This window comes from Pedobacter sp. (assembly GCF_041645105.1).
Classification (GTDB): Bacteria; Bacteroidota; Bacteroidia; order Sphingobacteriales; family Sphingobacteriaceae; genus Pedobacter.
Genome location: NZ_JBAZQQ010000007.1, coordinates 1 through 57,671, shown reverse-complemented (window position 1 = coordinate 57,671; position 57,671 = coordinate 1). Strand labels below are relative to the sequence as shown.

General features: G+C 36.6%; 47 protein-coding genes (1 of these 47 running past the window's edge). 22 read left to right on the top strand and 25 right to left on the bottom strand.

Annotation, left to right across the window (positions count from 1 at the left end; genetic code table 11):
* On the top strand, positions 1-1,973 hold the 3' portion of the coding sequence (locus tag WC623_RS20000) for a two-component regulator propeller domain-containing protein (RefSeq protein WP_372854413.1). The gene continues 2,086 nt to the left of window position 1, outside the view; 1,973 of the gene's 4,059 nt are visible here — the last part of the coding sequence; the start codon falls outside the window, past its left edge; it ends in the stop codon at positions 1,971-1,973.
* 355 nt (positions 1,974-2,328) lie between these two features.
* Positions 2,329-2,871, top strand: coding sequence for a hypothetical protein (locus WC623_RS19995; RefSeq protein WP_372854411.1), 543 nt, complete (start codon positions 2,329-2,331; stop codon positions 2,869-2,871).
* 4 nt (positions 2,872-2,875) lie between these two features.
* Here WC623_RS19995 and WC623_RS19990 read toward each other — a convergent pair whose 3' ends face one another.
* From WC623_RS19990 to WC623_RS19945, 10 genes are all read right to left on the bottom strand, one after another.
* Positions 2,876-3,706, bottom strand: a complete 831-nt coding sequence (locus WC623_RS19990) for a phosphodiester glycosidase family protein (protein ID WP_372854409.1) — start codon at positions 3,704-3,706, stop codon at positions 2,876-2,878.
* A gap of 90 nt (positions 3,707-3,796) precedes the next feature.
* Positions 3,797-4,882, bottom strand: a complete 1,086-nt coding sequence (locus WC623_RS19985; RefSeq protein ID WP_372854407.1) for an SGNH/GDSL hydrolase family protein — start codon at positions 4,880-4,882, stop codon at positions 3,797-3,799.
* A gap of 59 nt (positions 4,883-4,941) precedes the next feature.
* Positions 4,942-5,931, bottom strand: coding sequence for an anion permease (locus WC623_RS19980; protein WP_372854405.1), 990 nt, complete (start codon positions 5,929-5,931; stop codon positions 4,942-4,944).
* 70 nt (positions 5,932-6,001) lie between these two features.
* Complete coding sequence (locus WC623_RS19975) at positions 6,002-6,763, bottom strand: SGNH/GDSL hydrolase family protein (RefSeq protein ID WP_372854403.1); 762 nt, start codon at positions 6,761-6,763, stop codon at positions 6,002-6,004.
* 17 nt (positions 6,764-6,780) lie between these two features.
* The gene (locus WC623_RS19970) at positions 6,781-8,100 is read right to left on the bottom strand and encodes an acetylxylan esterase (RefSeq protein ID WP_372854401.1); all 1,320 of its coding nucleotides are present in this window, start codon (positions 8,098-8,100) and stop codon (positions 6,781-6,783) included.
* A gap of 28 nt (positions 8,101-8,128) precedes the next feature.
* Positions 8,129-10,126 carry a hypothetical protein gene (locus tag WC623_RS19965; protein WP_372854399.1) on the bottom strand — a complete coding sequence of 666 codons (1,998 nt, stop codon included), beginning with the start codon at positions 10,124-10,126 and terminating at the stop codon, positions 8,129-8,131.
* Positions 10,113-12,095, bottom strand: a complete 1,983-nt coding sequence (locus tag WC623_RS19960; protein ID WP_372854397.1) for a hypothetical protein — start codon at positions 12,093-12,095, stop codon at positions 10,113-10,115. The genes WC623_RS19965 and WC623_RS19960 overlap by 14 nt, the downstream gene beginning before the upstream one ends.
* Positions 12,096-12,113: 18 nt before the next feature.
* Entirely contained in the window at positions 12,114-13,946 is a 1,833-nt protein-coding gene (locus tag WC623_RS19955; RefSeq protein ID WP_372854395.1) for a RagB/SusD family nutrient uptake outer membrane protein, read from the bottom strand.
* Between the two features lie 10 nt (positions 13,947-13,956).
* Complete coding sequence (locus WC623_RS19950) at positions 13,957-17,340, bottom strand: SusC/RagA family TonB-linked outer membrane protein (protein WP_372854393.1); 3,384 nt, start codon at positions 17,338-17,340, stop codon at positions 13,957-13,959.
* 185 nt (positions 17,341-17,525) lie between these two features.
* Positions 17,526-18,641, bottom strand: a complete 1,116-nt coding sequence (locus tag WC623_RS19945; RefSeq protein ID WP_372854391.1) for a FecR family protein — start codon at positions 18,639-18,641, stop codon at positions 17,526-17,528.
* A 133-nt stretch (positions 18,642-18,774) separates the two neighbouring features.
* Between WC623_RS19945 and WC623_RS19940 the strand changes: the two genes are divergently transcribed.
* On the top strand, positions 18,775-19,344 hold the full coding sequence (locus WC623_RS19940; protein WP_372854389.1) for a sigma-70 family RNA polymerase sigma factor: 570 nt from the start codon (positions 18,775-18,777) through the stop codon (positions 19,342-19,344).
* Positions 19,345-19,527: 183 nt separating this feature from the next.
* Complete coding sequence (locus WC623_RS19935) at positions 19,528-19,977, top strand: SRPBCC family protein (protein WP_349785204.1); 450 nt, start codon at positions 19,528-19,530, stop codon at positions 19,975-19,977.
* A gap of 75 nt (positions 19,978-20,052) precedes the next feature.
* Here the strand turns inward: WC623_RS19935 and WC623_RS19930 are convergent, their stop codons facing one another.
* On the bottom strand, positions 20,053-21,018 hold the full coding sequence (locus tag WC623_RS19930; protein ID WP_372854387.1) for a transporter: 966 nt from the start codon (positions 21,016-21,018) through the stop codon (positions 20,053-20,055).
* 6 nt (positions 21,019-21,024) lie between these two features.
* Complete coding sequence (locus WC623_RS19925) at positions 21,025-22,764, bottom strand: amidohydrolase (protein WP_372854385.1); 1,740 nt, start codon at positions 22,762-22,764, stop codon at positions 21,025-21,027.
* A 193-nt stretch (positions 22,765-22,957) separates the two neighbouring features.
* Here WC623_RS19925 and WC623_RS19920 point away from each other — a divergent pair, with 193 nt between their 5' ends.
* The gene (locus tag WC623_RS19920) at positions 22,958-23,527 is read left to right on the top strand and encodes a PAS domain-containing protein (RefSeq protein ID WP_372854383.1); all 570 of its coding nucleotides are present in this window, start codon (positions 22,958-22,960) and stop codon (positions 23,525-23,527) included.
* Here the strand turns inward: WC623_RS19920 and WC623_RS19915 are convergent, their stop codons facing one another.
* A complete protein-coding gene (locus WC623_RS19915; protein WP_372854381.1) occupies positions 23,528-24,682 on the bottom strand; it encodes a hypothetical protein in 1,155 nt (384 codons plus the stop codon). It abuts the gene before it with no gap.
* 139 nt (positions 24,683-24,821) lie between these two features.
* Here WC623_RS19915 and WC623_RS19910 point away from each other — a divergent pair, with 139 nt between their 5' ends.
* On the top strand, positions 24,822-27,221 hold the full coding sequence (locus tag WC623_RS19910; protein ID WP_372854379.1) for a carboxypeptidase-like regulatory domain-containing protein: 2,400 nt from the start codon (positions 24,822-24,824) through the stop codon (positions 27,219-27,221).
* Between the two features lie 68 nt (positions 27,222-27,289).
* Here the strand turns inward: WC623_RS19910 and WC623_RS19905 are convergent, their stop codons facing one another.
* Positions 27,290-28,924 (bottom strand): ABC-F family ATP-binding cassette domain-containing protein, encoded by a 1,635-nt coding sequence (locus WC623_RS19905; RefSeq protein WP_372854377.1) that lies wholly within the window; start codon positions 28,922-28,924, stop codon positions 27,290-27,292.
* 54 nt (positions 28,925-28,978) lie between these two features.
* On the bottom strand, positions 28,979-29,872 hold the full coding sequence (locus WC623_RS19900) for a helix-turn-helix domain-containing protein (protein ID WP_372854375.1): 894 nt from the start codon (positions 29,870-29,872) through the stop codon (positions 28,979-28,981).
* 190 nt (positions 29,873-30,062) lie between these two features.
* Between WC623_RS19900 and WC623_RS19895 the strand changes: the two genes are divergently transcribed.
* The 8 genes from WC623_RS19895 to WC623_RS19860 are packed head-to-tail and all read left to right on the top strand — an operon-like array spanning position 30,063 to position 35,810.
* Positions 30,063-31,046 carry an aldo/keto reductase gene (locus tag WC623_RS19895; RefSeq protein WP_372854747.1) on the top strand — a complete coding sequence of 328 codons (984 nt, stop codon included), beginning with the start codon at positions 30,063-30,065 and terminating at the stop codon, positions 31,044-31,046.
* A gap of 12 nt (positions 31,047-31,058) precedes the next feature.
* The gene (locus WC623_RS19890) at positions 31,059-32,144 is read left to right on the top strand and encodes an alpha/beta fold hydrolase (protein ID WP_372854373.1); all 1,086 of its coding nucleotides are present in this window, start codon (positions 31,059-31,061) and stop codon (positions 32,142-32,144) included.
* Positions 32,145-32,173: 29 nt separating this feature from the next.
* Positions 32,174-32,452, top strand: coding sequence for a hypothetical protein (locus tag WC623_RS19885; RefSeq protein ID WP_372854371.1), 279 nt, complete (start codon positions 32,174-32,176; stop codon positions 32,450-32,452).
* Entirely contained in the window at positions 32,424-32,660 is a 237-nt protein-coding gene (locus WC623_RS19880) for a hypothetical protein (protein ID WP_372854369.1), read from the top strand. Before WC623_RS19885 ends, WC623_RS19880 begins: the two co-directional genes overlap by 29 nt.
* Positions 32,661-32,670: 10 nt before the next feature.
* On the top strand, positions 32,671-33,507 hold the full coding sequence (locus WC623_RS19875; protein WP_372854367.1) for a DUF4440 domain-containing protein: 837 nt from the start codon (positions 32,671-32,673) through the stop codon (positions 33,505-33,507).
* A 13-nt stretch (positions 33,508-33,520) separates the two neighbouring features.
* On the top strand, positions 33,521-34,243 hold the full coding sequence (locus tag WC623_RS19870; RefSeq protein ID WP_372854365.1) for a carboxymuconolactone decarboxylase family protein: 723 nt from the start codon (positions 33,521-33,523) through the stop codon (positions 34,241-34,243).
* Between the two features lie 12 nt (positions 34,244-34,255).
* On the top strand, positions 34,256-35,317 hold the full coding sequence (locus tag WC623_RS19865; RefSeq protein ID WP_372854363.1) for an alpha/beta hydrolase: 1,062 nt from the start codon (positions 34,256-34,258) through the stop codon (positions 35,315-35,317).
* A gap of 7 nt (positions 35,318-35,324) precedes the next feature.
* Positions 35,325-35,810, top strand: a complete 486-nt coding sequence (locus tag WC623_RS19860; RefSeq protein WP_372854361.1) for a cupin domain-containing protein — start codon at positions 35,325-35,327, stop codon at positions 35,808-35,810.
* Positions 35,811-36,141: 331 nt separating this feature from the next.
* Here WC623_RS19860 and WC623_RS19855 read toward each other — a convergent pair whose 3' ends face one another.
* Positions 36,142-36,654: a hypothetical protein gene (locus tag WC623_RS19855; protein WP_372854359.1), complete on the bottom strand. Its 513-nt coding sequence runs from the start codon at positions 36,652-36,654 to the stop codon at positions 36,142-36,144.
* A gap of 152 nt (positions 36,655-36,806) precedes the next feature.
* Here WC623_RS19855 and WC623_RS19850 point away from each other — a divergent pair, with 152 nt between their 5' ends.
* Complete coding sequence (locus WC623_RS19850) at positions 36,807-37,202, top strand: hypothetical protein (protein ID WP_372854357.1); 396 nt, start codon at positions 36,807-36,809, stop codon at positions 37,200-37,202.
* Here the strand turns inward: WC623_RS19850 and WC623_RS19845 are convergent.
* The 3 genes from WC623_RS19845 to WC623_RS19835 all read right to left on the bottom strand — a co-directional run bounded on the left by WC623_RS19845 (position 37,199) and on the right by WC623_RS19835 (position 41,140).
* Complete coding sequence (locus WC623_RS19845; protein ID WP_372854355.1) at positions 37,199-38,236, bottom strand: DNA topoisomerase IB; 1,038 nt, start codon at positions 38,234-38,236, stop codon at positions 37,199-37,201. The genes WC623_RS19850 and WC623_RS19845 overlap by 4 nt on opposite strands.
* Before the next feature lie 167 nt (positions 38,237-38,403).
* Complete coding sequence (locus tag WC623_RS19840) at positions 38,404-40,623, bottom strand: HEAT repeat domain-containing protein (protein ID WP_372854353.1); 2,220 nt, start codon at positions 40,621-40,623, stop codon at positions 38,404-38,406.
* 31 nt (positions 40,624-40,654) lie between these two features.
* Positions 40,655-41,140 (bottom strand): discoidin domain-containing protein, encoded by a 486-nt coding sequence (locus tag WC623_RS19835; RefSeq protein WP_372854351.1) that lies wholly within the window; start codon positions 41,138-41,140, stop codon positions 40,655-40,657.
* 220 nt (positions 41,141-41,360) lie between these two features.
* Between WC623_RS19835 and WC623_RS19830 the strand changes: the two genes are divergently transcribed.
* A complete protein-coding gene (locus WC623_RS19830; protein ID WP_372854349.1) occupies positions 41,361-42,689 on the top strand; it encodes a sulfatase-like hydrolase/transferase in 1,329 nt (442 codons plus the stop codon).
* On the opposite strand, the gene WC623_RS19825 is transcribed toward WC623_RS19830, so the two are convergent.
* From WC623_RS19825 to WC623_RS19800, 6 genes are all read right to left on the bottom strand, one after another.
* A complete protein-coding gene (locus WC623_RS19825; protein ID WP_372854347.1) occupies positions 42,690-43,886 on the bottom strand; it encodes a PepSY-associated TM helix domain-containing protein in 1,197 nt (398 codons plus the stop codon).
* Between the two features lie 67 nt (positions 43,887-43,953).
* Positions 43,954-45,162 carry a DUF4374 domain-containing protein gene (locus WC623_RS19820; protein WP_372854345.1) on the bottom strand — a complete coding sequence of 403 codons (1,209 nt, stop codon included), beginning with the start codon at positions 45,160-45,162 and terminating at the stop codon, positions 43,954-43,956.
* A gap of 30 nt (positions 45,163-45,192) precedes the next feature.
* On the bottom strand, positions 45,193-47,565 hold the full coding sequence (locus tag WC623_RS19815) for a TonB-dependent receptor (RefSeq protein ID WP_372854343.1): 2,373 nt from the start codon (positions 47,563-47,565) through the stop codon (positions 45,193-45,195).
* 68 nt (positions 47,566-47,633) lie between these two features.
* On the bottom strand, positions 47,634-48,272 hold the full coding sequence (locus tag WC623_RS19810) for a hypothetical protein (RefSeq protein ID WP_372854341.1): 639 nt from the start codon (positions 48,270-48,272) through the stop codon (positions 47,634-47,636).
* Positions 48,273-48,380: 108 nt separating this feature from the next.
* On the bottom strand, positions 48,381-49,592 hold the full coding sequence (locus WC623_RS19805) for a hypothetical protein (protein ID WP_372854339.1): 1,212 nt from the start codon (positions 49,590-49,592) through the stop codon (positions 48,381-48,383).
* On the bottom strand, positions 49,589-50,137 hold the full coding sequence (locus WC623_RS19800) for a sigma-70 family RNA polymerase sigma factor (RefSeq protein WP_372854337.1): 549 nt from the start codon (positions 50,135-50,137) through the stop codon (positions 49,589-49,591). The genes WC623_RS19805 and WC623_RS19800 overlap by 4 nt, the downstream gene beginning before the upstream one ends.
* A gap of 190 nt (positions 50,138-50,327) precedes the next feature.
* On the opposite strand from WC623_RS19800, the gene WC623_RS19795 reads away from it, so the two are divergent.
* From WC623_RS19795 to WC623_RS19770, 6 genes are all read left to right on the top strand, one after another.
* Positions 50,328-50,834 carry a sigma-70 family RNA polymerase sigma factor gene (locus WC623_RS19795; protein ID WP_372854335.1) on the top strand — a complete coding sequence of 169 codons (507 nt, stop codon included), beginning with the start codon at positions 50,328-50,330 and terminating at the stop codon, positions 50,832-50,834.
* Between the two features lie 100 nt (positions 50,835-50,934).
* Positions 50,935-51,561, top strand: a complete 627-nt coding sequence (locus WC623_RS19790; protein WP_372854333.1) for a hypothetical protein — start codon at positions 50,935-50,937, stop codon at positions 51,559-51,561.
* Positions 51,562-51,568: 7 nt separating this feature from the next.
* The gene (locus tag WC623_RS19785; RefSeq protein WP_372854331.1) at positions 51,569-53,998 is read left to right on the top strand and encodes a TonB-dependent receptor domain-containing protein; all 2,430 of its coding nucleotides are present in this window, start codon (positions 51,569-51,571) and stop codon (positions 53,996-53,998) included.
* A gap of 20 nt (positions 53,999-54,018) precedes the next feature.
* Positions 54,019-55,236: a hypothetical protein gene (locus tag WC623_RS19780; protein WP_372854329.1), complete on the top strand. Its 1,218-nt coding sequence runs from the start codon at positions 54,019-54,021 to the stop codon at positions 55,234-55,236.
* A gap of 25 nt (positions 55,237-55,261) precedes the next feature.
* A complete protein-coding gene (locus WC623_RS19775) occupies positions 55,262-55,972 on the top strand; it encodes a hypothetical protein (RefSeq protein WP_372854327.1) in 711 nt (236 codons plus the stop codon).
* A gap of 6 nt (positions 55,973-55,978) precedes the next feature.
* Positions 55,979-57,295 (top strand): PepSY-associated TM helix domain-containing protein, encoded by a 1,317-nt coding sequence (locus WC623_RS19770; protein ID WP_372854325.1) that lies wholly within the window; start codon positions 55,979-55,981, stop codon positions 57,293-57,295.
* Positions 57,296-57,671 lie beyond the last annotated feature (376 nt).

Sequence of the window (57,671 nt, the reverse complement as noted above, 5' to 3'; positions counted from 1 at the left end):
CTGTTCAGATTAATCAGAAGGATGGCTTGCTAAAGAAGAACATCTACTTTACAAACGAAATAGTTTTCGATAATAGTGAAAACACTTTTAGCTTAAGTTTTGCGCTCCTCAATTTCATAAAACCTAATAAAAATCATTATCTGTATAAACTTGAAGGTTTTGAAAAAAACTGGAACCATGTAAGTATACCAAAAGCGACATATACCAATTTGCCAGAGGGCAATTATACTTTTTTGGCTAAGGGCATTAATAACGATGGTGTACAAAGTGACAATACACTAAAAATCAAGATTGTGATAAACCCTCCGTTTTATCGAACCTGGTGGGCCTATCTATTTTATACTTGTGTAATTAGTGCTATCGTTGTATTGATTATACGATACCTCCTGATTAGAGCCGTTCTGAAAAAGGAGAAAGAGATCAATGCTCATAAGTTGGCCTTTTTTACCAATATTTCACATGAAATACGTACTCCACTTACTTTAATTGTTGGACCATTAGAAAAGCTGATTGAAGACACCCAGGATGAACAGCAAACGAATAAAGCTTTACAATCCATGAAGAACAATGCAGATCGGCTGATGAAGCTGGTTACAGAGTTGTTAGACTTTAGAAAGGTACAGAGTGGAAAAATGAAATTACAGGTAAATAATGTTAATATAGTGAAATTTTGTAAAGAAATTTTCCTGGCCTTTCAGCAAATGGCTACCCTCAAAAACATTCATTACACTTTCAATTCGGATAAGGAAGAAATCTTTCTCTACTTTGACCTGATACAATTAGAAAAAGTGATGTTTAACCTTATATCTAATGCGCTGAAATTTAGTAAAGAGGGAGCAAACGTATTGATAAACGTACAAGAGGAAAGTAATTGTGTTAAAATTAATGTATCCAATGAAGGAGAAGGTATAGCTCCTGATAGTCAGGCTAATTTATTTAATGATTTTTATCAAGCTAAGCCAAGTGTAAATATCGGCACTGGTTTAGGACTTTCTTTTTCTAAGCGTATCGTTGAACTTCATAGCGGCACAATTGGTTTCGAGAGTAATCCTATGTTAAATGGAAAGCCATACCTTACCACCTTTACTGTCGGATTAAAAAAAGGAAAGGAACATTTTAAATCTGAAGACTTTGTTATAGAAGCCCCTATTTACTACAAAGAGACTTCGACCGATTTGGATTTGGAATCAACTAAAGCTGATCTGGCAGAGGCAACTGAGGGTAATAAACGATATACCGTATTATTAGTGGAAGATAATGATGAAATCAGGTCATTTATCAAAAGGTCTCTGTTGAAAACATATCAAATTATTGAATCCAAAGATGGACAGAATGGTTGGGAAACTGCAATTAATCAAATCCCAGATTTGATTATTAGTGATATTATGATGCCCGTTATGGATGGCTTAGAATTATGCAGGAAATTAAAAAGTGATGAAAGAACCAGCCATATCCCAGTTATTCTATTAACGGCAAGGTCTTCTTATATTCATCAAATAAACGGGTTGGAAACCGGAGCGGATGCTTATGTCATTAAGCCATTTAATGTAAAAATGCTTCAACTTAATGTACATAATTTACTTGTTGCACGAGAAAACATACGAAATAGGTTTGCACAAGTTGTTAGATTAGAACCTAAGAAACTTTTCATCAATACTTCAGAACAAAACTTTTTGGCTAAAATTATGCAGATCATAGAGGATGAGATGGAAAATGTAGATTTTGATGTTCCTACTTTATCCTCTAAAATTGGTATGAGTCAGCCTGTTCTATATAAGAAGATACGTGCGCTTACAAATCTTTCGGTAAATGAGTTTATCAAATCAATGCGTTTAAAAAGAGCTGCCCAGTTATTAGAATCAGGGAATGAAAGTATAGCTGAAATTGCCTTCAAAGTAGGCTTTAGTGACAGAAAATATTTTAGTATGGAGTTTAAAAAACAATTCGGAAAAACTCCAAGTGAATTTCGATAGATTTCGTTTCCTCTGCTCCTCTTCCGCTTGTTTAACCTCATCTTTTTCAGATAGGGGCTCATCTGTTTTTAGTTTCTCTTTTCTTTGTGGAGGTAACTTCCCTCCTTTATTTGAACTTAGACCGGATACTTTTTGCTTTTTCATCATTAGTATAATTTAACTAAATACAACCTTAAGTATTTAAAGAACATCATTAATCTGAAATTGATTCGAATTCATAAAAAAATGACAAACATGCTTAACAAAACAATGAATTCTCTGATCTTCTTAAATTCAATTTTATATAAAGAAATAAGTTACTTTATTATCTTTGAATATGAAATTAACTGTACTTCTACTCTCAACATGCTTTTGCATGGCTATTACAAAAACCGCTCTTGCTCAAAATGATTATATAGTAACCCTGAAAAATGATACTCTAAGAGGTGAAGTAAAGAATACTTTATTTGGCTACAAGCATAGATTTAAAGAAACAGGACAATCAAAATCGAACCTGATCACTGTAAAAAACACTAAGCTTTATTCAAAGATTTCCAATAAAAAAGTAAATACTTATGAAGCAAGGATTTTGCCTGATAAAAAAAAACCAATTTTTATGGAGTTACTCGAAAAAGGCGATATTAACTTGTATGAATTAATAGTGTATAATGGAGGAATGAATGGAAGTACAACTACTAACTGGTATGCCAGTAAAGGTAGTGGTCCTTTGTTTAGTTTAAAAACAAGTGCACTAGCTTTCAACAGGGCTGATAAAGAGAAAAGTTTTGAACAGCTACTCAGCGATAATCCAGCATTATGGGCGAACTTTAAAGCAGAAAAAAGTTTCAGCTTTAAAGTTCTAAGAAAATACATCAACCTTTATAATCATGAAAAAATAAAGACTGTTACATCTGAGTAAGACACTATTTAATTAAAATAACAGTCTCAACTTTACGCTGTCCATAATGATCATACTTTTTGTTGTCAGTCGGGTAATTAACAATACCGTTAAATGGCTGCCCATTAACCCACATCATTGTCGATCCACCACCATCAATATTCATCGCAGATTTTGGATTGAAATAACGAGTTAAAAAGGAAGTAAGTTCTTTAGCAGACATTCCCAAGGCATTCTTATTTCTTCCATCAACTGTAATCAATAACAAAGTGCCTTCTTTTGTAACAGCAATAGCCGTTCTTGGATGTCGCACTCCCTGGTGTTTCAAATAATGTTCGTAATGTAACTTCTTAATATTGATACCAGTGGTATCTGCAAAAGTTAAACCAACAGGTTTAAAATTGTCTACAAGCATTGGCGCTCCTGTCATAATATTTTCAGACTTTATGCCAGCAAAGTTTTCAGGAGAAAACCGGATATCAAACTCCCTCCCTTGATCATCCAAAGTAAACATTCCCTGATGTTTCCACCAATAAATACTGCTCTTAGGAACTTTGACCTGCTGAATATCTCTCCCTTTTAAGCGTAAGTGCATATAGTCTGCAGAGTCCTTTTTCTCAATAAAATAGGTTGCATTTATACCTGCTATCGCTCCTTTAACCCTACTTGCAAATACAGACAAGGAATCCTTTTCTTTTTTATATTCAAAAACCATCTCACCTAATCCAGCTTTCGGATTAAAGCTAATCACATTAACATTCTGATTGGCGAATTGCTTATCAGTCTTACTATTGTATTTATACCAAACTACATCTTTTCTTAAAGTATCTATAGTCCATCCTGTTGTTTCTAACAATACTTTTTGAGATATTGATTTCTGTATGCTACACCCTAAAAACAGTGCGCAAATTGATGTAATTATTAATGATTTCAGTTTCAAAGTATATTATTTTAAAAATTTAATATTCATTATTTCTGCAAGTTGCTTACCTATTGTTTCAGATATCCTCATATATCCTAAATCAGTCAGATGTGTCCCATCAACAGTAGCATCATGGTCATCTCCCATCAAATCTTCCGATTTGATATAGTAAATATTCTTATTCCCTTCAGCAAGTAGTTTATTATATGTCTTTTTGAACTCTCCATTTTGCTGCTCTATTCTATCTTTCATTACCGAATTCCAATTGCTAATCTCCCTTCTTACACTTTCTACCATCACTATCGGTACTTCTGGTTTCAACTTTCTTAAACGGAAAACTAATGGATAGGATCTTTCTTTCACTTCATGAGGAAGTGCATTTGGTACACAATCTAAAACATAAACTTCTGCAGGTATTTTAGCAAGAATATCCGCAATCTCAATTTCCATCTTCCCACTACCACTAAAACCTAAGTTGAGAAAATCAATTTTCATCTTTCTGGATAATATGGAAGGATAAGCCATCCCTGGTCTGGAAGCAGCAATTCCTTGCGTTATACTCGAACCATAAATCGCAACCTTTCTTGTGGGTAAATTTGCAGCGTCCCCAGGTAAAATCTCTGCATCCTTAAAAACACCAATTTCTATATCCCTTACCTCTGAATATATCGGAAGAAAAACACGGTAATTTCTTAGCTCGCCGTCCAAATTTTCTACAAGTAACACCCTATTATTTGTACCAGTTGGCCTTGCAGATGAAACATATTGCCAAACTTTCCCATTCCAACAATATAAATCTAATCCATTTACACCTACTGAAGACATATTCCACATCGTATTCAGCTTATCCAATTTCCAATTCAACTTAATACTTTTTGAATTTGTTTTAAAAGCAATATTCATCCCTGCAGAATACTTTGAAAATCTTCGTACCAGGTCTGGCAAACGCGTAACATCCACTGAATCTATACGATGATAATTTGTTTTGTCTGAAGATGTTCTCCCTAAAACTGTAAGTTCATGTCCCTTTTTAAAGGTAAAATTATCCTGAGCGAGGACCGGAAAGGGATTAAATAGAAAAGCTAATACGATGTATTTGTAAAGTTTCATTATGTTTATTTTCTCTTGAAATTAAAGAAGTAATATTCGACAAAATAGAAATTATTTAACTATGAAGCGATCCATGTCAAAATATAATGTATCAGAGCAGCTAACAAACCTGTTGCGGGAATGGTCAATATCCAGGCATACATTATAGGAATAGTCACACCCCATCGCACAGCCGAGATTCTCCTGATTGCTCCGACCCCTATGATGGCACCGGTAATCGTATGAGTTGTACTTACAGGAATCCCCAGCATACTTGTAGAAAAAAGAGTAATTGCCCCCGAAGTTTCAGCACTAAAACCTTCAAATGGCTTTAGATGTGTTATTTTAGAACCCATAGTTTTAACAATTCGCCAGCCACCAGGTAGTGTACCTACTGCCATTGCCATATGACAAGATATAACCACCCAAAATGGTATTGCTGCATTTTGATCTAATTCTCCTGAAGCAATTAAGGCTACAGCGATGATACCCATTATTTTTTGTGCATCATTTGCACCATGTCCAATACTAAAAGCAGCAGCAGAAAGCAACTGAAGCTTTTTAAAGTGCTTGCTTACAGTCCCCCGATTAGAATTTCTACAAATCCACATCATTACAATAGATATTAGTGTGGCTACCAACATCCCAATTATAGGGGCTAAAAAAATAAACATGATAATCTTTAAAACAGCAGAATAAATTACCGCGTTGAAACCTGCTCCTGCTATTGCAGCACCGACAAAACCACCAATTAAAGTATGAGATGAACTGGAAGGAAGTCCAAAAAACCAAGTTGCCAGATTCCATAAAATAGCAGCAAGTAATCCAGCAATAAGTACTTGCATCGTCACAATCTCTGGATGAACTATCCCCTTGGCAATTGTATTAGCTACATGAAGTTTGAAAATCAAATAGGAAATAAAATTAAAAAAGGCTGCCCATAAGACAGCCAACCGAGGTGATAAGACCCTGGTTCCAACAATTGTAGCGATAGAATTAGCTGCATCGTGAAAACCATTGATAATATCAAAGAGTAAGGCTAATCCAATAACTATGATAAGTATGGTCATAACACATCCCCCTCTCTGGTAACATCATATGCATCAGATACTTAAAGTTATGAAAATAACACCTTTATTTTTAAGATTTAATTGCCGATAGCCAAGCCTCTGCCATTAATTGTGAACCCGCAATTGTTGGATGGACGCCATCTCTTGTCCAATAAACACCAGGCGCAGATTGCTGTGCTTTGTCAAAAACCTTTTGATAAGGAATAAATACAGCATCAAACGAACTGGCAAGCTCAGCCACCACCTTTTGATAATCTTTAAATTCAGGATCCCAAAATTCATGCTTTCCTTTTATACCTGTAACACCAAAAGGTTCGCCTATTATAAGCTTTGTATCAGGAAGGTTTTGCCTGGTCTTATCTAACAAAATCTGGTAATTTTCTCTGAACGATTTTAAAGTACCTTGCACGCCATTGTTCTTTACCCAGAAATCATTAACACCAACCAGAATACTTAAAACACTAGGTTTTAAATCAATAGTATCACGTTCCCAACGCTCTATTAGATGAAAAGTCTTATGTCCACTAATACCTCTGTTATAAATCTTCAGCCCTTTCCCCGGGTGATGATAAAGTAATTGAGAAGTAGACAAAAAAGCATATCCTGTTCCCATTGCTGGTCCATCATTAAACCTCAACTCTTCTCTTTTCCTGTAAGAATCTGTAATTGAATCTCCCTGAAACAGGATAATATCACCTTCCTTTAAGGATATTTTTTTATCAACATTTCCTATTGCAGCTTTTACAATTTCCGGGATACTTAACGAAAATGTACCTGCAAGAGCTGCATATTTAATAAAGCCCCGGCGGTTTGTATTTAGATTATTTTCCATACGTATAAAAACCTATATTATTTCTTTAACAACTTAGATTCCAACCAGGAGAACCATATTTTGGATTGATCAGGACTAACAACATGTGCAATCTCCGGGAAAATGAACAGTTCTTTTGGCGCCTTAATATTATTGTAAGCAGCATAAATAGAAGTTGGTGGCGTTACCTCATCATTATACCCCCAGGAATAAATACCCGGCACCTGAACAAGCTTGGCAAAATTCGCTACATCATAATATCCTGAAGTAGTAATTTTATCCTTAGTAGCAGCTAAATTTTTAGTCGAATTGGCAAACATATTTGGCCAGCCAGCAGCTCTTCCATTTAAATATCCAGTTAAATCACACATAGCCGGACAAAAAGCAAGTAAATATTTTACTCTCTTATCTAATGCTGTAGTTACAATTGAAAGTGCACCACCCTGACTAGATCCTGCAACAGCCAGATTCTGTCCATCAAATTGAGGCAGACTGTAAATAAAATCCAGAGACTTTACACATCCCATAAAAACTCTTCTAAAATAATAACTATTCCTGCTGTCCAAATTAAAATATGGATATCCTCCTAAAGCTCCTTTATATAGATTGTCATAAACATCACCTTTCATATTTACAGGAATGCCATGGATTCCTATTTCTAGAGTAATCAATCCTTTTGAAGCAAATGCAGGATTACCATTATGTGCTCTGACGCCTGCACCAGGAAAACGGACCACTGCTGGATATTTACCTTCCTTTTTAGGTACGCATAAAATACCATAAATTCTGGAACCCAGTTGATGGTTCTGGAAACTAATATGATACACATTAACAACATCATTACTCCTATCAGCTAAAAGCTCCATCTTAGCATCAAGTGGTATTTTAGCAGCCATAGCCTTTTCATTATTCCAAAAGTGTATAAAATCTGTTGGTGTTATACTCGTCGTTTCTATTTTATCCGGGTCAAAACCCACTGTAGAAATCCCCCTATATAACTTACCTTCATATTCACAGGTTACCACACAGCGTAAAAACCCAGGTTGTTCCATTGTACCACCACTAATTTTCAGGCTGCCATCTTTAAGATCATCTGTTCCTTTAAGTACTGGCAACATTTTTTCCGGTCCCACCTCATAGTTTAGCTTGACGTTTCTTAACACTGTACCATTTTGACTAACTGTTACAGTAAATACCACAGGCTCTTTTACTTTATAAAGCTGATCTTTATGATCAGCACTCACATTAATTACTACACCTGCTGGTACCGCCTGTCCATTACAAACAAATGATATACAAGCGAACAGACATACTGCAATTACAGTTTTTTTAAGGATCGATTTTAAATATTTCTTCATATTATGTTAAATTATTAATTGTCAATTTTTAGGGAGTATAACTCCACAAATCTTTACCATCTCTAAAATAAAGGATACCCTGTTTATCCATAGAGACAAAAAATGCTGGTTTTTCTGAGACTATTACAACTTTTTTGCTTTGAGGATCAATTTGGAACAATCTCCCATTACCGGTTCCAAAGACTTTTCCTGAAGGATGTATAACCAGATTAACATCTCGCCAAACAGCACTATTTTTCTGTTGAACTGTTAACTCAAATAATTTATAACTGGCAATAACTTTACGAAGCGGGGCATTCAGTACAAACAAAACACCATCTGCTACGCCCCATAAATTACCATCCGGACCTTTAATCAGACAAGTAATTGCTTTTGCACCTGATACCGGAACAAGCTCAAATGTTTTAACTTTTCTCTGCGGATCCCAGCCAAATAATTTCGCTTCATTTACTTCAGGTTTAATTCCTAAACCACCCCAGACTGAAGTTCCTGCAATAATCTCTTTCTCGTGATAGATCATACTAACTAAAGATAGCTTTGGAACAAGCCCTTCATAGGCAATCAGTTTATCAGTTTTAGGATCATATTCAATTAAAGCCCCTCCAAGTCTTCCATAATCGGGTACAGTACCAAAAAACATTTGATCAGACTCTGGTATACCGGTACCACAAAATGGACGATCCTGACCTTCAATATGTCCTAATAATTTAGGATTCCCTTCTTTAAGGTCCCATGGCTTACGAGTATCATATTTGTAAAATTTACCTTTTGGATAAATGCCAAAATACATATCGCTTCCATTCAAAGTAATACTTTCTGACTGATGCAAACCAAAATAACGTTGTGTTTTACCTGTCTTAGGGTCATACGTAGCATTACTGCCGACCAAATACCCTCCCGTCCAGATTCTACCGTCAGGACCTGTTTTCGTGATATTTATTCCAATAGGTTGTGGAGGAAGCATCAAATCTTTTGTAACGGTTTTTCCAGATATTGGGTCGTATCGAATCAGATCACCATCTGAATTCAATAGATACAATTTTTTATCCTTCCCCCATTTCATATTCATTGCTCTACTGGTTTTCACTAATAATTGTGGGCTAACGGTAGGCTTTAAAACATCATGGGCAATCAAACTACTGCTATCGGTATAGTATACCTTTTGATCGTAAGGAGACTTAACAACACCTTTAACCATAATTATCTTAGGAATTTCGGCATCAAAAGTCTTTTTGTCCAGATTATATACCAATGTTTTGTGCTGATCGGGTAAATTGGCAAAGAGCCTATCGCCACCATTTAATCCTTTCACAATTCCCATATCATATACAAAACCAGGCAATCCTCTGTATTTCCCGGGTAATATCTCCCTTTTTTGCCCTGTTGCCACATCTATTTCAACCAGGTAACTATGTGAGCCTATACCTGCAAAAAGCTTACTTGTTTTTTCATGATAGGCAATACCGTGTACATAATTTTCGGATGGGACAATGGGTCCATTGCAAACATCCTTAAACCCATCGCTTGGATGATAACGAAATATCCTGCAACCAGGATAAGTTGCTCCGAATATCTCTCCATTTTTTCCAGGTGTAACAGCAAACAAATAGGTTTCAGAGGAAAGTGGTTTCCCAAGATCTTCTATTTTCTGGCTTCCGGGACGGTGTTTAGCCAGTCGCCCACCTGCAGATCCTGCAATATAAAGCCAACCATCAGAAGATACTGTAATGTCCCAGGCACCATCCATCCGCTCTAGAGGTAAATTAACCATTAAAGAAGATTTAGTTAAGTTATACCCCAGCAAATACCCCGGTTTACCTCTTAGTACCGTATACACCCATTCATTACCATCGTCATCTTCTGTAAACACACTTCCTTCCAGCCATTTCTCAGCAACCTGAACACCTAAATTTTTAAACTTACCTGTATACTTCAATGTATCTTCAGATAATGAAGTTGCTTTTCCAAATACTGGTTTTATCAATAGAAAAAGCAATAAAAGGATATAATATTTATAAAATTTCATATTGCCATAAGTTAATGCCATTCCTAAAATAGAACCTCCCTTGCTGATCCATACATAATGAATGTGCAGCAATTCCTAACGGAATCATCGTTACTTCTTTACTAGACGGATCTATTTTAAAAAACTTTCCTCCAGCAGTTCCATACACGTTTCCAGATGGATGTAAAACAAGGAATGCATCACGCCATACAGGCTTCTTTTTTACTTCTTCAGGAACTTCAAATACTTTTTTAGAAGTTCTGACTGTCTTACTTACCGGATCAAAAATAAAACATACTCCATCGGCCATACCCCATACCATACCATCAGGTCCATTTATTAACCCAGTAATAGCCTTTGCTTCTGGTACAGGAACTAGTTCAAATGTCTTTATCTTTCTAACAGGATCCCAACCGAACAAACTGGCTTCTTTAGCTATTGGCACCGCACCTAAACCACCCCATACAGAGGTTCCTCCCAATACTGAACCATTTGCATAAACCAGACTTACTATCGATGAATTAGGCATAACATTAAAATAGGGAGTCATTTTACCCTCCTTAATATCATACGCAGCTAAAGCCCCGCCTAATAATCCATATCCCGGAACTGTACCAAAATAGAGCTGACGATGTTCTGCAACATTTACACCTCCAAATGGACGATCTTGCCCTTTAATCTGGCCTATCTTCTTAGGATTTCCCTTTTCTAAAGACCAGGGTAAGGTGGTATTATATACATAAAATTCTGCACGCGTATAAGTCCCAAAATAGATGTTTTCGTCTTGTATAGTAATACCTTCAGGTTGATGTAAACCAGGGTAACTGGTTATAGTTTTAGATTCAGGATTATAAGCAGCGTTGTTTCCTGTCAGGTATCCTCCTGTCCATATTTGCCCATCTGGTCCCGCTGCAACGGCTATCAAACCAATAGGTTGTGCAGGAACATCAATAGGAATGGATTTACTTTCACCTGTTTTTATATTGCACCTTAATAACTCGGCTTCAGCATTAAGTATCAACAATTCCGAATGATTCAACCATTTTGTAGCAAGTGCTTTTTTAGCGACACCTACTTTTTGGGGTTTGGACTGTGGCTTAGTTAAATCTAAAGCATAAAGATCGGTCCATCCAGCGCTATAATAGATCTTTTCATCAGTTAAAGATTTTATAGCCGATTTTACCATTACAGACCGTTGTATATCTTCTTCAAAAGTTTCTGTTTTTAGATTGTAAACTACAGTTTTCCCTAAATCTGGCAAGTTTGCAAGTAGCAGGTCAGCACCGTCTACATCATTTATAATTTTCATATCATAAACAAAACCCGAACCACCTCGATATTGATCAGGCAGAATTTCCTTCCGTTCTCCTGTTCTCGGATTGACTTCCACTAAATAACTTCTGGAGCCAATTCCTGCATATAACTTATCTGTTTTTTCATGATAAGCCAGTCCATGAACATATTGCTCACCTGCTTTAATGGCTCCCGCGCCGATATCTTTAAAACCATCCTTCGGATGATATCGAAATATCCGGCATCCTGGATAAGTAGCCCCAAATATTTCCCCATTCTTACCCGATGCTAGTGCAAAAAGATAAGTTTCAGAAATTAATGGCTTTCCTAAATCTTCTATTTGCTGGCTACCAGGCCAATGCCTGGCCAGTCGACCTCCAGCAGAACCAGCAATATATAACCAGCCATCTGAAGACATACCTATATCCCAGGCACCGTCCATTTTAATCAATGGCAATTTCACCTTAAGCTCGTAGTTAACTAAATCGTATCCTAACAAATATCCTGGCGAGCCACGTACAACAGTGTAGAGCCAATCCTTACCTTTCTCGTCTTTCAAAAAAAGGCTGCCCTCAAGGTGTTTTTCCTTAACCTGTGGTCCAAGGTTTACAAGCTTGCCAGGTAAATTTTGCGAGACAGACAGGAAGGGCATGATCAATAATAATAGTATAAAACGGCTCCTTAGCATCATTTTCATCTTTAAGTTTCTAATAAATTATAACCAATCTGGATTTTGAACCAATGCCTTATTAATTCCAATCTCATTTGCAGGTATAGGAAATAGCAGGTTCTTTTCTGCTACATTCTTAAAAGCCAGACTCATAAAACCTGTAGGACTATCTACAAGCATATCAGCCAATACACTTTTCATAGTCGTAATAAATATCCCCCATCGGATAAGGTCTTGTTTACGAAGTGCTTCAAAACATAGTTCTCTAGCCCTCTCATCCTGAATACTCTCCATAAATTTTTGCTGAGAGACATAATCTGCAGGTGCTAAATCAGCCGTAGTAATATCGGTTAAAGTTGCAGTTGCAACCGCTCCTGTTCCTGCACCCGAAAAAGTAATAATTGGCGGAGAGGAGAACTTATTACCAGCATTTGTAATATTAACCGCAGTAATTTTCCCTCCAGAGACTACCGCTGTTGCAGTAGCAGTACCATTTCCGCCGGCAATATTTACAGTGGTTGCAGCAGTATAACCTGTTCCCTGACTGCTAACAATAATTGAACTGATACTTTCTGAAACAGCGCCAATTCCATTCAGATATTTACCATATCCTCTTCTCCTTACCTTGTTTACAGCTTCAATTGCTTCTGGTGTAGGTACGCCTTTTGCCTGAGATTCTGCTTCAGCAAACATCAGTAATACATCTGCATATCTTAACAAAGGATGATTTATAGGTGTATTATTATTGTCCTTAGGCAATAAAGTTTCATACTCCCTTCTGTATTTTCCAGAAAATCGATCATACTTCTGCAAGTTTGTTGGCGTCACTGTAAATAAACTTTTTGTTCCATCTGCTCTATACAAAAAGGGCGCTAAACTCCAGTCTCTTCTCAAATCACCACTCTTATATTTTTCAAATAGTCTTCTTGTCCCTTTCATAATTCCCTGGGAATATCCGATAGTGGTGTTGACGCAATTGATACCATGCCAGGAACCTAAAAAGCCTCCTTCCCGGTATACATTTGTAGCATTTCCCCAAAATTCAACCTCCCAGATACTTTCCTTGATATCATATTGGTCTGAAGCATATTTTATAAAAATATCATTAAAATCGGTGTTTAAAGCATGAGCAGCTTCTACATCATCCATCACTTTTTTTGCCCAAAAGCTAGCCTTTTCATATTTAGAAACATCTTTTAATGGCTCACCCGCCATGTATAGACAAACACGGGCCAGTATGCCTCTTACAGCCGATTTACTTACCCGACCTCCATATCCTAACTGTTGAATTGGGGCAACAAGAGTTTCAGCAACCTCCATATCTTTAATTACCTGATCATATACCTCTCTCGCAGTTGACTTAGCAATATGAACATCATTGGCATTTTCAGTTGCCTTAATCATCAGAGGCACACCACCAAAATTCTGTACCAGTAAAAAGTAATAATACCCTCTCAAAAACAGAGCTTCTCCTTTTATCTGTAAACGAAAAGCTTCACTGATGCCTTTGTTGTTGTCAACATTAGCGAGTAAAAAATTAGCCCTCCCTATCCCCTTATATAAGTTTGTCCAGAAACTGAGTACTTCTGTATTATTAGCCGTAATGTTGTATACCTGTGGCCCGACTACAAGATTGGCTCTAAAATAATAACCTTCTTCTGCTTCCATACCTAATTTGGAATGATAATTCGCTCCATAGATTGGATTAGAGCCCAAAATATCATAAACTCCTGTAAGTGAACGCATCAAATGCTCTTCGGTCTGAAAGTAGTTCGAAGACGAAAGAAAGTCTTGCGGCTTGGTATCTAGAAACTTTTTACAAGAAAAAAGAATACTTGAAATGATTACTAAACACAATATGTTGAATATCTTTTTCATAATTTACAGATTAAAATGAAGCATTGATTCCTAGTACTAATGTTCTGGCATGAGGATATGAAGAATAATCAAAGCCGGGTGTTAAAATTGAATTTCTGGCTGATGCTTCTGGATCCATTCCAGAATAATTGGTAAATGTTAACAGATTCTGGCCTGATAGAACAAATCTCAAGCTTCTCATTTTTAATTTATTTATGATTTGATTTGGTAAACTGTAACCAAGCGACAAAGTTTTAAGCCTTAAATAAGAACCGTCTTCTATTGTTCTGGTTGAATACATTCCAGGAGGTCCTTGTCCATTAGTTCTATAATACTCATTGTTGTTATTTTCTGGTGTCCAGCGATTTGCATAAGACGCATACTGATTTAAATACACTATGGCATTGGTATTCCCTTCTAAAACAACTCGGTTAGCATTAAAAATTTTATTGCCATATGACCATTGAAAAAATACGTTAAGATCAAAATTCTTATAATTAAAGCTATTCGTCAATCCACCAAAGTGGATAGGCATTCCGGATCCCATGTGCACCATATCTAAGGAATTAACCTTTAGATCCCCGTTAATGTCTTTATATTTGATATCACCAGGTTGAATATTAGCTCTGGCCGCACCATTATCTGGAATATCATCCTTCAATACATATATTCCTGGAGAAGGATTATTAAAATCTGCAAACTGATAATTCCCTTCCCACACATATCCATAAAACATTGCTGCAGGTGAACCAATTTCTGCAACATATAAGGCATTTTTAAAATTAGTTTCAAAGGGTAATGTTGTAAACATCTGTTTTTGTCCATCAGCCAATTCTATTACTTTATTCTTATTAAAGCTGATGTTAAAACTGGTCTGCCACTCAAAATTCTTATTCTTGATATTTAGCGTATTTAAGCTTAATTCTATACCATCATTTCTAATCTTTCCAATATTTTTAAAAACTTTGGTATAACCGGTAATCGCTGGTAAATCAGCATCCAATAATAAATCATTCGTCTGTTTCCGGTACAAATCAACTGTAAGGGAAACACGGTCCTTAAATAAGCCAAGATCATAACCAATGTCGGTTTGATGTGTACTTTCCCATCTTAAATCAGAGTTACCCAATCCTCCCGGAACCAGACCATCAATGGGTGCTCCATTTTTGTAGGAATAAGCTGCAAACTGAGAAATCTGCAAACTCGGTAAATAATCAAATTCTGATACTCTGTTGTTACCAGTTATACCATAACTAACACGTAGTTTGGAGTTAGAGACTATCGAAGAGTTCTTCAAAAAAGACTCATTTTTCATATTCCAGGCTAAAGCAGCTGATGGGAAATAACCCCATCTGTTTTTATATGGAAATTTGGAAGATCCATCTGCCCTCCAGGTACCTGTAAAAAGGTATTTTGATTTATAATTATAATTAAGTCTACCAAAAAAAGAGGCTAAAGTAAAGTTAGTGCGGGATGCAATGCTGGTATAAGGTGTTCCCTTTTCAATACCAGACATACCTAGTTCTTCATCAGGTATATTCATATATGATACACCATGGATTTTACGTTTGCTGGAGTATAAAGAAAATCCTGCCAGAGCCGAAATGGAGTGAACCTTTTTAATACGCTTACTATAAGTTAAGGTATTGTCATTTGACCAGGTAGAAACATCAGTATAAGTTATTCCAGCCTGAGTTTTCATCGTATTCAATGGATTATCCGGATTGCCTTTGACAGTTTTAGAGTTGTAAAACTCATCCAGATCATCACTATAAGTTATGATATTTCCCCTTGCCCTTAAGATTAGATCTTTGGTTATATTATAATTCAGATAACCATTAGCAGAAAAATCAGTTGTACTCCTTTGCCTGTAAGTATTCTTTGCATTTTTTACAGGATTAACCCTAATGTCTGAACTCGGATTACTTGGATCAAAAATATCATCTACATTTTCATCTAAAAAATCAACTTCATTGTTTCCCGAAACAGGTCTGTATCCCCATGCAGAGTAAAACAGGAAATTTCTATAACCTGCATTATCAACGGATGACTGGATACCCCCAATTTTGGTATTTGTTAATGCTGTAATCACACCTCCTGTAAGTTTTTTATTGAAAGTATGATCAATGGATATTCTACCATTATACCTTGCTGCATCTGTATTTACGATGATACCCTTCTGATCAAAACCAGCACCGGATATAGAAAACCTGGTATCCTTGCTTCCCCCCCTAATACTCATCTCCGCTTTACGAAATTTGCCCGTTCCTATAAGTTGCCTTTGCCAGTCAGCCCCTTTAATTGTCCTATAATATTCTAAATCTCTACCATTTTGAAAATAGTTATTGGTAGCATTTAAAGGATACAATTCAGCCTGATATTTGACAAACTCATAAGGATTCATTACTTCTATGAACTTTCTCACTTCCTGCGTTCCTGCAGAAACATTAAAATTCACTTCAGGTTTCCCCTCTCTTCCCTTTTTCGTTTCGATCACAATTACACCATTTGATGCCCTGGCACCGTATATAGCAGTTGCAGAAGCATCCTTTAAAACAGTTAAAGACATGATATCATCGGCATTAATAGAACCTGCATCAAAACTTTCAACCGGACTCCCATCTACAACATATAAAGGAGCAGAACTTTGTGTTAATGAACCAGCCCCTCTAATGGTAATTATGGGCAAACTACCGGGTTGACCTTCATTAGAAGATACCTGTACACCAGCAATTCTTCCTGCTAAAGCTTCTGTAAAAGCTCCAACAGGTGCTTTTTTTACATCTTCTAGTTTTAATTGTCCAACAGCCCCAGTTAAATCAGCTTTATTTACCGTTCCATATCCAATTACTACAGCTTCTCCCAACGATTGGATTTGTTCTTTCAACCTTACATTCAACTGTTTTCGGTTACCAACTTTAAACTCCTGCGTTACGAAACCAAGAAAACTGTAAACGATAATCGCATCTTGATTGGGGATGGTGATTTTATAGTTACCATGTACATCTGTCACCGTCCCGATTTTTGTGTTTTTAACAATTACACTTACACCTGTTAATGCAAGTCCCTTTTCATCTGTTACTTTACCTGACACCTCAATACTTATAGGTTTAACGAGTTGCTTCTCATTTACAATGATCATTTTCCCTTTGATTACATAGTCAAAGGGTTGTCCGGAAAAATAGCGTTCAAGGCTTTCCTTTATTGGTACTTTATTTAGATTAACATCTGTTGGAATTGCCTTTTTTAGCAATTCAGAACTAATTATAAAGCTAAAGCCTGTCTGTTTTTGAATATCATTAAAGACTTCCTTCATGGCAGCATTTTTCTTTTTCAGACTAACCACCTGTGCAAAGCCTGATGCAGAAACCTGCATTATAGAAGTAATTAATAAAACACAAATGAGCTTCATCATAAGCAAAATTTTAGGTACTGAGCAGGGTTTCACCCTGCAAAGAATTACAGTATAATTTTTATACATTTGATCATTGGTTTTTTGATGGTTTAGAAGGATCATTTTAAGTCACCAATTATTGCTTTCGGTGTTACGAGCACCGGAAGCTTCATTACAGTAACTTTAAGAATTGAATTTAAGTTAAATTAAGGCATTACTGTCACCCTCCTTCCCTCTATCTTGAAATGAACCAATCCTGTTATTTCTATATTCTTCAACAGTTCTTCGAGTTGATATGAACGTGAAATCTTACCATAAAATAATTTATTTCCGGCATCACCAACATAGTTAACATCTACATTGTACCATCTCGAAATTTTCTCCATAATTTGCTTTACACTTTCATCATGAAATACAAAGAATCCCTCTTTCCATGCAATGGCAGCTTCGATATCTGCTTCGAAAACTTTGAAACTACCATTGCTTTGACTGAGTCCCGATTGCCCCGGCTTAAGTAAAGCCTCTTTTCGGTTTGTCTTTAACTTTACTGATCCACTCAGTAATGTTGTATTTACATTTGAACTATAGGCATTAACATTAAAATGGGTCCCCAATACTTCTATTTCAGTACCATTAGCGATCACCCGAAAAGGTTTATCAGGATCTTTTATAACTTCAAAATAAGCTTCACCTGAAATTTCAACTCTACGTTCAGTCCCATTAAAAACTACAGGAAACCTAATAGAAGATACCGCGTTTAACCATACCTTACTACCATCAGGTAATACTAGCCGATACTCACTTCCAAATGGAATACTGATTGAATTGTATTTTACTGAAAAATTACTGTCATGTTTTTTTGCAACATCATAAACCAATTCAGAACCCTTTTCTTTTCTTACTGTTGCTCCACCCTGATTAGCCAAAACACCATTATCAATATGATCAAGCATAATCTGAGAACCGTCATCCAGTGTTAGAATAGCTTTACTATTGTCAATAGACAAAGACTTTCCTACAACCAATTCTTGTTTCTTTACTGGAACAGGCATTGGGCTCAGATAAAAATAAACCGCAGTGGTTATTACAATTGATGCTGCTGCAACCCAACTAAACCGGTAAAAATATAATCGTTTAGTCTTTTGTCGCCTCATACTTATCTCCAACATCTTAATGATCTGATCTTTTATATGTGGCTCTAGTTCCCCATTGATATCTAAAGAAAAATCATCCTGATAGGACTCAAACAGTTGTTTTTCTTCACTATTGCAGTTCCCAGCGATATATTTTTCATATAGTAATACATACTCTTTCTTAGTCATAATTCACGGTGTCTATATATATAGTTCGTGATTCTATCATGAACACACATACTTTTATAAAATATTTATTAATAACCTTGATTAAATAATTTTAAATTATAACTTAGCTATAAACCAAATATTTATTGCAAATATGATTACCGACTTCGTGCTTTGGGATTCGATCAAAAGGGATGATGAAACAGCATTCTCAGAACTTTTTCACCGTTATTCGCCTAGAATTTATAATAAAGCATTTTTTAAAATTAAGGACACTGAAGTTTGTACTCAAATAGTACATGATATTTTCTTAACGCTATGGAATAACCGAAAAACACTGGAAGTAAATTCTTTTATAGGTTATTTTACTTCGGCCACCAGATATCAGGTATACAGATACACCTTACGCCAAAAATCAACACTGATAGATTATAAAGAAGATCTCAGTTCACTTTCAAACAACTTTACTGAGAATAAGGGATATAGTAGCGTTGCCTATCAGGATCTGGAATTAGAATTAGAATCTTATCTACAAAACCTCCCTAAAAGATGTAGGGAGATATTCTTAATGAGCCGTCAGAAATCGCTTAGTAATGATGAAATTGCAGGTGCATTAGGTATCTCCAGACGTTCTGTAGAAAACCAGATTACCTATGCACTCAAGCAACTTAGAGTATCATTAAAAGACATATCCGTGCTTCTTATTATTTTATACGGATTATAAGAATTGGTCGCAAATCCCCCTGTATATTGTCTTATTTAGACGCTATCAAAATCAAATTTTCCTAACACTTTTGTATTGTTGATTGTTAATAGATGAAACTAGTAACAGCAAATGGAGCAGCGACCAATTAAAAACGGGCGAAACCGAAAAGCCAAATGAGTAGGAAACGAAAAATAAGATTTTATGTCAACTAATAATGTTTCATTACACAGAGTCCTTAAAGCATCTCCAGAAAAGGTATATCGCGCATTTACCGAAGCCTTAGCAATTGCTTCATGGCTTCCCCCATATGGCTTTCTTTGTACCGTACATGAAATGAACGTAGAGACAGGTGGCTCTTTCAAAATGTCGTTTCAAAATTTCACTACCGGCAATGGTCATTCATTTGGCGGAAAATACCTTGAGATAAAACCTAATGAATTTCTAAAATACACGGATACCTTTGATGACCCTAACCTTCCAGGAGAAATGATCACTTCTGTTTGGCTTCGTAAAACTATAGTAGGTACCGAAATAAAAATTACACAAGAAGGAATTCCAGCTATGATACCAGCAGAAATGTGCTACTTAGGATGGCAGGAATCGTTGGAGAAGTTAGCTAAACTTGTAGAACCTGAGATACCAGATGCTTAATCATTCTTTTTTATAACATGAATGTTCATTTTAACTTGAACATTCATGTTTTAGAAGTCTCATCACACGGATATCCTAATGCGCTGAATTTTTATTAGGAATCAAAATATTAACCCCTCCCTGGAAAGCTATACCACCAAACCTATTCTCCATGGCAAAGTTTTGAGTAATTCTTGCCATAGCACCTATCTTTTTAGGTACAATCCAATAAGAAACAAATCCCCCTATACCTGCAATTTGATCTGACAAGAAACTTCCTACCGTTCCTTTATCGTCTGAAACCTGTTGGGAATAATGACCAAATAGACCAACTTCATCACCCCTTGAATTGAGGAGATAAGAACCTCCTGCATCAAAGGTAAGATGACTACCTTCTTTAAAATCTGTTTTCTTTTGCCAATGATTGATTTCCAAAGTAGGTGCGAAACTTAAATTGACTTTAGCACTTGGTTTATACTTAATCGCCCCCCTAATGTTATGCGACCAATAACCATGACCACCATTATCCAGACTGCCATGTTCATATTTTCCTGTCGGTGCCCAAACACCATAATTCAATGCATATTGAAAATCACCCTTTTTCCAGGATAACCAGACTGGTTGAATGTACATATCCCCAAAGCCAAGGCTCTTATTGGTAAACACATATTTACCAGGCCCGGTTTGTTGAGAATAATAATCCAAAGCAATATTAGCTGTTGGACTATTTAACGTCGGTATAATCATCATCCCCCAATTGGCATCGAGTATTTTACCCTTTCCTCCATAAATAGCCATTAAAATAAACGAATGTGTTTTAACATTTTGTTCGATATTCAAAGTAGTAGGATTCCCAGGTGTCGGGTTAATCAGCTGATCTGATTTTTTGCCCTGTGCATTGTAATAATTCATATCGGCATAGCCATACCAGACAGGAATAATAAAACCTTCATGGGGTGCAAAATAATCGTTCGGATTGAAGGAGGAGCCGTTGTAATGCCCTTGTGCAAAACCACTATATGCAAAAAGTAGAAATGCCATTAAACTAATAAGTTGTTTCATAAAGTTCTATTTTTCGTTCTGTTTAAATACTGTCTTACCCTCTTTTATGGTTTCCAATACTTTAATTGACCTTAATTGCATAGGATCGATAGTCAGCGGGTCTTTATCTAGAATTACCAAATCGGCCAGTTTACCTACTTTTAAAGAGCCTTTACTGTCTTCTTCATGGTATTGATAAGCAGCATTGATGGTTATTGCTTTTAATGCATCCATAACTGGAATACGTTGGTCTGGACCTAAAACCATTCCAGAACGCGTCGTTCTGTTTACAGCCGCATAAACCCCGGTTAATAAATCTGGTGGAGTAACTGGAGCATCATGATGCATGGTAAAAGTAATCCCAGCATCTTTAGCAGCCTTAGCCGGACTGATAAAAGAAGCTCGTATAGGACCGAAAACACTTTGATAATGCCAATCGCCCCATAAATACACATGTGACGAAAAATACGAAGGTAGAGCACCTATCTCTTTAATTTTAGGAATATGATCAGGTCTGCTGTTTTGCACATGTATTAAGGTTGCCCTTAGCTCTGGCTTATAGACCCCTTCTGCTTTAAGTTTGCCTATAACGCGAAGTGCCTGATCTATAGCGGCATCCCCATTTACATGCAATTGAGCAGTAACGCCTTTAGAAAAAATCTTTTTCAAATCATCATATAAAGTCTCATCCGAAAAAATAGGAAATCCTTTATAGTTCTTATCCTTTCCTTCCGGTGGAACAAGATATGGTTCTGTAAGCCAAGCTGTTTTCCCTTGTGGCGAACCATCATTAGAAAATTTAAACCCACCAAATTTCAGTCGGCTTTCATAACGCATATAATGTGGTAAAAAAGATTCCCAATCCTTTTTATTTGCTTCAAAATCAGGAAAATAAACCAGATCAGCTTTTAAAAGCTTTTTATCTGCGACTTCTTTCAAAAGAGCAAGCCCTACTCCCATTGTTCTGCCATCACAAATGGTTGTTTGTCCATAACTTAACCATTCGTCTTGTGCCTTGATAAAGTCCTTTAGCTCTTGCGAAAGACCATCAGTTTCTTTTGGTTTTGGTAAAAGCGCCATTAATTTCATCAGTGCAGAAAAACTGGCATTCTCTTCCAATTTACCATTTAAGCGATTGGTTTTCACATCTCTTCCATAATGACCACCTTCCGGATCTTTTGCATCTTCAGGAATTTGAAGCAGTTTGAGCATAGCACTGTTTACAACACTTGCATGTCCAGAAGTATGAATAACGATAAGAGGATGTGTAAGGCTAACTGCATCTAATTCACCTCGTGTGGGATGGCGATGTTCAACCATAATGGCATCATCATATCCATTCCCTATCAAAGGCATATTCACAGCTAACTGATGCTTATCTATATACTTTTTTAAAGTAGTTTGAAGCTCTGGTATGGTATTAACTGTCCCATATGGTGTGGGAGATAAATCAACCGCTTGCGACATTCCTGAACGCGAGGTAATGTGTCCATGCGCATCAATAAATCCAGGTAACAAAGTCTTGTTTTCTAAATCAACCTGTATAGTTTGTTTTCCAATAAAATCTTTGATTTTCTCTTTTGAACCTGCAAAAACGATTTTACCATCTTTAACAGCCAAAGCTTCTACCTGAGGAACGTCATCCTCCATTGTTAAAATAGTTCCTCCGGAATAAACAACATCGGCAGCTGCCTTTTGATTTTGACAAGAGCAAGTGATTGAAAGTAACAGAGGTAACAATATAAGTAAGTATGTATTGTTCCGCATAAGCCTTTTTTATAAATATACAGTCATATTAAATATACAATATATTTAGCGCAATCCAATTTCCGACGATAGTTAGTAAATTTGCAATTGATTACTGTGTTAACATAGTCAAAAAAGTAGTCTCTTGGGTTCAGCCCAAATTTAAGTCTGCATCAAGTATTAATAACATAAAGATCTCCATTAAAAATAGTAAATGGTTCATTCTGAATTTTATTCCAGTTTACTGGATCAGCTAAGTATTGTCGCTATCACCGATCGCTCAGGTAAAATTGTTTATGCGAATGATAAGTTCTGCTCCATATCGGGATACAAAAGAGAAGAGTTAATCGGTGTAGATCATCGTATTATCAATTCCTCTTATCATCCTAAATCGTTCTTTATAAATCTATGGAAAACCATTTCATCAGGCCAAACCTGGCGCGGTGAAATTAAAAACAAAGCAAAAGACGGTACTTTCTATTGGGTTGATACATTTATCGTTCCCAGAATAGATGAAAACCAAAAAGTATCAAGATACTATTCCATTCGGTTAGACATTACAGAAAGGAAATTAAAAGAAAGTGAACTTAATGACATTAAGGTATTGCAATCACATCAGGTTAGAAAACCAGTTGCGAATATGCTTGGATTAATGGAACTCATTGAAGCGGAAGAGATGAACGAATCCTCCAGGTTCTTGTACAATTTACTAAAGAAAAGCATAATGGAATTAGAAGATTCCATAATGGGTATTGTGAAGCTTCAAAAAACAAACATTAATTAATTATTTCATTAGTACAAATGAGTTGTGGATATCCCCTATCCATTTGTACTTAAATATTGTACTTTCCTGTTGCCCGTCCATGTTTTTCTTATTATGTGAAATATAAAATAAGCCATCACCTAAAGCGCATAAACCTGTAGCTCCCCATTTAAAATGCCATCCTCTAATTCCAGTTTTGGTATCTTTCGGTCCTGCGTCCAATAAAGAAAGGGTTTTGATATTTATTTTTTGATTGTCTGATGATATTTGGGCTTTACCAGGCTTTTTATGCCCATCAATAACAAACATATCATAATTTGGAAACTCTTTTTTTCCTCCACGATATACAGCGGCAAATAAATTTCCGGTATAGGAATCATATTCAAGATTTTGGATACCATATCTTGTACTTCCAGTTTTTACAAAGTATTTGTCTATAGGCTTTGCAGGTCCCGAATGGTGTAGTTTATCCTGGGATAGAGATTGTGCATACTTATTCCAATTGGCAATATCATACTTTAGTAAAACCTGATGATCATTGTCGTCTCTGTCTGTATCTCCGTAGACACCATAGGCCACATATAAATATTTTTTATTAGGATTTGAACTACCTATTGCCGGAGCAAAGGTGACCCCATCTATTCCAGAGCAAGCAAACCTATGTGATTTTGTTTTATCGCCTACCTTTACCTGAGCTTCATAGTCTTTCACTACTTCCTGTAAATAAACAGTACGCAATAAATTTTCCTTTTCAGCATTCATATTCGGACGTACAATATGAGAGCCATCAAATATGGCAATATAAAAACCGCTTTCATTGCTATTTTTCGCTCCCAATTCTTTTCTGATCCCCTTGCCAATCGCATCATTTTTATATTCCAAAGAGCCATATATCTTCCCATCCTCCTTATTAAAATCCAGATCCCCAAGATGCCCTACAAAACCGGTTACGCTTCCTATCAATTTACCATTGAGGTCCATTTTAATGAGCTTATCTGTAAAAGAAAAATACACATATCCATTTGCTTTATCTACAGCAACACCCTGAACATGCAATGCACCTTGTTTTCCAGAATAAATCGAATCTGGCAAATTTGCCAGCATATTTACATTTTGAGATTGAGCCTTTAGTGTTAATACTATAAAAAAAAGAGGGAATAAAATTAGTTTCTTCATGCTTTTAAAATTCGGTCAACTAATTTACTTTAATTATTAATCATTTTATTATTTTTTGTTACAAAAAGTTTAAATACATTATTTTTCCGGACGTAGGGGTAAAACTAAAATTGGTTGTCATATTGGAAAACCAAATCTCATGAATATAAAAACTTTACCAGTTCTTATCTTGCTGTTTCTACAACAAACCATCTATGCTCAGGCTCAAGATAAAGAGGCTAAAAGCTCAAACAATCAAGCATTAACAGGAACCATAAAAGGGACAGTAATAGATAAAGGAACCAGATTGCCATTATCAGGTGTAACTATAAGACTCAGTTCAAACTCAGCAGTTAAGCCTTCAATGACAGATCAAAATGGCATATTTCGTTTAACAGGAGTTCCCTTAGGACGTCAAGTATTACAAGCCAGTATTACCGGATATAAACCTGTTATCCTTTCAGAGGGATTGATTACCAGTGGAAAGGAAAATGTAATTAACCTGGAAATGGAGGCACAAACCAATAACCTGAATGAAGTGGTTGTCAATACCAATTCAGGAAAGAAACCATTAAACCAAATGGCACTGACCAGTGGTCGCTCCTTCTCTCCAGAAGAAACCAATCGTTATGCAGGCGCTTTTTTTGATCCGGCAAGGATGGCTCAGAGTTTTCCAGGTGTTGTTGCCGGTGGTGATGACAACGAAATTATTGTAAGGGGAAATTCGCCTAAGAGCTTACAGTGGCGATTGGAAGGTATAGAGATTGTTAACCCTAATCATTTTGGAAGTGAGGGTGCCTCAGGTGGAGGCATCAGTATGATCAATACAACTGTATTAAGCACATCAGACTTTTATACTGGTGGTCTTGCGGCTGAATATGGAAATGCAATCTCTGGAGTATTCGATTTAAAATTTAGAAAAGGGAATACTGATAAACGCGAGTATGCATTTAATATTGGTGTACTAGGTGCTGGAGCTACTTTAGAAGGCCCTTTTAAAAAAGGTGGAAGTGCATCATATCTAGTTAGCTATCGTTACTCTTCACTTAGTTTATTGGAGAAAGTCGGGGTTGAAGTTTCCGATGCTGGTACGCCTAAATATCAGGATCTATCATTCAATTTTGTATTTCCAACAAAAAAGGCCGGTACCTTTTCTTTGTTTGGTATTGGAGGACTGGGTAAAATTGATAAGGTTGCTAAACGCGATTATCAAAAGTGGGAAGAAAGGTTTGATGGTTTCGATATGAAATTAGGTTTTAACGCTGGAAGTGCTGGACTTAAACACCTCTATATAGCCAGTAATAAACTATATTTCAATAACATCATCTCTGTATCCGCCAGTCAGAGTTCAAACACTACAGATACACTTACCAAAAGCTATGTACCGAGTCTTGACCATGAGGATAAGTATACCAATACAGCAATACGATATGCGGGAACATTAAATTACAAGATCAATGCTTCAAATACAATTAGAGCAGGTGTAAATGCAAGCTTGTTAAAATACAACCTTTATGCTTTAAATTTTGACACTGAATTGCAGGGTTTAAAAGAATTGATCAATCAAAAAGGAAGCACCAGCAGTTATGATGCTTTTCTTCAACATAAAGCAGAATTAACGGATAAGTTAACTTTAAATACCGGCTTACATGCCAATTACTTTATGATGAGTAAAAGCTGGAGCATAGAGCCGCGGGTAGGCTTAAACTGGCAAACCTCAGCTGATCAATCAATATCTTTCGGAGCGGGTTTGTATAATCGGCTTGAACCACTTTCTTACTATTTTGCAAAAAGTGCTGAAGATATTGGAGCAGGTCAATCTAATGAAACATTATCACCAACGAAATCTGCACAGGCAGTATTAGGATATGAAAAGCTTTTTGCTGGAAACTTTAAGTTTAAAACAGAGGTTTACTACCAACATTTATATAATGTTCCGGTATCTGCAGATCCTAATATCAACTTCTCTTTATTAAACGTTTCAGATAATTCAGCAATAAGCTCTTCTGCTTATCGTCAGTTGATTAACAAAGGAACCGGCAAAAATTATGGTGTAGAGTTTTCACTTGAAAGATCATTAAGTAAAGGCTATTATTTTATTGCAACATCCTCCCTCTTCGATTCCAGGTTTAAGGCTTTAAACGGAAAAGAGTTTAACACAACTTTTAATACCCGTTATGTGGGTAATTTATTGGCAGGAAAAGAGTGGACTACAGGAAAGAAAAAGAATAATATTTTTGGATTGAATGCCAAGCTGATTTATGCGGGAGGTCGCAAATATTCACCTATTCTGGTAGAAGAATCTTTGCGTTTGGATGAAGAAGTGATTGATCAGGATAAAATCAATACTTTAACTGCAGATCCTTATGTTAGGGTTGATTTTTCATCCAGTTATCGCATCAATGGTAAAAAAGTGAGTCATTTAATTATTCTGGATATTCAGAACCTTTTAAATAGAGAAAATACTGTGGGAATGCACTACAATTTCAGTAAACGGATTATTGAACCGGAGAAATGGAGCGGTATTATTCCAACGATAAATTATAGGATAGAATTTTAGGATCTCTTTAATTCACTGAAAATAAAAAGAGAGAATCAGATGTCTAAAATTCTCTCTTTTCTATTATTTTAGTTTTGCTCGATTTCCTTTAAGCTATCCATTTTCTTGTAAGCCAGGAATCCTTTAATATCTTCAAAATGTTCCCGAACGCGCTTATTACCAAACTCAAATACTTTTTTTGCCAGTCCATCCAGGAAATCCCGATCATGGGACACCAGGATCAAAGTGCCATCAAAATCCTTAAGTGCATCCTTGATAATGTCTTTGGTCTTCATGTCCAGATGATTGGTAGGCTCATCCAGTATCAATACATTTACAGGTTCTAAAAGTAGCTTGATCATGGCTAGACGTGTTTTCTCACCTCCAGAAAGCACCTTTACTTTTTTCGTAGTATCATCGCCACTGAACATGAAGGCACCTAAAAGGTCTTTAATTTTTATAGCACCATTGCTCAATGGAATCTGGTCAATGGTTTCGAATACCGTTAAGTTCTCGTCAAGCAATGCTGCCTGGTTTTGAGCAAAGTATCCAATCTTAGCATTATGACCTACTTTTAAATCTCCTTCAAAATCGATTTCGCCCATGATAGCTTTGATCATGGTCGATTTACCTTCACCATTTTTACCCACAAAAGCCACCTTCTCTCCCCGCTCGATCACCATAGATGCTTTTTCGAACACCACATGATCTCCATAAGTTTTAGTTAGCTCTTCTACCATTACCGGATATTGACCAGAACGTGGTGATGGAGGGAATTTCAATCGTAATGCTGAAGTATCCACTTCATCAATCTCAATAACTTCAAGCTTTTCTAACATCTTCACACGCGATTGCACTTGCAAAGTTTTAGAATAAGTCCCCCTAAATCTGTCTATAAACTCCTGGTTATCTGCAATAAAACGTTGTTGTTCCTCGTAGGCTTTCAATTGGTGCACACGACGGTCTGCACGCAACTGCAGATAATGACTGTATTTTGCTTTGTAATCATATATTCTTCCCATTGTAACCTCAATGGTACGATTGGTAATGTTATCTACAAAGGCACGATCATGTGAAATAACCATTACTGCCTTTGCCGAATTGATCAGGAAATCTTCCAACCATTGTATACTCTCAATATCCATGTGGTTAGTAGGCTCATCCAATAAGATAAGATCAGGTTTCTTTAACAGAATTTTAGCCAGCTCGATGCGCATGCGCCATCCGCCCGAAAACTCGGAAGTCTGACGGCCAAAGTCCTTGCGCTCAAAACCTAAGCCTTTCAATACCTTTTCTACCTCTGCATCATAATTAACCTCTTCGATCGAATAGAATTTCTCACTCAGTTCCGACACACGTTCAATTAGCTTCATGTAGTCGTCACTTTCGTAATCAGTACGAATAGTAAGTTGTTCATTAAGTTCATCAAGCTCTTTTTGCATCTGGTTTACCTCAGCAAAAGCTTTCATCGTTTCTTCAAAAACAGTAACCTTATCATCGGTAAGCAAATGCTGCGGCAAATAGGCTATTACCGCATCCTTTGGACCAGTTACATTACCAGAAGTAGGTTTAGACACGTCGGCAATGATCTTTAAAATAGTCGACTTACCTGCGCCATTCTTACCCATCAGGGCAATCTTATCATTCTCGTTTATCGAAAAGGTTACGTCGCTAAATAGTGTAGTTCCGCCAAATGAAACGGAGATGTTATTTACATTAATCACAGTATGGGAATATTGAATTTCGGCAAAGATAAGAGAAAGACTTTGAATTATAATTTATCCATTCCGATATTCATTAGGTGTAACACCGACACGATTTTTAAATAAGCGGCTAAAATGCTGTGGATACTTAAAACCCAACTCAAATGCGATTTCATTAATGGTCTTGCTACTATCGAAAATCTTATTTTTAGCAATATCAATGATCTTGTTCTGAATATATTCTTGTGCAGATTTACCTGTTTCTTTTTTGATCAGATCACCAAAGTAATTTGCTGAAAGATGAAGTTCCTCAGCAAAATAAGCAACAGAAGGTAAGCCTATACTATAAGGCTTTTCGCTTTTGAAATAACTATTAAGTAACTCTTCAAACCGCTCCAATATTCCCTTGTTCACATTCTCCCTTGTGATAAACTGACGGTCATAAAATCGTTCACAATAATTCAGGAACAACTCAATGTTAGAAGCGATCAACTTTTTACTATGCTTATCCACAGATTGTCTTAACTCAGATTCAATTTTCGAAAAGCAATCAAAAACAATTTTGCGTTCTTTCTCAGATAAATGTAATGCCTCAGTAGTATTATAGCTAAAGAAACTATAATCATCTAAAATTTTTGAAAGAGCTGTACCTTTTATAAGGTCCGGATGAAATACCAAACCATGCCCCATAGGCTGGTAAAAATCTACCTTATTCTCTACATCTATAACCTGTCCAGGCGAAATAAATACCAAGGTACCTTCCTCGTAGTCATAATAGTTACACCCATACTTTAAATCACCGCAATGTACCTCTTTTAGAAAAATGCAATAAAGGCCGAAAGTCATACGCGAACCGGTCCTCTCTTTAGCTTTTGAGAAGTCAACAATACTCACTAACGGATGTAAAGTTTCATGGTTATTAAATGAGTTATACTGACTTACTGTATCAAAATTATATGCCTTTTCCATAGCTATTACTTTTCTTATGATACAAAATTAGCCATTCTGGGACAACAAATATGACAGATCTATTCCAATCAGTAACATTGGTAGTAATATCAGTAATCGGTATACCAATTTGCATCATATCAAAGCAGAACTTTGTATCATCATAAATGTTGTATAAAGAACGAGAAAATTAGAAATATTAAGATAGATGATACCAAAAAGAATACTCGGGAACAGCGGACTGGAAGTATCAGCCCTGGGATTAGGTTGCATGGGATTAAGTTTTGGATATGGACCCGCAACAGATAAAAAACAAGCCATAAAATTAATTCAGACAGCATTCGAAGCGGGCATAACTTTCTTTGATACTGCGGAATGCTATGGTCCGTTTACCAATGAAGAATTATTGGGTGATGCCCTCTCTCCCATTAGAGATAAAGTAGTCATTGCAACAAAATTTGGCTTTCAGGATGGCGATTCAAAAAAAGGATTAGACAGTAGTCCTACAAGAATAAGAGCGGTAGCAGAAGCATCTATGAAAAGGTTAAAAACAGACTATATCGATTTATTTTATCAGCATCGTGTCGACCCCAATATACCTATTGAAGATGTTGCAGGAACTATCCAGGATTTGATTAAAGAAGGCAAAATCAGACATTGGGGCTTGTCTGAAGCTGGTACAGATACCATTCGTAAAGCCCATGCGGTACAACCAGTTGCGGCATTACAAAGTGAATATTCTTTATTTTTCCGCGAACCTGAAAAGGAAATCATACCTACATTGGAGGAATTGAGAATAGGCTTTGTACCATTCAGCCCTCTGGGAAAAGGTTTTTTAACAGGGGCAATTAATGAGACCACAAAATTTGATCCTACGGATTTCAGAAATATTGTCCCTCGTTTCTCAGAAGAAAACAGGAAAGCAAACCAGGCTTTAGTAGATCTATTGAAATCTATTGCTACCGAAAAGAATGCAAGCCCTGCACAAATAGCCTTAGCTTGGTTATTGGCTCAAAAGCCATGGATAGTACCAATCCCTGGAACTACCAAAATACATCGTCTGCAAGAAAATATCGGGGCCACAAAAATCTGGTTAACTGCACAAGATGTACATCAAATCGATACCGCAGCATCAAAGATATTCATACAAGGTGCAAGATATCCAGAGGCTTTACAAAACAGAGTAGGAAAATAAAATCCAATTGACATGAAGAGGAAACTAATAAGATACATAGGCGCATTGACAATATTGCTGACTAGTTCAATATCGCTTATTGCCCAAAATAAACAGAAATTTTTAGCTATTGCTGAGCAAAGCAGCTTTGCTATAGGAGGAACCAAAACTACTGAACAGGGCAACTTTGACCTGAACAATGCTTTAAAACCTCAAGGACAAACTTTTCACGGAGATCATGCTTATGTTTTTTATCAGGTTCCGACCAAGGCTCGTAAATATCCATTGGTTTTCCTACATGGAGCAGGACAATCAAAAAAAACATGGGAAACTACCCCTGATGGAAGGGAAGGGTTTCAGAATATTTTCCTTCGCAGAAAGTTCCCTGTATATCTTCTTGACCAACCCAGACGAGGTGAGGCAGGAAAAAGTTCCGTTGCTGCAACCATAAGCCCTACTGCAGATGAACAGTTCTGGTTCACTCAGTTTCGCATTGGCAATTACCCCAATTACTTTCCAGAGGTTCAGTTTCCTAAAGACGCAGCTTCATTAGAACAGTTTTACCGACAAATGACTCCAAACACAGGAAGTTTTGATGCAAATGTGATCTCGGACGCCGTATCCCAACTATTTAATAAAATCGGAGAAGGCATCCTGGTGACACACTCCCAGGGAGGTGGTCCCGGATGGTTTACAGCCATCAAAAATGACAAAGTTAAGGCTATAGTAGCTTACGAACCTTATAGCAGTTTTGTATTCCCGGAAGGAGAGCTTCCAAAGCCAATAAAATCTGCAGGTCTTTTCGGTGAATTGAAAGGCACAGAAATCCCCCTGTCTGACTTCAACAAGTTGACTAAATTACCTATCATTATCTACTACGGGGATAATATTGCTAAAGAACCAACCAAAGTTTGGAACAAGGATCACTGGCGTTCAGGGCTTGAAATGGCTCGGATTTGGGCAGCAGCTATCAATAAACATGGCGGCGATGCAACGGTCATACATCTACCAGAGATCGGCATCAAAGGCAATACACATTTCCCCTTTTCTGATTTAAACAATATTCAGGTAGCCGATCAGTTATCAAAATGGTTGAAAGAAAAAGACTTAGATAAATAATATTATCCTCTATTATAAAAAAGAAACAAATGAAGAAGTTAATTATACAATGCTTAGTCATATGCACTTTCTTATTTACGCTGACATCCTGCTCCAGAGCAGAAGTGCCGTCGACGACCAAAGAGGATCACATTTTAGAAAGTGATACGTTGCAAAATAACAGGGTTTTGATCGTGTATCTTTCTCGTACCAAAAACACCAGAGCTCTTGCCGAAATCATTCGTAACAAAATTGGAGGTGACCTGGTGGAACTGGAACTGCTTTTTAACCCAATACAATTTGGGTGGAAAAACAATAATTCCATTTAATACAAATGCAGGTTATGGCATAGGTAGCAGCTTTGAAACTTTAAAACAATTGTGTCCAAACAGTAAAGTTCTTGAAGGATTTTCAACTAAAGGTGGCAAGGAAAAAGACGGTATTTTATACATAATGGAAGGTGAAAAAGAAAAGCAGGTGCAATACGAAGTTCAACAGTGGTTGAACAAAATAGGCTTAGCTAAAAAAATAGATTAAATTTTATATTATGAAAAAAGCATTAAAGTTTACCATTTTATTATTTGCAGTGCTCACAACAAATGTTGTAGCTCAGGATCAAAGTATTTTTCCATTAGGCGAAAAAGCAAAAAATATAAATCACACTGGTGACGTATGGCTACGTGATGTAAACCAGGCTGACAATAACATTAATTCCCAAATATCTGTTGCTGTATTCGGACCCAATTCTAAACTAAATTGGCATACTCATTCCGGCGGACAGATCTTATTGATAACCGATGGTATTGGTTATTACCAGGAAAAGGGAAAGCCTGCACAAGTGGTACACAAAGGAGATATGGTAAAATGCCTACCCAATGTGGAGCACTGGCATGGTTCAAGCCCTAAGGTCGGTGTTACCTATATAGCAGTCTCTCCAAAAAGTAAAACAACATGGTTACATCCGGTTACTGACGAGCAATACAATAGTATAAAAGCTCCGACAGAAAGTTCTGCAAATGTAGAAAAGGAGCTTATTGATCTTTCTAAGCAAAAATGGGATTGGATGGCAGATAAAAACACAACTAAACTAAATGATTTGTTTCATGAAAAATCTGTGTTTGTTCATATGGGAGGATCCTGGGGCAAGGAACAGGAAATCAATGTGATTAAAAGTGGAAGAATCTGGTATAAGAAAGCAGATATTCAGGATGTATCGGTCAATGTTATCGATAACACAGCTGTTCTTCTTAACAAAATTACACTGTTGGCAGTTGTTGGCGGTAAAGAAGTGACCAATCCTTTTATAGTAACTGAAGTTTATAAAAAAGAGCAGAGCAATTGGAAGTTGGCTTCTATGTCATTTACGAAATTATTAACACCGTAAAAAAGGAATGACGATGAATAAAATCTTAAAATCAATACTATTTATTATAACGGTTATGTTTACAACAACCTTAAATGCACAAAGTAGTAAAGATGAAAGTTTAACTGCAAAACACCAATCCCTTATAAGTATTTCGGCAGTTGCAGGAAAAGGTGACCTGTCAAGACTAAAAACAGAAATGAATCGTGGCCTTGAAGCTGGGTTAACGATCAATCAAATCAGAGAGGCAATTGTTCATCTCTATGCTTATGCCGGCTTTCCTCGTAGCATTAGGGGATTACAGACACTTATGGCCGTACTGGATGAACGTAAATCTAAAGGTTCTATTGATGAGGTAGGCACAGAAGCCTCTCCTATCAATGATCAAAACAGCAAATATGAAAGAGGTAAAGCCATATTAGAAAAATTAACCGGCGTAAAGGAAACTGGTGCAAAAACCGGATATGCAGCCTTTGCACCTGAAATAGAGGTCTTTCTTAAAGAGCACCTATTTGCTGATATTTTTGAACGAGATGTATTGACCTATACAGAACGAGAATTGGTCACGGTATCAGTACTCAGCAGTATTGGAGGCGTAGAACCTATGTTGCGCTCACATTTAAACATCTGTCTGAATGTGGGTCTGTCGCCAGGACAATTACAGCAATTTGTAGGTTTGATCAGATCAAGTGTTGGTAAAAAGGAAGCAAAATCTGCACAATCCGTATTAGATGAAGTGCTGAAAAGTAAAAACTAAAATATTAGAACAATGAAAACATTTACATCAATAATTGCATTAGCCATATCAGTAGCAGGTACTGATTTTGTAAATGCACAATCTACTCAAAAGGGAAAACAACAAAACCCTTATACTTTGGTATACGAGGGAGCAATTACCAAAAATGAAAAAGGGAAAGTAAACATACATCCGGTAAAATATAAGCTGAACGGAATTGAAATAGCTGCGAATGTTTATACCCCGGCAAATTACGATGCTTCAAAGAAATATCCGACAGTCGCTGTTGCTCACCCTAATGGGGGAATAAAAGAACAGACAGCTGGACTATATGCGCAAAGCCTTGCTGAGGCTGGTTACATTACCATTGCTGCTGATGCGGCCTACCAGGGGGCAAGTGGTGGTGAACCTCGTCATACCGATAAACCTGCCAGCCGCATAGAAGACATTCGCGGAATGGCAGACTTTATTACTCAATATGCAGGAGTTGACGCGAACCGATTAGGTGTTCTAGGTATCTGTGGTGGCGGCGGCTATACTTTAAAAGCAGCGCAATCAGACAAACGGTTCAAAGCCGTAGCTACGCTTAGTATGTTTAATTCAGGTGAAGTAAGACGTAATGGTTTTCAGAATTCCCAATTAAATACAATTCAAGAACGTTTAAAGCAAGCTTCAGATGCCCGTGCACAAGAAGCAGCAGGCGATAAAATGATTTATGCAGGTATGGCGAGTGTAACAGATGAAGAAATTGCCAAAACCCCAACCGATCTATATCGTGAAGGATTCGTGTATTATTATAGGACCCATGCACACCCAAATTCAACTTTTTTATACACCATGAGTAGCCTGCTCGACTTAATGACATGGGATGCCAGTGCTAATATGGACCTGATCAATCAGCCTTTATTAATGATAGCAGGGAGCAAAGCCGATACAAAATACATGACTGATGAAGCATTTCCTAAAGCAACTAATTCAAAAAACAAGGAGTTATTCTTGATTGAAGGTGCTACACACATACAAACCTACTGGAAACCAGAGTATGTATCACAAGCTGTAAATAAACTACTTGATTTTTATCAGACTAACCTTTAAATCCAAGATGATGAACATTAAAAATATAATCGTACTATCCTTAATCACTCTGTTTTCAATATCCTGTACCCAACAAAATAATTCGGCACAGACAACGACCTCCGAATCACAAGAACTAGTATTTTCAAAAGGAAAGCAAATAACCAATGATAATTTCACCGGGGTCACATGGTTGGAAAACCTAATCCAGGCCGATAGCCTAAACCAGAATTCTGTTGGTAGTGTAACCTTTGAGCCTGGAGCCAGAAGTAAATGGCATACTCACCCTGCGGGACAAATTTTATTAGCTATTGATGGCATTGGTTACTACCAGGAAAAAGGCCAAGCAAAAAAAATCCTCCGTAAAGGCGATTCTATTAAATGTCCGCCAAATACCCCACATTGGCATGGTGCAAGTGTTGATACAAAATTTATTCAGGTAGCTATAACAGGAAGAGAAAAGGGCGAAACATTATGGCTGGAGCCTGTTACAGATGAAGAATATAGCAAATAAGCCTCTAACCTGGTTTAGGACGATCTATCCACTAAAATCAATTTCCACTTACTATTTATCAGCAAGCCGCCGGATTTGATTTTATAGATTTCTTTGAGAAATATTGAATGGGGCTCATCCATTCTATCGTACCTTAGGACGGTATCACGCAGCGGGGTTTGATAAAATGCTTTAAACGGAAAGCACCTGCAAATCCTTTTTTTATAAAACTCAATTAATTACAAATGAATATAAGATTAACTATAAGTACACACCTAGCAGGTAAACATGGCATTCAGGATGGGCTTAACAGCATTACTTATCACGACGATATAAGGATTTACAAATTAGATTAATACTTCCCATTTCCTTTATTATTTTTATGTTTCAAATTACCCTTACCTGATGACTTTCCATTTGAATATTGCTTTTTAGCTTTTCCAGGAGGCATACCATGAGGGTGCCCCTTAACGACATAATAACGCGGATCATCACTATAACGAATTACCTTCTGACCTGGTTTCTTTTTATATTTTGCGTATACTACCCTGTCGCGATCGAAATTGCGATAGGCATCCCTTGAATTGACAACAACCTTATAACCTTTATATAAATCATATCCCCTATATCTTGACGGTAATACTGTAGAAAAAATCCACCTCCCATTGTCCTGATAAATGAATTGCTTTTTAGGTACATGATAGTAGCTTTCCACATCAGGGAGATAATAATAATCTACATGATCATAACCAACTGGTCCCCACAAAGGCTGAGAGCCAATATTTACGTTTATACTCACTTGTGCGGAAGCTCTGAATGAAATCAGGAATATTACTGCAAAAAGAGTTATCACTATCTTCTTCATATTTTTTTATTTAAATTAATACTTTCACTACTCAAAGTTGCAATGCAATCATGAAATCAACATGAAATTTCAAATTTATTATCTATAATATACAAAACCTTTTTAAACACAGGGTGTTAAACTCGAACATCAAAACCCTAATTGAATAAGTTATGGTCCCACATCCTTATTGGTTCTTTATTCTTGCTATAGTAGTTGCCTGCATTGCCTGGACAATAACTAAAGAAGAAATCTTTAAAGAACCTCGTAATTATTGCATCGAAAAATCAAAATCATCCAACACCATATGGAAGAGAAAATTCTTTTATGTATTCACCTGCGAATATTGCTTTAGCCATTACATTACGTTATTAGTACTTATAATAACTGATTACAAACTCCTTTACCAAAACTGGGTTGGCTATGTCATCGCTGGCTTCACCATTGTTTGGGTAGCTAACATATACATGAGCTTATACAATATCATACGAATAGATCTGAAAAAAGGAAAAATTATAGCGGAAGAAGAAGCTGAAAATCTAAAAATAAAAAAACAAACAAGGATTTAACTAGTGTGTTTAAGGAAAGAAAGCAAAACTCTTTCATTGTTTTCTAATGTCTTCTGTGTCGGATAATCCGATGTGTCTATCTTTTTTAGCCACTTATCCAATCTGTCATTTCGGTAAGCTTCCAATAGCACAGGATAAACATAGGAACTTTTACAAATGGCTCTGGTATTTCCTAATTTTTTAGCGACACAATCAAGTACCTGAACTTCTATTTTAGCTTTAGATTGCTCATCCATACTGTTAAAACAGACTGCAAACTGTTTCAAAGCTTCTAAAGTTCCTCCCCATGTTCTGAAATCCTTTGCAGTAAAATCATTATCTGTAATTTCCTTTATGTAATTATTAATCTGGCCTGAATCTATACTTCTCCGCACTCCATCTCCATTATAATATTGAAAAAGTTCCTGACCAGCAATATCTCTGCATTTTTTGACAAGTCTGGCTAACCTCCTGTCAGTTAAATTAACTTCATGTTGAACACCCTTTTTACCAATAAAGGTTAACCTCAAAGCACTTCCATTAATTTTAACATGCTTATCTTTCAGGGTACTCAAACCTATGCTACCATATTGTTGCATATAGGCCTTTCCTCCAACTCTCAATAATGTTTTTTGCAGAAGATCAACGCACACAGCTAACACCTTTAATTCATCAAGTTCCTTGCGCCTTAAATCTTTTTCTATTCTCTTCCTCGCATTTGGCAATGCTTTACCAAACTCCAATAACCTAAAATATTTATGCTCGGCACGTCTCTTGATCCATTTGCTATGATATTTATATTGTTTCCTATTGGCATTATCAATACCTGTTGCCTGCAAATAGCCATTTGCTTTAGGGCTAATCCAAACTGATGTCCAGGCCGGTGGTAAAACAAGCGCTGCAATTCTTTGCAGTATAATTTCATCTTTTATCTGGGCACCCTTTGCATCTTCATAAAAAAAAGTACCCGATTTACCTTTTCTGTAAATACCAGGCATACTATCTGTAACATATACCAGTCCATTCTCTTTAATCACTTCCCTAGTTTCAATCATAAGATAATGATAAATTTATGTGTATCTCCATGTCTTAACCTTCAGTCATTTGAACAATGCTGATAAATAAAGGTTTGCCAAAAAACATTTTTTGTAAAAACTCTATTGATTCTATGCAAAAAGGGCTGCAAATATCTAAACCTGCAGCCCTCTTGAAGTTAAAATCTCTATTTTAATAAGTTGAGCTCTGGCCATGTCCATGGACTTGTTCTATTTGCCGTTTGTTCCCTTACTTTCTTCACATCGTTCGGTTTTATCGCCGAAGCCTTATTTCCCATACCATTTCTGATATAGCTTAAAATAGAAGCAATATACTCATCATCATTCGCTCCTAGTGCGGGCATTTCATCCGCATAAACCTTCCCGTCAATCGGCCCTTTTAAACCTTGCAAAAGAATACGGATAAGCTTAACAGGATCACCATTTACATTCTTGTTTGATGCTAACGGTGGTGCAGGCAAATCTTTAGCACCTAATACTCCTTTACCCTCTGGACCATGACAGGTTGTACATAACTGGTTATAAATTGTAGCCCCCTTAAGCACCAGCTTTCTATCTTCCTCTGCCAATTGTTTAGATGCCATCTCATGCAATTTCTGTTCTCTTTGCTGAACAAAGTACTTCCTGTACGAGTCAATTAACACACGTTGCTTAGGATATTTTTTCACCAATTCATTGATAATGCTTTTAGCCTTTTCAGACTCACTAAATCTTAGCGATAAAGAAAGCTGGAATCTTACATCAGCACTTTCGTCATTAATAAACGGTTCCAAAAAGTTAACCAAATCCTCATCTCCATTTCTAATAGCTTCTTCAGCCACCCAGACAGCATTTTTTCTAACTTTAGCATCCTTGTCCTTTAATGCCGCTTTCAAAGTCACTTTATCCAGAGCTTTCAATCCATCTAAAGTCCAGATTGCATGAATACGAGCTAATGGATCTGGAGAATTTAACACAATATTTTTCAATGCAGGAGCTACCGACTGATCTCCTTTTATAACCATTAATTTCTGTGCATTGTCTCTCCACCATCCATTTGGATGAGATAAATACTGTACCAATTCACTAGATGGCATACCTAATGTTTTTGGTTTAGTTTGATCAGGTTTAATTCCATCATACACCAATCTGTAAATACGTCCCTTACCAATGTTTTTATCAAATCTCTTACTTAATATCTGACCTCCTAAATAAGTTCCACTTTTTGTCCAGTTACTTTCCTGAATAATTCCATGGTGCATATCTACGATATATAAACAACCATCAGGCCCAGTTAAACTGTTAACAGGTCTGAAGTTCATATCTGTAGATGCAAGAAACTCTTCTTCTTTATAAGCATTTTGAAGTGTAATAAAGCCATCTGTATTGGTCACCTTTGCTCTTCTAATCAATCTTCCAACAGGCTCAGGTATTAAAAGATCTCCAACCATATCTGCTGGTAAAGAATTCCCTCTAAAAACAGATTGTCCGGAACATGCCGTAAAATTGTTAAGCGTACTGTCTTTTCTTAATCTGTTAAGTCCACCCTGAACATCCGGAGTAGAAATAATAGGCCACACCGCTCTAAATTCCTGGTCATACTGCCCACTTATATCCAGTCGACCGAAATATGGGTTTTGCTGAAAATCTAATGCTGGTGTTTCCCCTCCTGCTGAAGAATAAAATAAACGACCATAATTATCATTTGCCAAACCCCACTGACCACCTGATCCACTAATCAGTTTTTCTGCTTTTAGTTCTCCATTATTGTAGCGATACCTGATGTTATCATATGTAACATATAGCCTGTTATCCAGATTCCAGATCAAACCGCTTTTCTGGTGTTCTAAATTGTTCGTACTAACTACATCATTGCGATAAACCAGTATTTTCTCATCAGCTTTTCCATCTCCATCTGTATCTCTGTAACTGTAGATATTGTTGGAGTTTGTTTCCGCTACTAACAATCGATCATCTAAAGTTTGTATCAGACGAGGAAGAATCAGCTTATCTATAAAAATAACAGACTTATCCATCACTCCATCCCCGTTAGTATCCTCAAGCCTCTTAATTGTACATACAGGTTCCATTTGTCCGGTACCATTAATGTCCTTCATATAAGTATTCATCTCTGCGACGAACATCCTGCCATTTCCATCAAATGCAATTGCAACAGGCTCACTAATCATCGGCTCACTTGCCACCAGCTCCATTCTATATCCCTTGGGAAGATGAAACGACTGAAGGCTCTCTTTGGGACTTAGGTATTTAGAGGTCGGATTTGTTTTAACAATAATCTTTCCTGATGCATCTCTCTTCACAACATCTTTTAATACATTACATGTATAGAATAGGACTGGTAAGCTTAAAATAAAGGCACAATAAAAAATCTTATTACTTAATTTCATTTTTTGTATTGTATTATCGTTGTGAGATTCTTTACTTTTTAGCTGCCTGTCCAAAAACTCTAAATTCGTGAATAGACCAGTAATTACCTGTGGCACCTGTTTGGATAACTTTGATATACCTACCAGCAGTCTTTTTGCTAAAAGTAATTACCGTTTCATTCTGTGTTCCCGCGCCAGTCGCTAATGCAGTTCCCCAATTGTTTCCATCGTTAGACATATATACCTCATAACCTTTTGGAGAGTCATTTTTACTTGCAGTAACATCTAATATAATTTTACTTACGTTATTAACGGCATTCATGTCTAAAATAAAGAATTGACCACTAGCCTGAGAAACTCTGGTCTCCCACCTGGTTGCAGGGTTATTGTCAATAGCTTTTTTTGCACCATCAGGATTAAGAGAAGCCGTAGCTAACCATTGCCATTTATCTTCAGTTATTTCCTTATCTCCATCCTGAGCATTAACACTTAACATACATACTGATAGCAACACCGATAAAATAATTGTTTTTTTCATAATTTATATTTGATTTAGTTTGATTCACTAAAATCAATTTCCATATTAACAAAAACATAATAAATGATTAATAATGGAAAAATAGAATAGGAAAATTACAAAACCTGCTAAAGTTTGTACGAATTCTATAGAGTTTAAGACGTTATTGAAACGAACAAATTGCTATTTATCATTAATTTGCAAGTAAATAAATTATAGGAAACCATTATTAAAGCCAAATATGTCTAAAGCAGCTACTTCAATATTCGTTCTATTTTTCCTCATGCTATTTTTAGCCTGTCAGGTATCATTTGCACAAAAAAAACCTAATGTAATTGTTGTACTAACAGATGATATGGGATATGGCGATTTAGCCTGTTATGGCAACCCATTATTTAACACCTCTTTTATTGATAAAATGGCTCAAAAGGGAATATTAGCAACCAATTTTGTAACCACCTCTCCTACCTGCTCCCCTTCAAGAGTTTCTACCCTTACAGGAAGGTATTGCAGTAGGTCGAAAATGCCTCGTGTTATTGGTCCTGGAGATAAAACGGCTATTCCTGATGAAGAAATTACTATCGCAGAAATGTTAAAGACATCAGCTTATCGAACCGCCTGCATTGGCAAATGGCATATTGGTGATTATGGCACAGGTCTCCCAAATAAGCAAGGATTTGATTTATTTTATGGCATGTTATATAGTCATGATTTCAGAGCACCTTATGTAAAAACAGATACCGTTATTAAAATATTCAGAAATCAAAAGCCAGAAATATATCGTCCCAACGACACGATCTTAACTAAAACCTACACAGAGGAAGCCATAAAATTCGTTAAAGAATCCGGCGATAAAAAACAACCATTCTTTTTATATCTGGCCTACAACATGCCACATTTACCAGTTGCTACAGCAGTAAAGAAAAATAGTAAAAAATCAGCTGGGGGAGAATTAGGAAATGTGATCGAAGAAATGGATACTGAAATGGCCAGGCTTTGGAAAACTCTTGAAGATAACGGTCAGGCAGATAATACTATTTTCATATTTACGAGCGACAATGGTCCCTGGTTAAATGCTCCACAACGTATGTATGAAGACGGGTTTACAAAGCCATATCATGTGGGAACTGCCGGAATATTCAAAGGCTCAAAGGCTACTTCTTATGAAGGAGGGCATCGCGTTCCCTTTATAGTTTACTACAAAAACCACACAATTCCGCAGGTTGTACATACACCTATATCTAATCTTGATATACTTCCTACTATTGCAGAATGGACAAATACCGCTTTGCCAAAAAGGACACTGGACGGTGAATCTGTAGTAAAACTACTTTCACAAAAAGACTATAAAGGAATCCATAAACCCATTTACTACTTCAACTACGTGTTAGAAGGCGTGAAAGATGGAGACTGGAAATTACGTACAACTAAGCAAAATGATAAAATGGTAAACGAAATGTTTAACCTTGGTTGGGACCCAACGGAACGCTATAATTTATATGACAACCCTAAGTATGCCACTGAGCAACAACATTTAAAAATGTTACTCAGTGAATACCCTGATAAATAACTATCTACCCTTTTTCTTATCCAATGAGCTATCCAGGCAATCGCTTAATTGTTTTTTCTTTTTAGATTTCTTTCCAAATTTTCTGTTATACCAGATTATAAATCCGGTAACTGGCAATGAAGCTCCAATCAGACTTGCTATAAAAGCAATAATCTTCCCAGGTAGGCCAAGTATAGTACCAACATGGATATCATAATTCATCCGGCGTAACTTTGTAGCAAATGAAGCATCCTTAAATTGGGCAGCATAATATTTATCTTTCTTTATTTCTTTTGCCGTATGCCGATCGAAATAAATACCTTGATTTCCAAATGTCTTCCCCTCTTCAGGATATACATCAACTAGAATACTTGATTTAATATTACTTGTATCTGGAGTACGGTACATATAGCCGCTTGCTTCGGGATAACGATTTATCGCTGTATGGATCGCTTTATCCAAAGCCATATCCAGTGAGATGCCCTTAACTACCATGGTGCTGTCTGAATTTGTAGCTTTCCAGTCCGGTAGCTTTTCACCGGCTGAAGTCACGGTATATAGTCCTTTGCTGTACCACTTTATCCCATATACCATTCCTGTAAGAGATAAAATCAACAAGATTAGCAAAGCATAGAATCCGAATACATTGTGCAAGTCTATGTTAATCCGTTTCCACTTGGCCGACCACTTTATTTTAAAGCTTTTATCACGAGTTGATTTATTCCATTTTTTCGGATACCACCAAATAAGTCCTGTGATCAGAAGAAACACAAACATAAGCGTACCATAATTTACAATAGGTCTTCCTATCTTAATTGGTAGCCAAAAAAATCTGTGTCCATCTTCCATAAAGTAAAAGAATAAAGTAATCCTGTCTTCATTGATCCGCTGCCCAAGAATTTTTCCCGTATAAGGGTCTAAAGAAACAATCAAAGGGTTATCTCCCCATTTTTTCACCATTACATCTACCGACCTGTTTTTTTTATAGGTAACCATATTAACAGGTTCACCTGGAAATTTATCACGAATAATCTGATTAATTTGTGAAGGCATAATCAACGGCCTCTCGCTTTTAGCTACATGATAAACCGGATGGAACAGAGATTTTATTTCTTCATTAAAAACCCAAATGGCTGCTGTTAAACAGACAATTAACATAATTACCCCCGAAATAAGCCCCATCCATAGGTGAAGCCAATTGTTGATTTTTCTAAACATTAAAAAAATGATACAAGTGAATAAAAAACCGGCGAAATTATTTTTCGCCGGTTATAATGTCAAATGATTAGTTGAATCTAGAAATCCAACTGATATAATCTACGCCCTTAACTTCCATTCCTTTGGTAAGGCTACCGCTTGCAACATCATAGGTATAAATGAACTTCCCTTGTGTAGCAGAAGAAACACCGATATATGCCTTTCCATTTTCTACCCATACCGGAGAAACGCGAACGCCTCTGTCTAAAGGAAGATCAAGTTTTGTTCTTGTTTTTGCATTCAGATCAAGTACATAATATTCGAAAACATCTTTATTTGTATAATCCTCAAATGCAGTAAGCAAATCTGCACGGCCCATACGGGTAATCGCTTTACCATTCCCAAGATCCCATAATCCATAGTATTCTCTATTTCCATTACTTAATGCAGAAAGGTTGAAGAAATAGTTAGCATCAAATGTATTTTCATTGCTTTTGATCTTCCAAATACCACTAGGCTTATTAGGATTGATACCCCAGCGATCTCCAACGTTACTAAGAATATAAATATCCCCATTATAAGTAAGTGTCGAAGGTAAGTCTGTAGCAATTGAACCAGGATAAGTAGATCGGGTGTCAGTAGTAATAACCACATTGTTCATCGCCGGGTAATCTACGACTGCCAGATAGGCAGTATTGGTTGCAGTCCAGTTTGCATCAAATATCGTATAACCGATGTATAGTTTGCTCCCTCTTAATGTTACAGAAGCTACACTCACAGCTTTATCAGTTCCACCCAAAACTTGTCCGCCAACTGTACCTGTTTTAGTCACAGTCATATTATCTGTATTGATAATTGTATAATTCAGTATTGGATTAGCTGCTGCTGGTGTACCATCACCGATTAGAATCGTATTGTCATTTAACCAATACATCGTAGATGTAGAGCCTGTAACAGGAATTTCAGTTACTGTGGTTAAGACTTTGTTTTCATATTTGAATTTGCTGAATTTGCCGGGTGTAATCTTATAATAATATCCCTTTTTAAACAACCTGTTCCAGCTTGAAATCTCTGCACCATTACCAATTGCGCTAACAGAGCCTGAAGTTAAACTCTCAGGCGTAAGTAGATAAAGTGCTGAAGGAGTATTAACTCCGCCTACAATGGCAAAATTTCCACTTTCAGGCGTAGGTTCTTCAGTGTCTGGAGATGATTTTTTTGAGCAGGAAGAAAATGTTAACGTTGCGCCTACAGCAAGCAATGCAAATAGGGATGTAGTTTTAAGTGTAAATTTCATTTTATTATATTGTTTGATGTGATACATAATTTATTTGATGAAATAGCGGAGTTTTACAAAAAAGGATCTTCCAGGTCTTTGCAGACGGAAACTATCGTAGGCAGTTTCATCAAAAATATTCCTGGATTCCAGAGAGACATTATACTTCCCCTCGTTCATGGAATAGCTAAAACCAGCATTGTGTATAGTTTGGCTAGGGATAACATCTTTTGTAGCTGCAGTTCCACGACTTGGCCATCTTAAATAGAACCAATGTGTGTATTGGGTAAACCAGTTAAATTGTAATCTTGTACCCTTACCTATGAGGTCATTTTTCCCAATACTAAAACTTGCATTTCCAAAAAGCCAGGGTTGATTTGGAATACGTTCTTCAAATACTGTTGTACTTTCGTCACGACTAATCGCATCCATATAGCTTGCATTTACTATTAGGGAAAGTAAGTTCTTGTAACCATAATTCAGTTCTCCGTCAATTCCGGTAATACGCACTTTACCAATGTTCGCATAGCTGGAAAAAGTTCCTCCTGGCATTGCATTGATAAAATCTTTTGCATTTCTATAGAATACAGAACTTTCAGCTGAAAAGTGATGCTCAGCAAAATTATGGCGGAAATACACGCCCAGGTTAATGTTGTCACTTTCTTCTGGCTTTAACTTTGGATTTGCCAGAACTAAAATTCCGTCCCCAAAAAGTTCCTCAACTTCCGGTAGGCGGTATGTATGTTCAAAAGATGCCTTTATCCCCGCATTTTCAGTGATCTTATAACGGGTTGCAATACCATAACCAAAATAATTACTGGTAGAATCAGCTGTGCTTTTTTGGTATCCATTACCATTGAAATAAATTGCAGAACGGATATAAGAATGAAGACGGTATTGCTTCAGGAAAATGGAGCTGCTAAAGCGACCATCGAGTAAGTTGTTTTCTAGAGATATGCCCAGGATGCCTTTATTCAGTTTATTAGGAACATCTAAAGTATTGCCATCCTGATCAGCATTTTTAAAAGTATTTACTCCTGATCTTTGACCTGCACTAAGACTATAATTTAGTTTGACAGCACTATTATCACTGATGGCATAAGAAAAATTAGCTCTCAGCACTGCAAATTTATTGGTGTATTTGTATAGCGAAAAAGCAGCTTGCTCGCCAAATAGATTGTTCGAAGAAATGATTTTCCCTTCCCAGTCATATTTTGATGCTGAAGTATCTACTGATGTAGTATTTTCCTGTGCATAGGTAGCAAACAGGCTAGCACTGAGACCCTTTAAAAATAAGTCTGTCTTTTTGTATTTAAGGCTTGGCATAACCAGGTTCCCATAAGAATGGACCTTTCCATAAATTATATCTTGTTCTGCACCTGTTTGTCTTTCTTTATATCCGGATGAATAAAGTAGACCGACCAGCAATACATCTGCCCATTTCTTGTTTCGAAAACCAAGTTCTAATTGTCCCATTCCCGAACGGAAACCATCATTAAATCTTTTAACATCCTTTTTAACAAATACATTTCCCTCAGCAATATCTATGTCCTTCATGATATAATTGTTGTCAGCATAATTATAGAACCCAGTCGCATTAATGGTGAATCCTGTTTTTTCATCTGTATACCGACCACTCAGACCTGCTCTATGGGTATTAAAAGACCCATAGCTATAACTCATATCCAGATATTGCTTTACATTTTGGTTGGTTACGATATTAACTGCCCCACCCAGTGCATCAGCTCCAAGTTCAACCGGCACAACACCTTTATAAACTTCTATGCGTTCGGCCAGGTTGACAGGAATATTATTGAGCGACATGGAGTTCCCGAAGTTTTCCATCGGAATCCCATCAATAAAGAACTTTACCTGTTTACCGGAAAGACCGTTAATAGAAAAATTAAAATCTGATCCCAACCCTCCACTTTCTCTGATCCGAATACCTGTACTTCTACTCAGCACCTGGTTAAGATCAGCAGTAGTATTAGCCAGAGCTTTGGTTTCTATACCACTTACATTAAATCCACTTTCCGTAAGTTTTCTGGCTTCTGTTTTGCCTGTAACATTCAGGGTCTCCATTAGTTTGTTATCCTTTTCAAGGATAAAATTGGTCATCAAAACTGAAGACTGAAGCCGTACTTCTATTACCTGCCTTTTGGTTTTAAACCCAACCCCCGAAACTTCAATTGTATAAGTTCCTGGTTTTGGCACATCTAACCTAAAACTACCATTTGCATCAGTTACTGTCCCAGCTTTTATAGTCCGAATCCACACAGTAGCCCCTTCAACAGGCTCCTGATCACTATCGCTTACCTTGCCAGAAATCTGAGGCATGGTAATTTGGGCATTGGAAAAGAAATATAAGGCACATAAAAGCCCCGTAAGCAGAATTTTATTAATTTGCAGTGATTTTAATGTCATACGTTAAGATTAACCCGATTATCCGGGACAAGCCGTACTGCTGGTACCAGTACGGCCTTTTCTATTATTTATATTGCTTGTAAATCTTTATTTATTCTCATAGCTACATTTAATGGTAACACATCCTCCATATAGCGTTGGTCTACCACTATTATTTCTGGAGAAATACGGCTTATTCTTAAAGCCACATAAGTGATTCCACTTTTACAGACGAATTTTTTAGTCTGGGCATCTATACCCGAGCTGTTGGAAGCGAAATTAAGGCTCACATCTTCAACAGATTTATTCTGAATGAGCATGGCATCGCAAAAAGTTAAGGCAGTAAATACAAGCCCATCAATGTTTTCTTCCTTTGCAGTTTGTCCTTTAAAGTTATCAATCTGAATTACTTTCAGTCTGTCCGATCTTAAAACGCTCTTGTACAATAAAAAAACACATGGTAAAGCGATAAGTAAACTAGCAGCTATGCTAATCCGCTTATACCATAGTTTAAGCTGCTGCCTTTTTCTCTCTTTAAAAATCGTAGATTGTTCTAGGGAAGCCCATAAAGCTGTATTAACTTCATCTTCTTCCCCCTGATCATGAGATGAGATAACTTCTTCTTCAGCATCTTCCAGCCAAGCCTCAACCGCAGCACATTCAGCTGCCGAACTTCTGCCGGAATGATACCTCATCAAGATTTCATCTGTTATAGTATACTTCCCCATCTATAATAACAGTCGATCTTCTCGGCATTTACCCCTACGTCTTATTTAGATTTTTTTTAAATAAAAATAATAAAAGCAAAAAAAAGCGGTTTTTAAGACTTATAGGCCTTAATCAAAATCTTTCTTTGAAGGATTGAGTATGAGATATGAAGACTTTGAGGAGATATTTCCTTCGATGGCTGGTCCGGATCTTAATATATCTTTATTCCCATCGTACACATACATCCTCGCCTTTCCCTGGCTTTCATTAACAATAAATGAAGCATTTTCTCCATCATAATAACCACTGGTACCCCATACAAAGTTTGGTTGGTTCTGATTTTTAAGTAATAACTTTATTGTTTTTTTATAAACATCAGCAACATAATAGTCGCTCTTTCCAGTACTTGGAAAAGAAATTGTAGCCAATATTACTTTTCCAGCAGCAGCTTGTGTTATGCCAAGTAAATGACGACCATTCAACTGTTTTGATAAATCAAAAAAGTATTCCTTATCAAACTCCCCTTTTCCATTACTTATCCTATAAAAAGCAGTTGATGCTGTTGGATGGTTCCCATGATAAAAAACCGGAGAGGTGAGTACATATAAATCTTCTTTTGTATCCGCAAAAAAGTTAAACATCCCATTTACACCCGATCCGGGAAAAGCAGAGCGGACATCCTTATCTACGCTCTTTAGTTTTAGGGCCGGGTAATCCAATACGGCCAGGTAAGAAGTATCGCTGCAATGGTCATAATCTTCACCAAAAGAACTATAGCCCACATACAAATGATTATTCTTTAACATCCCAAAATTATCACTTGCATTTTGCTCTGCGGCTACCGGCAGATCTAAGCGTCCTTTCCTTACCAAAAGCATTTTTTCTTGATCGATAATGGCGTAGGAAGAAATATTTTTATGTCCGCGACCTCCTATATAAAGTAATGTACTATCTAATTTTGTAGTAAAGGAAATGTATTCAAACTCCTCCAGTTTAAGTTCGCCTCCACTTTTCAATCCATCTTCTGCATACTGATATTTACTAAACAATCCGGATTTTTTATCCATGCTGAGTAAAAAATTATGATTTAGGATTACCGTAGAACCTAACTTATTATTAATCATTGAAGCCTGATTTGTATGTAGAACTAAGCTTGAATCCAATGAATCAAACCAGAGCATACGGTCCTCATCCCTGGATCCCTTTTCCCCGTTTATAATCAGCAAATATTTATGCTTTTCTGAGCTAATTTTATTGCCACCTCCGCAACCTGCTATCAGCAACGAAGCAAGACAAATTCCTGAAATAAATTTGAGATAGCTAAACAATTTAATGGTCATTCATTTTTATATTGCCTAAGCTTGAGGCGGATATATGACAATGCTTTAGTGATCTGGTTCTCAACCGTCTTTTCTGTAACCAATAAAGATGATGCAATCTGTCTATTATTTAATCCTTTTTCCCTGCTTAGCTTGTAAATTAATCTGCAGCGTTCCGGCAATTCATCTACCAAGGTGTTGAGTTCTCGTGAGAGAAAGCTGAACGCAACTTGTTTCTCGGTAACAGCTTCTGCTTCCTTAGCATAAAGCATCGATTCTTCAAGATTTCTTTCCTGTTGAATCCTTTCACGAAAGTAACCAGATATTTTATATTTAACAGACTTGATAAGATATTTTTCTATCGAATCAGAAATTAACAGTGTATTCCTTCTTTCCCAAATAGATTCAAATAAATCATGGACCATATCCTGGGCCAGATCCTTATCATTTAGCTTTTGGTAGCAGATGTAATATAGTTTCTTCCAAAATTTAGCATATATCAATGCAAACGTCACTTCGTCAATTTGAAGTAACTCATTCTCATTTATTTCTACTGTTTCTGGCAATTTATAAGGCTTAGAAATTCAAAGGTAATATTATTTAGATCAATTACAAATAAAGAGCAAAAAAGAAACTGATCGCCTTTTGAACCGCATTCAATAATTCAAAAATAGTTTTATTCTTTTTTATTTGTAATTAGTCTAAATAGTAATAATTTTACCACAAATATTTCGAACCACTAATTACCAAACAATAATGCCAGAAGATTATGATGCATTTCGTCTGATTTACGAAACGTATTGGAAGAAGGTCTATAATTATGCACAAAAGATTTTAGAAGAAAACCTGCTCGCCGAAGATGTCGTACAACAGGTTTTTGTAAGCCTATGGGAGCGAAGAGAATTCCTGCAGATAGAAAATATCGAAGGCTATTTGATTAAAGCTGTCAAATTTGCATGCATAACGGAACTGAAGAAAAGGTACCGTTGCTGCGCTGCACAAGATTGTGTTATCAACTGCAAAAAAACGGATCTACAAACAGATGATCATGTTTTATACAAGGACCTGGAAAAAACAATAGACAAATTATTGTGCCCTATGGCGCACAAATGTCAAAAAATGTTCCGTATGCGATTTGAGCAAGGAATGGATAATCGTTCAATAGCTCTACATTTTGATTTGTCGGAGAAGACAGTGAGAAACAAATTATCCAGAACAATAGGGATTATACGTGAAAAGCTGAAGATCGAGGGATATAAGTAAAAACCATTTTAAAACACTCATTATCAACACAGAAAATAAAAATGACTTTTTTCGAAAATAAATCGGGACAATTTCGCATCCAAGTATACTCTCTTTGTAAATGAAAGAATATATAAATCAAGATATAGTTAAGAGGTATTTCGAGAATACATGCTCTGAAGAAGAGCGAATCCAGATGGAAAAGTGGTTAGACCCTACAGAAACCTGGGAATCTGATGTTATTTCAATCAAAGCAACTCATGCATCACAAGAAAAAATCTGGTCAGGAATTTTCAATCAGATTATTGCAAAGCGAACAACTAAGCATAAAATACTTCATTTAGTAAAGTATGCTGCAGCTATCATATTGCTGTTTATGATTTTTTCAAAGGAGGATGATATACTTTTTACGACCAATATGGATTATGCGTCCATCAAAATCCAAAAGATACATTTCTCTCCAAGCGTAAATCAAAAAAATAGAACGATAGACCTTTATAAGGTCTCCAATGAGACTAACAAAACAATTCAGCTAACAACAAAAAAAAATGGTCGCAGCTATACATTAAAACAGCACACCACCTATCTGACTGTCTGCCTGGAAGAAGATCCTGGAGTTGTTGGAGATCAAATTTTGGTCTTAACCCCAGACCAGGTGAAAATGATACCTGATGTACCCCTTGCAATGCAATTGGCGTCGATAGTGAATAACAAGGACTTAGAAACTGCCATTCCTACTTTTTTATAATCTTAATATGACATTCAAAGCACTACTCCTCTTCTTCTTATTGTTCAGTTTATTCACTCCAATAACATTTGCACAAGAGAAAAAAGGCCGGGAGATTTCAGGGTATATCAAAGACACGTTTGGAAACTCCGTTTCCAATGCTACTGTTAGTATACAAAATACAAATTTTTCAACTCAGGCAGATTATGATGGTTTTTACAAGCTACAAAAATTACCTGATCATCAGCAAGTCGTTCTTATTATTAGCGCTATAGGATTTACTAAAGAAATCAAACAGGTTAATGCTGGTTCACAGAAAACCATTTTTGATGTGGTACTTAAAGAGGACAAACAACAACTTCAGGAAGTGTCTGTTGTAGGACAAACAGAAAATGAAAGGCATATTCAGGAAATAAAGCGTTCAGGATTTAACGTTAGCATTATCGATCTAAATAAATATAGCAATGAAGCGGCAAACCTGACACAGGTTTTAAAAAGAGCAACAGGTTTAACCATACGTGAAGACGGTGGGTTGGGATCTAATTTCGTATTTCGAATCAACGGTCTTGATGCTAAAATATTTATAGATGGTGTACCCATGGATAATTTCGGGTCATCTATGTCGCTAAATAACATTCCAGTAAATTTAATTGATCGTATTGAGGTTTATAAAGGGGTTGTACCAGCTTTCCTGGGTTCAGATGCCTTAGGTGGAGCTGTAAATATTATTACCAAACGAAGAGCAAGACCTTTTCTTGATTTTAGCTACAGCATGGGCTCGTTTAATACACAACAGTCTGCCTTGGTCGGTACATTCACCAATCCGAAAAACAAATTATCAGTACGCTTAAATGCATTCTATAACCATTCGGATAATGATTACAAGATGTATTCAGAAGAAAAATACAATGTCATTCTCAGAGGCGAAAAGAACAACAAATTGGACACGATAGCTGAGGTTAAACGTTTTTATGATCGCTATACCTCGGCTATGGGACAATTGGAAGTTGGTTTCCGGGATAAACCCTGGGCCGATCAGTTTTATGTCGGACTCACCTATTCGCAAAATCATAAACAAAATCAGTTAGGTGCAACAATTAACACGCTAAATGTTGGGCAATGGACAGAAAGTAAGTATCTGATGCCCACCCTAAGTTACAAGAAAAGTGATTTCATTGTAAAACGTCTATTCGCAGATGCATTTACAAGTTATAGTTACGATAACCGACATGTAAGAGATACTGCTGCCTATAACTACAGCTGGTCTGGCAATTGGGTTCCAATTGGAGACACCCCTCCTCGTGATCCTTCTCATAATAAGTACAATTTGTTCAATTACCTGGCAAGAGTAAACCTGAACTACGACTTTGATGAAGAAAGAAAACAAAGTTTAAACTTTAATTACAACTATAACACTAGCCATCAAAAGGAATACGATATGATTAATGGCTACAACCGTTCTGGGCTTCCTTCCAACCTAGCGAGACATATTGTTGGCTTATCGTGGCAAAACCAATGGTTTGATAAACGTTTGTCTAATGTTATGGCGCTAAAGTATTATCGACTTGATGCTACAAAAGATGTGGACGAAAGAAAATTCAATGGAAATAATGAATTGATCAGTGGAGAAATCGTCCATTATCAAAAAGCATGGAACTTCTATAGCATGAGCATTGCTTCCCGCTATCGGATTACCTCAGATGGTGGCTGGAAGCTATCCTACGAAAGGGCATATAACCTACCAGGCATGACTCCACTTTTCGGAGATGGACTGAACACGATCTCTAATTTTGATCTCAAACCAGAACGCAGCGATAATATTAATACAGGCTTTTACTACAATACATTTATCAATGACAATAACTTTTTAAATGTAGATGTTACAGGTTTCTATCGCCTTGCTGCAGATTATATTAACACCAAAGTTGTAGAGGTAAATGGAGAAGGATATTCTCAGTATTACAATATCCCAGGTGTAAAATTGTACGGTTTTTCAGCGGAGGTAAAGTATGGTTATAAAGACTTATTAGCGTTTACACTAAATGGCTCTTACGATAAAGCGATCGACAATAAAAAATACACTGACGATAGCAATCAACAGGTGAGTTTGTCTTACGGCTATCAGATTGCAAACAGGCCCTGGGTGTATGGCAGTATGGATGTAAGTCTTATTCAAAACGATTGGTTTCAAAAAGGAAGCAGGATTCAATTGTCTTACTTATCTCAATATACTCATTGGTTTTATCTAAGCGAAGCACATTTGGGGTCACTGGCTTCTAAAGATTATATCCCTTCACAAACTATTCATTCTGCTGTGCTGAGTTATTCCTGGAGCAGAAACAAGTACAATATTTCATTCGAAGGCCGCAACCTTACCGATGAACGGGCATATGACAACTTCAGGTTGCAAAAACCTGGTCGCGCATTCTTCCTCAAATTGAGATTATCATTAATGTAAAAACAATCAATATAAATATTATGAATATTAAACATTTAATTGTGACCTGCCTGGCGGCAACAGCTCTATTTTCATCATGTAAAGATTCACCGGACGATGTAGCTCCTACCCCGATCAATACAAATGGTGGTTTGTATAGTTTGTGGGTTACTTCAGCAACAGGTTCTTATCTTTTAACAACTAATGATTTGATGAAAGATACCTTATTGTCTCCTAATAATAACAAAGGCATAGATATTACTTCTCACCTTCCAGCAGCATTTTATGGTGTATATGCCTATAACCATCATGGTAAGTTCTATTTTTCTAACGATGGCAAACTCTTCAGTCAGCACGAAATTACCAGCAACGGATTATTAAAAGAAACCAATAACTATGTTTTCCCAGGAAACTTCTACATGGGAAAGGTTTTGGATAACATCAGTACCAAAGATGAATTGGTTATTACCAAGACTGCAGGGACTACTAATACAGCTAAAAAAGTTCTGGAGCAGCCTATTTATTTCATGAATACCAACAGCTTGACAATCAATAAGACGTTGAATGTCGAAATCCCTATGATCAGGTTCATACCAAAGCAAACAAACGGACAAGATGATGATGTTTACATTGTACCTACAAGTATGACTGTCAGAGGCGATAAACTCTTTGTCGGGCATAAATATAAAAGCAACATTACAAAGGCTGATATTATTGATACCGCTTATGTATATGTATGTGATTACCCAAGTCTGTCTAACGGTAAGATCATAAAAGATCCACGTGGTGGATTTACTGCTGGTCACTGGGAAATCAATAAACCTACTTTCCAGGATGACAATAATGATTTGTATATCTTAACAAGACGTGTAGGAACTTCCAGCTATGGTCTGTTGCGCATCAAATCGGGCGAAACAACCTTCGATCCTGATTATTTCTTCGAGTTAAAAGACTACAACATCTTTAAAAATTCGTCTTCTATGATTCAGAAATTAGGCAATGGTAAAGCTTATATCAGTCCTTATGTAATTGACCCTGCCAATAAAAAGGTTGTAGCTGATTTAAGAATTTTAGCTGGAGGTGCAGAGCCTAAGACTACCATGAACTTCATGGAAAATGGAAAACTATACGACGTGTTCAAAACAGATGAGTCTAAATGGTTTGTATATGAATACAACCCTTCCACAAATGCAATCAAACGTGGTGCACAGATTGATCCAGGAGTAACCTGGGTATACCATGTGAATAAAATAAAATAAACCAAATTATTTATCCAAAAACATTATGAAAAGAATATTAAAACAAATTCTATTGCTAACATTATATTCTGGTATTAGCATAGCTGCCTCAGCGCATGCTGTCTTCATTGAAACTGCCCTAAAGGGAAATAAAGGGAAAGCCCATACCATAAAAGTGGTATATGGAGAACCTGATGAGCACGAAGAAATATCTAAATGGTGGTGGTACAAAGAAGGAACTGTTGTAAAGTTAACTTTGACAAAGGCTGACGGATCTAAAGAAATTCTGAAGTTAACTCCTCAAAACAATGCGTTGGTTGCAACTTTCACTCCTGATCAGGATGGTGTTTATCATGTAGCTATACAACATGAAACTGAACGTAAAACTGGTGCTAAATCGCAATACCAGATCAATGCACATGCTTCTATACAAGTAGGTAATTCTAAAAAAGGAAATTTAGCAACCAATGTTGGGAATGCCCTGGTTGTTTATCCTGCTCAAGATCTTCTAAATAACAAGAAAGAAGTGGCTTTAACTTTATATGAAAACGGAAAACCTGCAGTAAAAGCATTTTTTCAGATTATTTCTCCTAATGGCTGGATAAAATGGATAGAAACTGATCAGAATGGTGTAGCCAGATTTATACCAGAATGGAAAGGAAAGTATTTTGCCGAGGGCTCTAAAAAGGAAAAAGTAGCTGATCAGGCGTTTGAAGAATACAACCGTGCAACATCAATGAGTTTTGAAGTAATCTAAAAGTGCATGGCTGTAAGAGAGAATAAGAAGAAAAAAATAACATTCCGTTCAGTCAGCAACTGGTTACATTTGTGGCTAGGATTGATTTCAGGAATTATTTTAGTGATAGTCTGTTTTACAGCCTGCCTTTGGGTTTTTCACTACGAAATCACCTCACTTTTAATACCGAAAAAAGAAAAGCAATATATTGTTGCAGGTTATCAATCATTGCTACCACCTTCAAAAGTAATAGCCATTGCAGATTCTTTGTATCCCCAGGATTTTGTTCGTGGGATTACATATACTAAAGATCATCCGATTTCTTTTACCGTAAATATTAAAGGAGCTGACACCTCTAAGAAGCCAGAACCTAAAATTAATTTAATACATCCTTATACAGGAGAATATTTAGGATTGAAAACCGAAGACAATTCTGAAGAAGAGCAACTACGGAAGCGATTGGAAAGTTTCTTTGGCTGGGCAATTAGTGGTCATCGTTTTCTCTGGCTTCCCCGCGATATAGGCAGACCCATTGTCAATTATGCGACATTAATGTTTAGCATTACACTGATCACAGGGCTAATATGGTGGTACCCTAAAAAGTGGACAAAATCTGTTCGCGATAAGAGTTTTAAAGTCAAATGGAAAGCAGGTTGGAAAAGGCTCAATTTGGATTTACATAATGTATTTGGCTTTTATTCATTTTTGCTGGCCCTTTTGCTAGCCATTACAGGAATGTACTATGGGATTACCTGGTTTAATAAGGCACTCTACTGGTCTACTAATTGGGGTGAAACATTAGCCGAGCGAAAGACAGTAAAATCAGATACCACAAAGATGTATACTATATCTGACTTTCCTCGTGCTTTTGACAAGCAGGTAGCAACGATCTTAACGCAGTACAAGGATCCATTTTATTTAAACATTAACTATCCAGATACCGCCAAGGCAGATGGTACTATCCAGGTTTATATACGGAATGATATGGATAGACAATTTAACAACCGGTATTACTCTTTTGATAAATATACGGCTGAATTCCTGCCCAACAGTGTTTCACTTTTTAATAAAGATTACTATGAGCTCAGTGTGGGAGAGAAATTCAGAAGGTTAAATTATGACATCCATGTGGGTTCTATCTGGGGAATTCCAACCAAAATTCTAGCATTTTTTGTGACATTTATCGCAGGGTCATTGCCGATTACAGGATTCATTATTTGGTACAATCGTAAATGGGGCAAGAAAAAGAAAAAAGGAGCTAAAAAAGAGACTGTTCTATCCAGCTCTGTCTCAGAACCAATTAAAGCAGCTGAATCTTTTGAACATGAAAAGACTTACAGCTAGCAAAAGAAGGAAAACTATGTATTCCCAAATTTTAACTGGTTCAGATTGTTTGTTGCTTTGCCACACTTTGGAAAAATTAAAGACTATAAATTGCTATTCTCCCTAAAATCCGACTCAAAATTCATAATCTCATTTTCGCCATAGTATAATGCCTTTGGAAGTTAATGAATGCCGCTATTTGACATTGATTTGCAACAAACATCACCTTAAAACAGCCCTACTGTCGATTCCTAAAAAAGCTATACACAAGGTCTAATACGGGTTTCGCTATACAGTTTTTTTGGAAGGTTATCATTTATAAAATTAATAGTTTTCTTGCATTTTTTTATACTTTTTCCTGCAGTTCTTCCAGCGTTTGATCAGTGGCTTTTCTGAA

What these genes read in the sequence shown, in the direction of transcription:
- WC623_RS19945 (WP_372854391.1), bottom strand. Translation starts at nt 18,641, where the DNA reads ATGACTAAGAAAGAGTATGTATTACTATATGAAAAATATATCGCTGGG.
- WC623_RS19815 (WP_372854343.1), bottom strand. Translation starts at nt 47,565, where the DNA reads ATGACATTAAAATCACTGCAAATTAATAAAATTCTGCTTACGGGGCTT.
- WC623_RS19790 (WP_372854333.1), top strand. Translation starts at nt 50,935, where the DNA reads ATGAAAGAATATATAAATCAAGATATAGTTAAGAGGTATTTCGAGAAT.
- WC623_RS19830 (WP_372854349.1), top strand. Translation starts at nt 41,361, where the DNA reads ATGTCTAAAGCAGCTACTTCAATATTCGTTCTATTTTTCCTCATGCTA.
- WC623_RS19975 (WP_372854403.1), bottom strand. Translation starts at nt 6,763, where the DNA reads ATGGAAAATAATCTAAATACAAACCGCCGGGGCTTTATTAAATATGCA.
- WC623_RS19820 (WP_372854345.1), bottom strand. Translation starts at nt 45,162, where the DNA reads ATGAAATTTACACTTAAAACTACATCCCTATTTGCATTGCTTGCTGTA.
- WC623_RS19915 (WP_372854381.1), bottom strand. Translation starts at nt 24,682, where the DNA reads ATGAAGAAACTAATTTTATTCCCTCTTTTTTTTATAGTATTAACACTA.
- WC623_RS19835 (WP_372854351.1), bottom strand. Translation starts at nt 41,140, where the DNA reads ATGAAAAAAACAATTATTTTATCGGTGTTGCTATCAGTATGTATGTTA.
- WC623_RS19810 (WP_372854341.1), bottom strand. Translation starts at nt 48,272, where the DNA reads ATGGGGAAGTATACTATAACAGATGAAATCTTGATGAGGTATCATTCC.
- WC623_RS19785 (WP_372854331.1), top strand. Translation starts at nt 51,569, where the DNA reads ATGACATTCAAAGCACTACTCCTCTTCTTCTTATTGTTCAGTTTATTC.
- WC623_RS19770 (WP_372854325.1), top strand. Translation starts at nt 55,979, where the DNA reads ATGGCTGTAAGAGAGAATAAGAAGAAAAAAATAACATTCCGTTCAGTC.
- WC623_RS19930 (WP_372854387.1), bottom strand. Translation starts at nt 21,018, where the DNA reads ATGAAACAACTTATTAGTTTAATGGCATTTCTACTTTTTGCATATAGT.
- WC623_RS19995 (WP_372854411.1), top strand. Translation starts at nt 2,329, where the DNA reads ATGGCTATTACAAAAACCGCTCTTGCTCAAAATGATTATATAGTAACC.
- WC623_RS19870 (WP_372854365.1), top strand. Translation starts at nt 33,521, where the DNA reads ATGAATAAAATCTTAAAATCAATACTATTTATTATAACGGTTATGTTT.
- WC623_RS19970 (WP_372854401.1), bottom strand. Translation starts at nt 8,100, where the DNA reads ATGAAGAAATATTTAAAATCGATCCTTAAAAAAACTGTAATTGCAGTA.
- WC623_RS19825 (WP_372854347.1), bottom strand. Translation starts at nt 43,886, where the DNA reads ATGTTTAGAAAAATCAACAATTGGCTTCACCTATGGATGGGGCTTATT.
- WC623_RS19935 (WP_349785204.1), top strand. Translation starts at nt 19,528, where the DNA reads ATGTCAACTAATAATGTTTCATTACACAGAGTCCTTAAAGCATCTCCA.
- WC623_RS19845 (WP_372854355.1), bottom strand. Translation starts at nt 38,236, where the DNA reads ATGATTGAAACTAGGGAAGTGATTAAAGAGAATGGACTGGTATATGTT.
- WC623_RS19840 (WP_372854353.1), bottom strand. Translation starts at nt 40,623, where the DNA reads ATGAAATTAAGTAATAAGATTTTTTATTGTGCCTTTATTTTAAGCTTA.
- WC623_RS19805 (WP_372854339.1), bottom strand. Translation starts at nt 49,592, where the DNA reads ATGACCATTAAATTGTTTAGCTATCTCAAATTTATTTCAGGAATTTGT.
- WC623_RS19955 (WP_372854395.1), bottom strand. Translation starts at nt 13,946, where the DNA reads ATGAAAAAGATATTCAACATATTGTGTTTAGTAATCATTTCAAGTATT.
- WC623_RS19980 (WP_372854405.1), bottom strand. Translation starts at nt 5,931, where the DNA reads ATGACCATACTTATCATAGTTATTGGATTAGCCTTACTCTTTGATATT.
- WC623_RS19865 (WP_372854363.1), top strand. Translation starts at nt 34,256, where the DNA reads ATGAAAACATTTACATCAATAATTGCATTAGCCATATCAGTAGCAGGT.
- WC623_RS19985 (WP_372854407.1), bottom strand. Translation starts at nt 4,882, where the DNA reads ATGAAACTTTACAAATACATCGTATTAGCTTTTCTATTTAATCCCTTT.
- WC623_RS19855 (WP_372854359.1), bottom strand. Translation starts at nt 36,654, where the DNA reads ATGAAGAAGATAGTGATAACTCTTTTTGCAGTAATATTCCTGATTTCA.
- WC623_RS19960 (WP_372854397.1), bottom strand. Translation starts at nt 12,095, where the DNA reads ATGAAAATGATGCTAAGGAGCCGTTTTATACTATTATTATTGATCATG.
- WC623_RS19900 (WP_372854375.1), bottom strand. Translation starts at nt 29,872, where the DNA reads ATGGAAAAGGCATATAATTTTGATACAGTAAGTCAGTATAACTCATTT.
- WC623_RS19775 (WP_372854327.1), top strand. Translation starts at nt 55,262, where the DNA reads ATGAAAAGAATATTAAAACAAATTCTATTGCTAACATTATATTCTGGT.
- WC623_RS19920 (WP_372854383.1), top strand. Translation starts at nt 22,958, where the DNA reads ATGGTTCATTCTGAATTTTATTCCAGTTTACTGGATCAGCTAAGTATT.
- WC623_RS19965 (WP_372854399.1), bottom strand. Translation starts at nt 10,126, where the DNA reads ATGAAATTTTATAAATATTATATCCTTTTATTGCTTTTTCTATTGATA.
- WC623_RS19850 (WP_372854357.1), top strand. Translation starts at nt 36,807, where the DNA reads ATGGTCCCACATCCTTATTGGTTCTTTATTCTTGCTATAGTAGTTGCC.
- WC623_RS19940 (WP_372854389.1), top strand. Translation starts at nt 18,775, where the DNA reads ATGATTACCGACTTCGTGCTTTGGGATTCGATCAAAAGGGATGATGAA.
- WC623_RS19780 (WP_372854329.1), top strand. Translation starts at nt 54,019, where the DNA reads ATGAATATTAAACATTTAATTGTGACCTGCCTGGCGGCAACAGCTCTA.
- WC623_RS19860 (WP_372854361.1), top strand. Translation starts at nt 35,325, where the DNA reads ATGATGAACATTAAAAATATAATCGTACTATCCTTAATCACTCTGTTT.
- WC623_RS19925 (WP_372854385.1), bottom strand. Translation starts at nt 22,764, where the DNA reads ATGCGGAACAATACATACTTACTTATATTGTTACCTCTGTTACTTTCA.
- WC623_RS19890 (WP_372854373.1), top strand. Translation starts at nt 31,059, where the DNA reads ATGAAGAGGAAACTAATAAGATACATAGGCGCATTGACAATATTGCTG.
- WC623_RS19795 (WP_372854335.1), top strand. Translation starts at nt 50,328, where the DNA reads ATGCCAGAAGATTATGATGCATTTCGTCTGATTTACGAAACGTATTGG.
- WC623_RS19910 (WP_372854379.1), top strand. Translation starts at nt 24,822, where the DNA reads ATGAATATAAAAACTTTACCAGTTCTTATCTTGCTGTTTCTACAACAA.
- WC623_RS19885 (WP_372854371.1), top strand. Translation starts at nt 32,174, where the DNA reads ATGAAGAAGTTAATTATACAATGCTTAGTCATATGCACTTTCTTATTT.
- WC623_RS19875 (WP_372854367.1), top strand. Translation starts at nt 32,671, where the DNA reads ATGAAAAAAGCATTAAAGTTTACCATTTTATTATTTGCAGTGCTCACA.
- WC623_RS19950 (WP_372854393.1), bottom strand. Translation starts at nt 17,340, where the DNA reads ATGATGAAGCTCATTTGTGTTTTATTAATTACTTCTATAATGCAGGTT.